Genomic DNA, 45711 nt, shown 5'->3' with positions numbered 1-45711 from the left:
CTGCAACCCGACCCCATGAAGCCGGAATCGCTAGTAATCGCGGATCAGCCATGCCGCGGTGAATACGTTCCCGGGCCTTGTACACACCGCCCGTCACGCCATGGGAGCGGGTTCTACCCGAAGTCGCCGGGAGCCTTTGGGCAGGCGCCGAGGGTAGGGCTCGTGACTGGGGCGAAGTCGTAACAAGGTAGCTGTACCGGAAGGTGCGGCTGGATCACCTCCTTTCTAAGGAGCTAAAAGCCCGTTCCCGCGCTTTCAAGGTGCCCCGCTTAAGCCGGCGACCACCCCCCCATCAGGGGGGGGTTGGCTTTTTGGCCCCGCCGAGGCCTCGGCGGGGCCTTATGCCCTTTTCCCCTAGTTTTTGGCTCCGGAAAACCCCCGGGGGCCCCCATGCCGGCCTAGGCCGGCATGGGGTGGTGTCAGAACCCGCGCACGTTCAGGAAGGGCTCGGGGTGGGGGTGGCCCGAGGTGTTGGTCCAGCCCGCCGTGCTCTCGGCGTTTTGCAGGAGGGCCTGCTTGACCTGGGCCGGGGTGTAGGTGGGGTAGCGGGAGAGCACCAAGGCCGCGGCCCCGGCCACGTGGGGCGTGGCCATGGAGGTGCCGCTGATGGTGTTGTAGCTGGAAGTGGACGCGTTCCAGGTGGAGAGGATGGAGACCCCGGGGGCGGCGAGGTCCACGTCGGGCCCGTAGTTGGACCAGGAGGGCCAGTCGTCCTGCGCATTGGTGGCGCTCACGGTGATGACCTCATCGTAGGCAGCGGGGGTATGGTTGGCGGCGTCGTCCCCTTCGTTCCCCGCCGCCACCACCACGGTGATCCGGTAGTCGCAGACCGCCTTTTGGATGACGTTGTGGAAGGCGTTGGTGGAGCGGGTGCTGGGGCAGTAAAGGCCGTCCTGGTCGTCGGCGCCGCTTCCGCCCAAGCTCATGTTCACCACCTTGGGCTTGCCCCCGTTGTCGTGGGCGATGACCCAGTTGAGGCCCTGGACGATGCCGCTGATGGAGCCGGAACCCGAGCCAGAGAGCACCTTCACCGCCCAAAGCTCGGCGGCAGGGGCCACGCCCAAGACGCCCACCGCGTTGTTCACCGCGGCCACGGTGCCGGCCACGTGGGTGCCGTGGCCGTTGTCGTCGTCATAGGCCGCCTTGCACCTTCCCCGGCACTTGACCACGGCATAGCCCCCCTTGAGGTTGGTGAGGTCCTCGTGCCCCACCTTGATGCCCGTGTCCACCACGTACACGGACACCCCCGCCCCCTTGGCCGTGGTGGTGGGGGCGCCGATGCGCTCCACTCCCCAGGGGATGGTCTGCCCGTAGGCCCGGACTTCCTGGTCGGGGGTGAGGGCGTAGACCCGGGGGTCCTGGGCCAGGCGCTCCGCCTTGGCGGGGGAGAGGCCCCGCAGGATAACCGCCCCCAGGGCCTCGAGGCGGTCCTCCGCTCCGATGCTAAGCCCGTGCGCCCGCTCCAAGGCCGCGATTTTCTCGGCAACCCGGGCCCGGTCGGGAAGGCCGGGCTCGAGGACCGCAATGTACGTCCCCCCTCCGGGGAGGCCCTGCGGGGTGAGGCTTGCTTGCTGTTGGCAGGCGGCCAGGACCAGAAGGCCTAAAGCGAGAGCCAGTTTTTTCATCGCTCCTCCTTGCGGTACGCCAGGGACTTTACCCCTTGGGGACCCGGGGCGTCAAGGCCTATAGTGAACCCCATGGACTTCCTGGAGGCCCTTTCCCGCCCCCCCTTGGTCCTCGGGGTGGACCCCAGGCCCGAGCTCCACGGTCCCGAACCCTTGGCCCACCTCCGCCGCTACACCCTGGACCTCCTCGAGGCCCTAGCCCCCCGCCTGGCGGCGGCGAAGTTCCAGCTGGCTTTCTTTGAGGCCCTCGGGCCCAGGGGAATGGAGCTCCTGCTGGAGCTGGCGAGCGCGGCCCGGGTCATGGGCCTGCCCGTGATCTTTGACGGGAAGCGGGGGGACATCGGCTCCACCGCCGAGGCCTATGCCCGGGCCTACCTGGAGGCCTTCCCGGGGAGCGCCCTCACCGTCAACCCCTACCTGGGCCTGGACGCCTTGCAACCCTTTTTCCGGGCGGCCTCGCGCACCGGTGGGGCCCTCTTCGTCCTGGTGCGGACCAGCAACCCTGGGGCGGGGTTTTTGCAGGAACTCGGCGTGGAGGGGAAGCCCCTTTACCTCCGTCTGGCCGAGGCCCTGGCCCGGGAGGGGGAGGAGTACCGGGAGGGCTCCTGGAGCCGGGTGGGGATGGTGGTGGGGGCCACGGTGCCGAAGGCGGTTTGGGCCGTGCGGGCGTGCGCACCCCATGCCCCCCTCCTCCTCCCCGGGGTGGGGGCACAAGGCGGGGAGCCCCTGAAGGGGCCGGGGTTCTTGAACGCCGCAAGCCGCACCCTCTTCTACCCCGGGGGGAGGCCCCACCTGGAAGAGGCCTTGAAGGCGGCGGCCTTCCTTGCCGCTTTGGTAGAGTAGGAGGGATGGAGGTCCTGGAGCTTTACCGGAGGACGGGGGCTCTCCTCGAGGGGCACTTCCGCCTCAGGTCGGGCCTGCACTCCCCCCTTTTCCTCCAGTCGGCGGCCCTCCTCCAGCACCCCCTCTACGCGGAGGCGGTGGGGGAGGCCCTGGGCAAGCTCTTTGAGGAAGAGAAGGTGGACTTCGTCATCGGCCCGGCCATGGGGGGCGTGGTCCTTTCCTTCGTGGTGGCGCGGGCCCTCGGGGCCCGGGCCCTCTTCGCGGAGAAGGACGGAGAGGGAGGGATGGTCATCCGGAAAGGGCTCACGGTGAACCCGGGGGACCGCTTCCTGGCAGTGGAGGACGTGCTGACCACCGGGGAAAGCGTCCGCAAGGCCATCCGGGCGGCGGAGGCGCGGGGCGGGGTGTTGGTGGGGGTGGGGGCCATCGTGGATCGGAGCGGGGGGAAGGCGGCCTTCGGCGTGCCCTTCCGGGCCCTCCTTCGGCTGGAGGTGCCCCAGTACCCCCCTGAGGCCTGCCCCCTATGCCGGAAGGACCTGCCCTTGGAGGAGGTCTAGGGGTGGTGAAGGCGCTTTGGGGGTTCGTCCTGGTCCTCCTCGCCTGGGCCCAGGCCGCCCCGGAGGCCGTGGCCCGGGAGGCCGTGGCCCGTTGGCTCAAGGGGGAGCTTTCCCCAAAGCTGGAAGAGGTCCTCCGGGCTTCCCCGGAGGAGGCCCCCAGGCTCCTTGAGCGCTACGCCCTCTTCCCTCCCCCGCCCCGGGGGCTTTCGGTGAACCTGGAAAGCCCAAAGCGGGAGGGAAACCGGGTCTTCTTCCCCGCGGCGGCGGGGGAGACGGTGGGGGAGGTGGTGGTGCTCCTGGAGGGAGAGGAGGCCAGGCGGGTCTACTTCCGCCCCGAGGGGCTTAGCCTTCCCGCTTACCTCTTAAGCCCCACGGCCGGATGGGGTTTTTTCCTCCTCACCGTGTTTTGGCTCTTCCTCCTCCTCCAACCCTCCCCCTTCCGGGCCTGGCTTTCGCAGGCCTTGGCCCTGCTGCGGGACTATAGGGGCCTTTACCTTTTCACCAACCTCCTCCTGTACGGCCTCTTCGCCCTGGGGGCCCTCCTCGCCTACGCCATGCCTGGGCTCGCCCGGGCCCTCCAGGTCCTCTTCGGGGGGGCCTTGGAGGCCATGGGCCTCGAGGGGGCGGTGGAAAAGGGGGTCCTGGTCCTCGCCGGGGTTATCTTCCACTGGAACTTCAGCCAAGGGCTCCTCCTCACGGGGCTCGTCCCTGCCCTCCTCTTCGGCGTGCCCGCCCTCCTCTTGAACGCCCTCCGCTACTTGGTCTTCGGCTTCGCCCTCTCCCCGGCCCTCTTGGGAAGCGCCTTCCTCGCCCACCTGCCCACCCTCCTCCTGGAGCTCCAGGCCTACATCCTCGTCACCTTCGGGGGGCTCGTGCTCCTCGCCCGTGTGGCCGGGGGTAAGGGGTACCGGGAGGGGCTCCGCGGCCTCCTCCTCGCCTTCTACCTGGGGGCCCTCTTCCTCCTTCTCGCCGCCTGGTACGAGGCCTGGGAGGTGCGCTTCTTGCTATGAAGGTGGCGGTTCTGGGCGCGGGGGCTTGGGGCACGGCCCTGGCCGTGCTCCTCGCCAGCAAGGGGATTCCCACGGCCCTCTGGGCCCGGCGCAAGGAGCAGGCGGAGGCCCTGCGGGCCCACCGGGAGAACAAGGACTACCTGCCCGGGGTTGCCCTCCCCGCCTACCTCTTCCCCACCGCCGATGCGGAGGAGGCCCTCTCTGGGGTGGAGTTCGCGGTGGTGGCCCTGCCCTCCAAGGCCCTGGAGGAAACCCTGGCCGCCCTCCCCCTGGCCCCCTGGTACCTCTCGGCCACCAAGGGCCTTTTCTTCCGGGAAGGGTCGCTTTGGACCCCCAGCCAGGTGATCGCCCGCCTCACGGGACGCCCGGTGGCCGCCCTTTCCGGACCCAACCACGCGGAGGAGGTGGCCCGCTTCCTGCCCACGGCCAGCGTGGCCGCGGGGCCCTCCGCCCTTGCCCGGCGGGCCCAGGAACTCTTTTCTGGCCCCACCTTTCGGGTCTACACCAGCCGTGACCTGCGGGGCGTGGAGCTCGGGGGGGCAATGAAGAACGTCCTGGCCCTGGCGGCGGGGATGGTGGACGGCCTCCGCCTGGGGGATAACGCCAAAGCCGCCCTCCTCACCCGGGGCCTCAGGGAGATGGTGCGCTTCGGCACCGCCTTGGGGGGAGAGGAGGCCACCTTTTACGGGCTATCCGGCCTGGGGGACCTCCTGGCCACCGCCTACAGCCTTCACTCCCGCAACCGGGGGGCGGGGGAGAGGCTGGTGCGGGGAGAGCCCCGGGAGCGGTTGGAGGACCGGGGGGTGGTGGAGGGGCTTTACGCGGTGCAGGCCCTCATGGCCTGGAAGGGGCAAAGCGGGGAGGAGCTTCCCATCGCCGAGGCGGTCTACCAGGTGGCCTACGGGGGCCTGGACCCCTTGAGGGCCCTGCAGGGCCTCATGGCCCGGGAGCCCAAGGCGGAGTGAAGTGCGGGTCAGAAGAACTCCGCGAGGAAGCCTAAAAGCGCCGTGCGGAAGGCCTTGGGGTTTTCCAGGTTAGCCAGGTGGCCCGCCTCCGGGAGGATGAGCATGCGGGCATCGGGAAGGGCCTTCCACATGCCCTTGGCCTCCTCGGGCGGGGTGAGGGTGTCTTCCTCGCCCACCAGGACCAGGGTGGGCACCCCCATCCGGGAAAGGAGGGGGGTGGAGTCGGGGCGTTCCGCCAAGGCCAAAAGGCTTTCCGCCACGGCTTCGGGGGAGGCCTCCAGGATGAGCTCCCGGGCCTGGGCCACCACCTCGGGCCGGGTGGCCTGGGTGGTCCTCCCCAGGTGGCTTGGCAGGAGGGCCTGGGGCAGGAAGCCCACCCCCTCCCTCAGGACCCTTTCCCTTAGGGCGTAGCGGTTTTTCTTGGCCTCTTCGCTGTCGGGCCCCGCGCGGGTGCTGGAGAGGACGGCGCCCAGGAAGCGCTCGGGGGCCTTCCGGAAGAGCTCAAAGGCGAGGTAGCCCCCCATGGAAAGCCCCACGAAGACGGCTTGCTCCAGGCCCGCTTCCTCCATCTCCTGGAGCACCTTCTCCGCGGCCTTTCCCAGGGAAAGGCCCAGGTAGTGGGGGGCGAGGACGGGAAGGCGGCTTTTCAGGAGCTGGGCCTCCTTGGCCCACATCCTGGGGTTGTAGGGGAAGGCGTGCAGGAAGACCACGCCCCTCATGCTTCCTCCCCTACGGGCTCGCCCTTGAGGCCCAAGGCCTCGAGGCGGGCGATGAGGGCGGCGTCCGCCACGAGGACCACATTCTCCCGCCCCAGGGTCTTGGCCTGGATCCGCCCCTCCCGGGCCGCCTCCTTCCAGGCCTCCATAAGGTCCGGGTATTGCACCAGGAGGGGCGTCACCTTGTGGGCCGGGTAGCGCTTCACCTTAGGGCCTCCTCCAGGGCGTGCCAGGCCAGGGTGGCGCACTTCACCCGGGCGGGAAGCCTGGCCACCCCCTGGAGGGCGAGGAGGTCCCCCAGGGAGGGATCGGGGGGGGCGCCTTCCACCACCATGGCCTGGAACCTGCGGGATAGCTCCAGGGCCTCCTCTACCCTTTTGCCCTTCACCGCCTCGGTCATGAGGGAGGCGCTCGCCGTGCTGATGGCGCACCCCTGGCCCTGGAAGCGGATGTCGGCGATGGTGTCCCCCTCCAGGAGCACCATCACCTCCACCTGGTCCCCGCAAGAGGGGTTCATCCCCCCGGCCTGCCTTGTGGCCTGGGGCAGGACGCCGAAGTTCCTCGGGCTTTGGTAGTGCCGGAGGATGATCTCCCGGTAAACCTCGTCAAGGACGCCCATGGATTCTCCCATTATAGCCAGTCCCGGTACTTGGCGCGGATCCGGAGGAGGGCTTCCGCGAGGCGGTCCACCTCCTCCTTCGTGTTGTAGAGGTAAAAGCTCGCCCGGGCCGTGGCCGCGAGGCCGAGCTTCCGGTGCAGGGGCTGGGCGCAGTGGTGGCCCGCCCTCACGGCGATCCCCTCCTGGTCTAGGAAGGTGGCCAGGTCGTGGGGGTGGAGGCGGCCTAAGGTGAAGGGGATGACCCCACCCCGGTCCTCGCCTCGAGGCCCGTAGACCTTGAGGCCGGGGACCTCCTCGAGGCGCTCTAGGGCGTAGTCCAGGAGGGCCCGGTCGTGGGCGAAGACCCTTTCCATCCCCACCTCCATGAGGTAGCAGGCGGCCTCTCCCAGGGCGATGGCCTCGGCGATGGGGGGAGTGCCCGCCTCAAAGCGCTGGGGCGGGGGGGCGTAGGTGGAGCGGTCCACGTGGACCTCCCGGATCATCTCCCCGCCCCCCAAAAAGGGCATCATCCCTTCCAGAACCTCGTACCTTCCCCAAAGCACCCCGGCCCCCGTGGGGCCCAGCATCTTGTGCCCGGAGAGGGCGAAGAAGTCCGCCCCCAGGGCCTTCACGTCCACGGGGAGGTGGGGGGCGGACTGGGCCCCGTCCACCACCACCAAGGCCCCCGCCTCCTTGGCTTTTCGGGCGATCTCCGCCACCGGGTTGATGGTCCCGAGGACGTTGGACATGTGCACCAGGGAGACCACCTTGGTCCTCTCGGTGAGGAGGCGGTCCAGGGCGGAGAGGTCCAGCCTTCCCTCCTCCGTGAGGGGGATGGCCTTCACCTTCGCCCCCTTGAGGCCCGCCACCAGGTGCCAGGGGACGAGGCCCGCATGGTGCTCCATCTCGGTGACCAGGACCTCGTCCCCTTCCTTAAGGTTTCTCAAGCCCCAGGCGTAGGCCACCAGGTTCATGGCCTCGGTGGTGTTGCGCACGAAGACGATCTCCCTTTCCTCGGCGCCAAGGAAGCGGGCCATGCGGCGCCTGGCCTCCTCGTAGGCCTCGGTGGCCGCCACGGAAAGCCGGTAGGCTCCCCGGTGCACGTTGGCATTAAGCTCCTTGTAGTAGCGGTCCAGGGCCTCCAGGACCCGCTTGGGCTTCTGGCTGGTGGCGGCGGAGTCCAGGTAGACCAGATCCGGCCGCCCCGCAATCAAGGGGAAGGCTTCCCTTAGGCTGGTGAAGTCCATGCCTCCAGTTTAGCCCTAGGTACCCAGGCGCGCCCGCCTTAAGAGGAGGGCGTTGAGGGCTACCACCACCGTGGAAAGGCTCATGAAGAGGGCCCCGAGGGCCGGGGGAAGCAGGAGGCCAAAGAAGGGGTAGGCCGCGCCCGCGGCCAGGGGCAGGGCCACGATGTTGTACCCCGTGGCCCAAAAGAGGTTTTGGAGCATCTTCCTCCGGGTGGCCCGGGCCAGGTGGAGGAGGCGGACCACGTCCAGGGGATCGCTCTTGACCAGCACCACATCGGCGGATTCAATGGCCACATTGGTCCCCGCTCCGATGGCCACCCCAAGATCCGCCTCCAAGAGGGCAGGGGCGTCGTTGATCCCGTCCCCTACAAAGGCGGTGGGGCCTTGGGATTTTAGTTCCCGCACGATACGGGCCTTGTCCTGGGGTAGCACCCGGGCGCGGTAGCGCTCTATCCCCAGCTCCCGGGCCACGGTTCGGGCCACGGCCTCCGCGTCCCCGGTGAGCATCACCGGGGTGATCCCCATGCGCTTCAGGGCGTCTATCGCCTGCTTGGCCGTGGGGCGGAGGCGGTCGCGGAGGGCCAGGTAGGCGAGGACCCGACTTTCGTCCATCAGGGCCACCACGCTCTCCCCCCGGGCCTCGGCCTCCTCCAGGCCCTGCCGCAGGGAAGGGGGCACTTCCAGGCCCAGCTCCCCCGCCCACTCTGGGCGGCCCACCCGGTAGAGGCGGCGTTCCACCCGGCCCTCCACCCCTTTCCCGGGGATGGCCCGGAAGTCCTGGACCGAGGGGAGGGGAAGCCCCCGCTCCTTGGCGGCCTCCAGGATGGCCTGGGCCAGGGGGTGCTCGGAGAGGGCCTCGAGGGCCGCGGCCAAGGTTAGGGCCTCCTGCTCCCCAAGGCCATCCGCATACACCGCCCGCACCTCAAACTGCCCCTCGGTGAGGGTGCCGGTCTTGTCCAGGGCCACGTACCGGAGGCCCGTGGCCCGCTCAAAGGCCTCCCGGTTTCGGATGAGGATTCCCCTTTGGGCGGCCATGGCTGTGGCGTTGACCACCACCAAGGGTATGGCCAGGCCCAGAGCGTGGGGACAGGCGATAATCACCACGGTCACCGCCCGCTCCAGGGCGAAGGACAAGGATTCACCGCTGGCAATCCAAAAAATAAAGGTTAAGCTTCCACCCAGCACCGCCACGTAGAAGAGCCACCCCGCGACTCGTTCACCAAGGTCCTGAAACCGGCTCCGGGAAACCTGGGCTTCCTCCACCAGGCGCATGATCTGCCCCAGGGTGGTGGAGGTTCCGGTGCGGGTCACCCGGACCTGGATGGCCCCCTCCCCGTTTAACGCCCCGGCCAGGACCTCGTCCCCCACCCCTTTGGCCACGGGCCGGGACTCCCCGGTGAGGAAGGCCTCGTTCATGCTGGTGGCTCCTTCCACCACCACGCCGTCCGCGGGCACCTGCTCCCCCGGGCGGATGAGGATGAGGTCGCCTTCCTTTAGGGCCTCGGTGGGCACGTCCTCAATCCGGCCATCCCGGAGCCGGTGGGCCGTCTGGGGCATCAGCTTGGCCAAGGCCCTTAGGGCCTCCCCTGCCCCCAGGATGGCCTTCATTTCCAGAAAGTGGCCCAGGAGCATCACGTCCACCAAGGTGGCCAGTTCCCACCAGAAGGGTTTCCCCTTTAGGCCCAGCTCCACGGCCAGGCTGTAGATATAGGCCACGGTGATCCCCAAGGCCACCAGGGTCATCATCCCCGGCCGCCTTCCCCTTAGCTCCCGGAGGGCCCCCTGGAGGAAGACACCGCCGCCGTAGAGGTAGATCAGAGTTCCCAGGAGGAGGGGGATCCAGGAGGCTCCCTCCAAGGGGGGAAGGCCGAGGAGGCCCCGCACCTCCTTGGAGACGTAAAGGATCGGCAGGGTGAGGAGAAGCGAGACCAGGAAGCGATTCCGGAACATCTCCGGGGTATGGCCGGCATGCCGGTCCAAAGCCTTAGTAGAGGCAGTGTGGGAAGGGTGGTGATGGTGGTGGTGATGGTGGTGGGGAGGCATTAGCTCACCTCCAGAATCCCCATCATGCCCCGGTCCTCGTGCTCCACGATGTGGCAGTGGAAGACGGTCTTCCCGGGAAGGTTCCTAAGGGGAACCAGAAGGCGCACCACCTCCTTGGCCTTCAGGTTGACCACGTCCTTGAGGGCGCGGTAAGGAAGGGGCTTGCCGTTCACCGAGAGAACCTGGAAGGGGTGGGTGTGGAGGTGGAAGGGATGGTCCATGTCCCCTTGGTTGTCCACCTCCCAGACCTCGAGGTCCCCCGCCCGTCCCTGGAAGTCCACCCTGAGGTGATCAAAGGTTCGGCCGTTGATGAAGAACTTCCCGGCCATCATGTCCTCCGTGAAGGTGATGCGCCGGGTCACCCTGGCCTGGTTGGGGCTGAGGGCGGGCAGTTTGGCCAGGGCCTTGGGCAGGGGGAGGGGTTTGGGGCGGGGCGGGGCCACCAGGGTGAGGAGGGTTTGGGGCCTTTGGCTTGTTCCCATGGCCATTCCTCCGTGGCCCATGTCCTCCATCCCGCCCATCATGTGGACCCCTCGGTCGTAGGGAAGGGCGAGGAGGCGGAAAGCCCCTTCCTTCTGGAAGCGCACCAGGACCTCTGCCCGTTCCCCGGGGGCCAGGAGGAGTTCGGGGACCTCATAGGGTTCCTCCAGGAAGCCCCCGTCGCTGGCGATGAGGTAAAGGGGATGCCCTTCCAACTGGAGCCGGTAGTAGCGGGCGTTGCTGGCGTTCAGGAGGCGGAGGCGTAAAGTGGCCTTGCCGGCCCGCAAGGTGGGGCGGGAGGCCCCGTTCACCAGGACCAGGCTGCCCTCTTTGCCGTTGATCCAGTCCATGGGGGAATGGGCGGCGGGACGGCCCGATGCGAGCTCCAGGTCCTTGAGGACCAAAAGGTGCTCCTCGGCTTCCCGGAGTTCGGGAATCCCGTCCACGGGGCTTTCCACCACAATGGCCCCCGCTAGTCCGGCGAAGAGCTGGGGGGCCACCCGCCCGTGCAGGTGGGGGTGGTACCAGAAGGTGCCCGCCAGGTCCTGGGGCACGGTGAACTCGTAGCGCCAGGTTTCCTTGGAGGGTATCTCCAGGAGGGCATCGTCCACCTTAGGAGGGATGGGAAGCCCGTGCCAGTGCAGGTTCGTGGACTCGGGGAGGAGGTTTTCCAGCTCGAGGCGCACGGTATCCCCAGGGCGTACCCTAAGGGTGGGCCCCGGAAAGCTACCTCCATAGGTCCAAAGCCGCGCCTCCCGCCCGGCTACGGTAACGGGGGTGGGGGCGGCCTTCAGCCGCACCTCCAGGAGCCCTTCCCGGCTTTTGAGAACCGGGGGCTCGGGAAAGGAGGCCTGCCCCCTGGCCAGGGGGGAGAGGAGGAGGCCTGCCGTGAGCTTAATAAGGGTTCGGCGGTCGGTATTCATACCCTTAGAGGATAGGGGAGGTTTGTAAAGGAAGTATAAAGGTCCCTCCAGAACCCCCTAGAGTTTGGCCAAAGCTTTCTCCAGCCGGTTTCTCGCCTCCTCGGCTACGGGTTTGAGCGCCTCCTGGGTTTCTGTAGGAAGGACCCGGAACATCTCCCTGGGATCCTGCAAGAGGACCTCCACGCCCTCTGGCCCCTCCTTGAGCACCGCATTGCAGGGGAGGAGGAGGCCGATATCGGGCTCGGCCTCGAGGGCCTTGGCCGCCAGGCTGGGGTTGCAGGCTCCCAGGATCAGGTAGGGGGGCCTTTCCAGGCCCAGGCGGGCCTTGAGGGTGGCGGCCACGTCGATCTCCGTGAGGATGCCGAAACCTTCTTCCCTTAGCGCGGTTTCCAACCGGGCCCGGGCCTCGGCCAGGCTGGTCTTCAGGGTTTTCCTTAAGTCCGTCATGGTACCCTCCCTACCTAAAGGGTAGCGGAACCTGAGAGAAAAGGCCTTTCGTGAAAGTTGTATTGAGAAGTTTTGGGGGGTATAGGAAAGGCCCTGGGCCCCGCCCGGGGCAGCTGCCCCGGGCAAGGGCCCTACCGGGGTCACTCTCCCAGGAAGAAGCCATGCCAGGTGTGGACCCAGACCTCCCCCGTGTAGGCATTCACGGAAAGCATGCCCTCCACCTCCTTGCGCCCGAAGTCAAAGGTGTAGTAGCCGGGGAAGGCCCCAGCCTCCAGGACCCGGGCCCCCGGGAGGTAGCCTTTTAGGAAGGTCTCGGCCAGCTTTTTGGCCTCCTCCAAGGGGAAGCGGACGGGAGCCTGTACCGGGCCTCCCATCATGCTGTAACGGGTGTTCCACATCATGTTGGGGCCGGGCTCCGGGGAGACCACCCCGGTGTAGCGGTCGGCGATAAGCTCAAAAAGCCCCTGCCCTTTCTCGTCCACCACCTGGGCGTAGTAGTTTTGGCTGAAGGCCATGAAGTCCTTAAGGCGTGCCCCCGGGTAGATGCGCTTGGCGTAAGCCTCCATTCGCGCTTTGGCTTCTGCCTGGGGAATGGGGCGGGCTTCCGGGGGGTAAACCGCCATCATGCCCATCATCCCGTGACCCCCCATCATGCCGTAGCCCATCATCCCCGGGCCGTACTGGGGGCCATAGCCCATCATCCCCGGCCCAAAGCCCCCCATCATGCCCTGGGTGAGGGCGAGCCCCAAGAGCAGAAGGGCCGCGAGGCCTAAAAAACCGATCCGTTTCATGCTTCCCCTCCTTCCAGTTCCTTCTTGAGCTTTCTAAAGGTTGCCTCGTCTAACTCTCCCTTGGCGTAGCGGAGCCTTAAGGCCTCCAGGGCGTCGTCCCTGCCCTTTCGGCCTTCCCGCCCTTCCAGGGCCTTAAAGCCCAGGTAGGCCAGGAGGACGAGAAGGCCCAGGAAAAGGAGCATGTTGAAAAGCCCAAAGAAGCCTCCGAATCCGCCCATTCCGCCCCAACCCATCATGCCCATCGTGCACCTCCACCTATACCCTAGGCCTGTATTGTTAAGCTCCTATAAAGCGGGGCGGGTAGACTGGTAGGGTGGTCCGCAAGCGCCTCTTCGCCCGCATCTATCCGTGGCTTTCCGCCCAGCACGAGGCCCTGGTGGCGGAGAGGAAGCGGGTCCTCTTTCAGGGGGCCCTTGGGCGGGTGAGGCCGGGGGAGGTTCTGGAGATCGGCCCTGGGCCTGGGACCAACCTGGCCTACCTGCCCCCCGGGGTCCGGTACCTGGCCCTCGAGCCCAACCCCTTCTTCCACCCCCGGCTCAGGGCCCGGGCGGGGGCCTTGGGGATAGACCTCACCCTCCTTTCCGGGCGGGCGGAGGCCATCCCCCTCCCCGGGGGAAGCGTGGACCTGGTGGTGGGGACTTTGCTCCTTTGCTCCGTGGCGGACCCCGAAAAGGCCCTGGAGGAGGTCCACCGGGTCTTGCGGCCGGGCGGGGCCTACCTCTTTCTGGAGCACGTGGCCGCTTCCCAAGGGACCCCTTTGCGCTTCCTCCAGGGGGTGGCCACGCCTTTGTTCGCCTTTTTCGGGGATGGGTGCCACCCCAACCGGGAGACCCTCTCCCTGGTCCAGGCCCGCTTTCCCCGGGTAGAGGCGGAGGCCTTTTCCCTGCCCCTCCCCGTGGTGGCCCCCCACGTGGCGGGACTTGCCTTCAAGGAAGGAGGGCCCGGAGGTAGCCTTCGAGATCCTTTGGCTTAAGCTCCCCCACGTGCCGGGCGAGGACACGGCCCTCAGCGTCTATAAAGAAAGTCTCGGGAAGACCGTAGACCCCGTAGTCAATCCCTACCCGGCCCCTGGGATCGGCCACGCTGGGAAAACTCAAGCCGAACTCCTGGATAAAGGCCAGAGCCGCTTCCTCGGTGTCCTGGAAGTTCACGCCCAAGAAGAGCACCTGGTCCTGGTACCGTTGCCAGTAGGCTTCCAGCATGGGGGCCTCCCGGCGGCAGGGCGGGCACCAGCTGGCCCAGAAGTTAAGGACGATGGGCCGGCCGAAGTGCTGGGAAAGCCGAAGCTCCTCTCCCCAAGCCGCCCGGTAGGGGAGGAGGACCGGTAAGGTAAATTCAGGGGCGGGCTTCTGCTTCTCCGCCAGCACCGAGGGGAGGAGGGAGGGATCCCGGCGTAGCCCGAAAAGAAAGAGCCCAGCCATCAGGGCCAGGAGGGCAAAGACGATCCCGAAACGCATGGAACCTCCTAAAGGAACCAATAGACCACCGTGTCGTAAAGCCCGGCCAGGAGAAAGACCAAGCCCGCTAGCCTTCCGCTTGAGCTCCCTAGCCTTTTTAGCCCCCTCAGGGTTGGTCCGCGGTCGTGCCCCCGCCGGAAAAGGGCGAGGAGAAGAAGGACCGGGACCCCCGTGCCCAGGGCGAAGAGGGTGGGGAAGAGGAGGCCTAGAGCGCTGGTGGCGGCGGTGGGGAGCAAGAGCCCGAAGAAAAGCCAAAAGAGCGTGGGGCAAAAGGCCAGGCCGAAGGCCACGCCCAAAGCGAAGGCTCCCAGGTGGCCACCTCGGTCCTCCGCCCACCTCCCAAGCCTTGCCAAGCCCCAGCCGGGGGCGGGAAGGTGGAGGAGGCCCAGGAGGTGGAGGCCCAAAAGGAGCATGAGGGGCCCCAAGGCTTTCCGCACCCAGGCTAAAAACCCCCCGGAGGCGGCGAGGCCCAAAAGGGCCAGGGCCCCAAGAAGGGAGTAAACCAGGGCTTTCCCCAGGAGAAAGGCCCCAAAGCGGCTCCAAAAGCCTCCTGGGGTGGGCCGGGCAAGCCAGGCCAAGGCTGCGGCGTTGGTGGAAAGCTGGCAGGGAGCCAGGGCCCCCAGAAGCCCCAGGAAGAGCGCCCCCACCTCGGGTAGCCCCAGGTTCCGCCTCAGCCCGTCTAAGGGCCCGGCCAAAAGGGCAAAGGGCTTGGAGGCAAGGCCGTAGAGGACCCCCACCACCTGGGTGAGCCACGGGCCTAGCGCCAAGAGAAGGGCCCAAAGCCCGGCCAGGGCCAGCCAGGGAAGAAGGGACCGCGCCCTCATGGGCTTTTCCAGACCCGTCCCTGGCCGTCTATGAAGACGAGTCTTCCCGCCTCCTGGGGGTGGGCGGCGAGGGCCAGGACCGTGCCCTGCCAGAGCCTTTTCCAGCCCACCGGGGTCCTCTGCCAGAGGCCCGTCTTCCCTCCGAGGTAGAGGGTTCCCGCCCCTGCCGCGAGGGCGTAGATCTCCCGCTCCGGGGTCGGCACCTGGGTGAAGGTCTGGCCGCCGTCTGGGCTTTGGTAGAGGCCCTGGCCCATGGGGGCCACGTAAAGGGTCTTCCCCTGGAAGACCATGGCCGCCATGTCCGCTCGGGGAAGCCCTTTAGGGGCGATGGGCCTAAAGCTTTTTCCCCCGTCTTGGCTGAGGAAGTAGCCGGAGGTGGCCTCGAGGGCGAAGTGGAAGCCCCCTGAGGCCGCGTAGCCGTGGAGGTCCATGGCGGGAAGCCCCTTGGGGCGGAGGTTTCGCCAGGTCTTGCCCCCGTTTTGGCTTTCGGCCAGGACCCAGTGCCCGGCGGCCAGGACCCGCGTGCCTTCCAGGGTTAAGGCCATGGCGTCAAACCCCATTTTTCGCACCAGGTCCTGCCAAGTCCTGCCCCCGTCCTTAGAGACCTGGATGCCGTCGTGGTGGCCGAAGAGGAGCGAGCCGTCGGGAAGCCAGAGGAGGGCGTGGACGTCCCGGGTGGCCACCTGGCCCACCGGGGTTTGGGCCAAGGCCCCAAGGCTTAGGAGGAAAAGGCCTACAAGGCGCCGCATCCCCCACCTCCTATCGGGAAAGCCTGAGCCCCGTGAGGCAGGTGGGGCTATCCCGGAAGGTGGCCATGGGGGCTTGGGCCACCCAGTCCCCCTGGCGGACCTCGAGGGTGTAGCGGCGGTTTCGCGGGAGCCAAAGCTCAAAGAAGCCGTCCCTGCCCGTCTGCACCTGGGCCTTGAGGACCTCTTTCTCCCCTTCCAGCACCCGCACCGCAAACACCTCCCCTTGGAGTTCCCCCGTGCAGCTGGAGAAGTAGTGGACCTGGCAGGGGTGGGTGCGGTGGCGGTAGGGGGCCACCGCCAGGAGGAAGCGGTCCTTCAGGGCCACCTGGGCCTTGCGGCCATCGGGAAACTCAAAGAAGAGGGCCTCGGAGGTCACGTAGCTCACGACCCTTTGCCCTTCCTCCCTCCACCGCTTAGCGAGGGCCAGGGCTTCCTCCGGGCTAGCACCCTTGAGCGCCTCGGGCGTGGGGGCCTGGGCCAGGCCTAGGGCCGCACCCACCAGGAAAAGGGCGAGGAGCTTCCTCATGGCCCCCACGCTATTCCCCCTTCGTTAAGCCCGTGTAAAGGGGAAGGGTGAAGCGGAAAGCGCTGCCTTGGCCTGGCTCGCTTTCCGCCCAGATTCTCCCCCCCATGGCCTCCACCAGGCCCTTGGCGATGGTGAGGCCCACGCCCGTGCCCCCATCCTTGCGGCTGCGGGAGGGGTCGATGCGGTAAAAGCGCTCAAAGATGCGGGGGAGGTGCGCTTCCGGGATGCCGGGCCCGGTATCCTCCACGCTGAAGAGGACCTCCTTGCCCCGATCCTCCGCCTTCAGGCGGACCTCCCCTCCTTCCGGGGTGTGGCGCAGGGCGTTGGAAAGCAGGTTGGCGAAAACCTGCAAAGCCCGCTCCTCGTCCGCCAGGACCAGGGGCAAGGTGGGGGTGGAAAACACCCGGAGGGCGACCCCCTTGGCCTGGAAGGCGGGGAGGAAGCGCTCCACCGCCCCTTCCAAGAGGGCCTTGGGGTCCAGGGGCTTGGGGTGGAGGACCACCGCCTTGGCCTCCACCTGGGAGACGAGGGCCAGGTCCTGGACCAGGCGGGCCATGGCCCGAACCTCCCGCTCTATGCTCCGGGCCACCTGCTCTGGGGCCATGACGCCGTCGGCCAAGGCCTCCGCGTAAGCCTGGAGGGCGGAGAGGGGGGTCCTGAGCTCGTGGGCCACGGTGCCGATGAGCTCCACCCGGGTCTTTTCCACCTGCTCCAGGGCCTCGGCCAGGCGGTTGAAGTGAAGGGCAAGCTCCCCGAGTTCGTCCCGCTCCAAGACGGGCAGGCGCACCCGGTACTCTCCTTGGGCCATGCGGCGGCTTCCTTCCATGAGGAGCCGGGCGGTGCGGGCAACCCGGAGGCTGGCGAAGGAGGCGGTGACGGCGGCTCCCAGGGCGGCGAGGGGCAGGGCCGCAAGGAGGGCGGCGGTGAGGGTGGAGCGAAGCCCCTCCTCCAGGTCCCGCCGCAGGGCTTCCCCCATCATCAGGCCCCCCATCATGGAGAGGGCATGGTACATGCGCTCCACGTGCCCCCGGTAGAAGGAGGGAGCGAGCGCCTCGGCCAGGAGAAAGAGGAGGACAAGCGCTAAGAAGGCCACCAGCAGGTGGCTCAAGAAGAGCTTGAGGAAAAGGCGCATGCTCAGGGGCCTTCCCGGAAGCGGTAGCCTACCCCCCGCACCGTCTCTATGAAGCGGGGATGGTCCGGGTCGTCTCCGAGCTTTTTTCTAAGCCCGGCAATGTGGACGTCCACCACCCGGTCCACCCCGGGAAAGTCGGGGCCCCAGACCTTTTCCAAAAGCCTTTCCCGGCTGAAGACCATGCCCGGGTGCTGGGCCAGGGTGAGGAGCAGGTCAAACTCCAGCGGGGAGAGGGAGAGGGGCTGGCCCTCCAGGAAGGCCTGGCGCTCCCGGGGGAGGAGGCGGAGGGGGCCGTAACAGAGCTCTTCCCTAAGCCCCACCCGCCTGAGGAGGGCCTTGACCCGGGCCACCACCTCCTTGGGACTGAAGGGTTTCACCACGTAGTCGTCGGCCCCTAGCTCCAAGCCCTGGACCCGCTCCTCCTCCTCTCCTCTTGCGGTCAGCATGAGCACGGGAAGCTCCGGCCGTTCCCGGCGGATTTCCGCCAAAACGTGGAATCCGTCCAGTCTCGGTAGCATGAGGTCCAGGATGACCAGGTCGGCCCGGGGGAAGAGCTCCAGGGCCTTTTCGCCGTTTTCCGCCTCCAGGACTTCAAACCCGGCCCCCCGGAGGTAAGCCCCCAGGACTTCCAGGAGGGCCGGGTCGTCGTCCACCAGAAGGACCTTCATGCGAGGTCGCGCTTCAGGCGCTCAAAGGTGTCCCGGTCTATCTCCCCCCGGGCGTACCGCTCCCTTAGGACCTCCAGGGCCCGGTCCCGCCTCTCCGGGGCGAGGGCACGGACCAGCCAGTAGACGAAAAGGCCCAGAAGCACGAACCAGAGGAGGCCAAGGATTGGCCCCCACCAACCCAGGTACCAGCCGCTTCCGCACCACCACATATCCTTCACCTCCCGGTTTCAGCCTAGCCCCGTCCGGTTAAGCCACGGTAAAGCCCCGCGGTTGGAAGCCCCTCAGCCTGAGGGAGTTGGTGAGGACAAAGAGGCTACTAAGGCTCATGGCCCCTGCCGCCAGGATGGGGTTTAGGAGGAGGCCGGTGAAGGGATAGAGGGCCCCGGCGGCCACGGGGATGAGGAGAACGTTGTAGGCATAGGCCCAGAAGAAGTTGAGGTAGATGGTGCGCAAGGCCCGCCGCGAGAGGAGGACGGCATTGGCCAAACCCCAGAGGCTCGGGGAGAGGAGGATCACGTCCCCGGCCTCGAGGGCGATGTCCGTGCCCGTGGCCAGGGCGATGCCCGCGTCCGCCTGGGCCAGGGCGGCGGCGTCGTTAATGCCGTCCCCCACGAAGATGACCCGGCGCCCCTCCGCCTGTAGGCGCCGGATGGCCTCCACCTTGCCCTCAGGGGGCACCCCGGCCAGGACTTCGCCCATCCCCAGGGCTTCCGCCACCCGCCGGGCGGGAACGGGGTGGTCCCCGGTGAGGAGGACGGGCCTGAGCCCCATGCCCCTCAGGGCTCCCACCACCGCCTGGGCCTCGGGCTTGGGGGGGTCAAAGACGCCGAAGGCGGCGAGGAACCGTCCCTCCTCCGCCAGGTAGAGGGGGGTGTGCCCCTTTTCGGGGAGGGCCAGGGCCTCCTGGGGTAGCGTTAGGCCCAGCCTCGCCATGAGGGCCTGGCTCCCCAGGAAAAGCCTCCTTCCTCCCACCACCCCTTCCACCCCCTCTCCGGGGAGGGCCCGCACCGCCTCGGCCTCGGGGAGGGAAAGCCCCTTCGCCGCCTCCAGGATGGCCTTGGCGATGGGATGCTCGCTTCCCCTTTCCAGGGCGGCGGCAAGCCGCAGGGCCTCCTCTTCCTCCAGGCCGAAGGCCAGGACCTCGGTGAGGGAGGGCCTGCCCAGGGTGAGGGTTCCCGTCTTGTCCAAGACGATAGTGTCCGCGCGGGCCAGGGCCTCGAGGGCCGTCCCCTTGCGGAAGAGGAGGCCCATCTGCGCGGCCCGTCCCGTGGCCACGGCGATGGCCGCCGGGGTGGCGAGGCCCATGGCGCAAGGGCAGGCGATGAGGAGCACGGAGAGGGTGGCCACGAAGGCGTGGGAAAGGCCGGGGCCTAAGAGGAGCCAGAGGAGGAAGGTGAGGAGGGCGATTCCCAGGACCACCGGCACGAAGACGCTTGCGATGCGGTCGGCGAGCTCCTGCACCTTGGGTTTGTGGCCTTGGGCCTCCTCCACCAGCCGGGCCATCTGGGCCAGCACCGTGGCCTCACCCACCCGGCTGACCCGGACCAACAAGGCCCCTTCCCCGTTCACCGTGCCCCCCACCACTTCCTCCCCCGGCCCCTTGGCCTTGGGGATGGGCTCCCCGGTGAGCATGGACTCGTCCACGTGGCTTCGGCCCTCCACCACCACCCCGTCCGCGGGGATGCGTTCCCCCGGGAGGACCCTTACCAGGTCCCCAGAGATGAGGGCCAGGGCAGGGATTTCCTTTTCCTCCCCCCCCGCCACCACCCGCGCGGTCTTGGGCCTTAGCGCCAGCAGCTTCCTTATAGCCTCCGAGGCCTTGCCCTTGGCCCCTTCCTCCAGGTGCTTGCCGAGGAGGATGAGGGCCAGGATCACCGCCCCCGCTTCCAGGTAGAGGTGGCGGGCCTCCTCGGGGAAGAGCCCGGGAAAGAGGAGGACCAGAAAGGAGTAGAGGTAGGCGCTGCCCGCCCCCAGGGCCACCAGGGTGCTCATGCCGAAGGCGAGGTGCCTGGCCTCGGCGAGGGCTTGCCGGAAGAAGCGCCTTCCCGCATAGAGCACGGGCAAGGCGGCGGCGGCCTCCAGCCAGCCGGGGAAGTGGGGGAGGGGGAGGAGCATGGGCCCCATGGCGAGGAGAAAGGTAAGGAAGGCGAAGGGCAGGGCGAGGAGGAGGTCTTTCCGGTAGGTGGGCACGGGCTGGGCCCTTTCCTCCTCCACCGTCAAGGGCTCGTACCCCGCCTCCCGGATGGCCTGGTGCAGGCGGGGCAGGCTCACCGTGTCCGGCAGGTACTCCACGAAGGCCTTCTCCGTGGCCAGGTTCACGCGCACCGCAAGTACCCCGGGAAGCTTGGCCAGGGCCTTTTCCACCCGCGCCACGCAGGCGGCGCAGGTCATGCCCTTCACGGGGATCTCGGCCCGGGCCACCACGGGCTCGTACCCGGCCTCCTCCACCCGCTTTAGGATTTCCCGCAGGTCCACGCCCTCCTGCAGGCGCAAGAAGGCCTCCTCGGTGGTGAGGTTGACCCGGGCCTCCTCCACCCCGCTGGCGCGCTTGAGGGCCCTTTCCACCCGCGCCACGCAGGCGGCGCAGGTCATCCCGCGGACCCCCACCTTCACTTCAAGAGCCATAGCCTGAAGGCGTGCATCTCCCGGGCCTGGGCCAGGACGATGTCCCGGGCCAGGTCCAAGACGCGGCGGTCCTTGGCGGTGGAGAGGGCTTCCAGGGCCATCTCCACCGCCCCCTTGTGGTGCAGGAGCATGAGGGCCACGAAGGCCCGGTCAGGCTCCTGGGCGGCCTTGAGCTCCTGGAGCATGGCCGCCATCTCCTTCTCCATGGCGGCGTAGGCGGCTTGGTCCAGCCCGCCCAAGCCCACCAACCAGCTCCGCATGAGGGCGATCTCCCGTTCTTGGTCCTTGAGGATGGCCTCGGCCCAGGCCCGGACCTCCCGGTCCTTGCCCTTCTCCAGAACGAGGCGGGCCATGGCCAAAGCCCCTTCGTGGTGGGCGATCATGGCGGAGAGAAAGGCCCTCTCCCCGGAACCCGTAGGGGCGTGGTGGGCGTGTTGGGCGAAAACGGGTACGAGCCAAAGGAGAACCAGGGTCAGGTAGCGCACGCTTGACCTCCTAGCGGTACTTGAGGGCTTCCATGAGCTCCTCCACGATCTCCTCCACGTCCCCCCGCTCGTGGGCGGTGGCCACGTGGTCCTTGAGGTGGGCCCTCAGGACCATCTCCCCCACCCGGTCCAGGGCCCCCTCCACCGCCTTGAGCTGCTTGAGGACGTCCACGCAGTAGGCGTGGGGATCTTCCAGCATGCGGAGGATGCCCTCCAGGTGGCCCTTGGCGGAGAGAAGGCGCTTTCTCGCCTCTTCCCTCACCTTGGGGTCCAGGTGCAAGTGGGCGCGGGGCATGGGGTTTTAGCCAGCCAGGGCCGCCCGGTAACCCTCCTCCTCCACCGCGTGGATGAGGGCCTTTGGGTCCGCCTTCCCCTCCACCCAGGCCTCGCCCCGCTCCAGGCTCACCTCCGCCTTCTCCACCCCGGGCACCCGCAAGAGGGCTTTCTTCACGGCCATCACGCAGTGGTTGCAGGTCATCCCTTCCACCTTTAGCTTCAGCATCCCTAACCTCCCCCCACCCCAGGTGGGGTGGGTATCTTCACCCTATCCCTTCCCCCTCCTTCCGTCAAGGACAAAAACCTCAAAGCGGAAGTGGGCCCGCCCCCCAAAAGGCGGGCCCACCGGCCACAGAGTGGGGGCCCTAGAGATCCAGGAGAACCGTATCCCCCTCCAGCCGGGCGGGGAAGACCTTGACCGGCTTGGGGGCGGGCAGGGTCTGCCTTCCCGTCCTCAGGTCAAAGCGGGCCCCGTGCCGGGGGCAGACGATCTTCCCGTCCTCCACCTCCCCCTCGTGCAGGGGCCCGTCGTCGTGGGTGCACACGTCCTCCAGGGCGAAGACCTCCTCCCCCGTGTAGAGGAGGAGGATGGGCTTCCTGTGCTCGGGCCGCCGCACCACCAGGCGGCCTCCTTGGAACTCACCAAGCTTAGCCACGGGGGTCCACATGCTAGATGCGCACCTTCTCCTCGATGACCGCCTCGATGTGGGCCCTTAGGGCCTTCAAGGGGATGCGGGTGAGGACGTCGGCCAGATGGGCCTTGACCAGGAGTTCCTGGGCCAGGGTGCGGGGAAGGCCCCGGGACTGGAGGTAGAAGAGCTGCATCTCGTCCACGGGGGCGGTGGTGGAACCGTGGGTGCAGCGCACGTCGTTGGCCCCGATCTCCAGCTGGGGGATGGAGTCCACCCGGGCGGTGGGGGAGAGGATGAGGTTGCGGTTGGCCTGGTAGGCGTCGGTCTTCTGCGCCCCCCGTTCCAGCTTGATGAGGCCGGAGAAGACCGCCCGGGCCTCGTCCTTCACCGCGCCCTTATAGAGGAGGTCGCTTCGGGTGTGGTGCTCCACGTGGTGCTGCAGGGTGTAGTGGTCGAAGTGCTGCCTCCCGTGGCCGAAGTATAGGCCCAGCATCTCGCTTTCCGCCCCCGGGCCCAGAAGTTCCGAGGCCACCTCGCTCCGGGCGTAGGTGCCCCCCAGGTTCACCACCAGGTCGTTGAGGGTGGCGTCCCGCTCCAGGAGGGCCCGCTGGCGGTGGAAATGCCACACCCCCTCCCCGAAGGTCTGGACGTGGGCGTGGCGGAGCCTGGCCCCAGGCCTCAGGACCATCTCCGTGGCGGAGAGGTGGAGGGTGGGGGGGAGGTCCAAGGAGAGGTACTCCTCGATGTAGGCGGCCTTGGCGTTGTCCTCCAGGAAGAGGAGGCTCCGCCCCGCCGAGGCCCTGCCCCCCTCCACGAGCACCTTGAAGACCCCGAGGGGCTTCTCCACCTCTAGCCCTGCGGGCACGTAGAGGAAGGCCCCGTGGGTGAAGAGGGCGCTGTTCTTTGCGGCGAACTTGTCCTCGGTGTGGACCGCTTGGAAGAGGGCGGCCTCCGCCTTCTCGGGGTGGGTCCTCAGGGCCTCGGCCAGGGAGGTGAAGACCAACCCCTTTTGCGCCAGCTCCTCCGGCACCTCCCTGTAGACCAGGTCCGGCCCCACGAAGACCAGGAAGCCGGAGACGTCGGTCCTCTCCAGGCGGCGCCGCACGGGTTCGGGGAGCTCGTCCCGGGAGAGCCTGAGCCCCTTGGGGGCTTCCACCTCCGCTTCCAGGGGAGCCTCGGAAAGGTCGGTGTAGCGCCAGTTCTCGTCCTTCTTGCTGGGGTAGGGAAGGCGGGCGAAGGCCTCCAGGGCCTTGAGCCTTTGCGCCCGCACCCAGGCGGGCTCGCCCAGGGCCTGGGAGATGGCCTCCACCTGCGTCTTGTCCAGTACCGGCATCGCGTCTCCTTGCATGGGAAGATGGGGATTCCCTTAGCCCACGGAGCCTTCCATCTCCAGCTCAATGAGCCGGTTCAGCTCCACCGCGTACTCCAGGGGCAGCTCCTTGGCGATGGGCTCGATGAAGCCCCGCACGATGAGGGCCGCGGCCTCGTCCTCCTTCAGGCCCCGGGTCTGAAGGTAGAAGATCTGCTCGTCGTTGATCTTGGAGACGGTGGCCTCGTGGCCCACGTGGGCGGTGTCCTCTTCAATCTCGATGTAGGGGTAGGTGTCCGTGCGGCTTTCCGGGTCGATGAGGAGGGCATCGCACTCCACGTTGGCCCTGGCGTGCCGGGCCCCGTCCAAGACCTTCACCAGGCCCCGGTAGCTGGCCCGCCCTTCCCCCTTGGATATGCTCTTGGAGACGATGGTCCCGGAGGTGTGGGGGGCCCCCAGGACGATCTTGGCCCCGGTGTCCTGGTGCTGCCCGGTCTTGGCGAAGGCGATGGAGAGGATCTCCGTGCGGGCCCCGGGCTCCAGGAGGTAGCTGGAGGGGTACTTCATGGTGACCTTGGAGCCCAGGTTGCCGTCCAGCCACTCGTGGAAGGCATCCCCGTAGACCAGGGCCCTCTGGGTCACCAGGTTGTACATGTTGGTGGACCAGTTCTGGATGGTGGTGTAGCGGCTCCTTGCTCCCCGCTTCACCACGATCTCAATCACGCCCGTGTGGAGGCTTTCCGTGGAGTACATGGGGGCGGTGCACCCCTCGATGTAGTGGACCTCGGCCCCCTCGTCCACGATGATGAGGGTGCGCTCAAACTGGCCGAACTCGGGGGTGTTCACCCGGAAGTAGGCCTGCAGGGGAAGCTCCACCTTCACCCCCGGGGGGATGTAGACGAAAGATCCCCCGGACCAGGCGGCGGAGTTCAAGGCGGCGAACTTGTTGTCCTCGGGGGGCACCACCTTGGCGAAGTACTCCCGGAAGAGATCCTCGTACTTCTTCATCCCCTCCTCGATGGCCACGAAGATGACCCCCTGCCGCTCCAGCTCCTCCCGGACCCGGTGGTAGACCATCTCCGAGTCGTACTGGGCCCCCACCCCCGCGAGCACCTTGCGCTCCGCCTCGGGGATGCCCAGGCGCTCGTAGGTCCGGCGGATTTCCTCCGGGATCTCCTCCCAGCTCTTGGCGTCCCGGGTTTCTGCGGGCTTAACGTAGTAGACCAGGTTTTCCAGGTCCAGGCCCGAGAGGTCGGGGCCCCAGGTGGGCATGGGCTTCTTCTGGAAAATCTCTAGGGCCCGCAGGCGGAACTTCAGCATCCACTCGGGCTCGCCCTTGTGGTAGCTGATGGCCTCAATTACCCTCCGGGTGAGGCCCCGCTCGGCCACGTAGACCGGCTTGACCTCGTCCACGAAGTGGTACTTGTACTCCTCGCCCAGGGTCTTCAGGTCCGCCTCGCTCATGCCCCCTCCTTCACCTGTTCCCGGAGCCACTCGTAGCCCCGGGCCTCCAGCTCCAAGGCCAGCTCGGGACCGCCCTCGGCCACCACCCTCCCGTCCATCATCACGTGCACCCGGTCGGGAACGATGTGGTTGAGGAGGCGCTGGTAGTGGGTGATGACCAGGGCGCCAAAGCTTGGGCCACGCATGGCGTTCACCCCCCGGGCCACCACCTTGAGGGCGTCGATGTCCAGGCCGGAGTCGGTCTCGTCCAGGACCGCGTAGGTGGGTTCTAAGACCAAAAGCTGGAGGATCTCGTTCCGCTTCTTCTCCCCGCCGGAAAAGCCCTCGTTGAGGTAGCGGGAGAGGTAGCCCTCGTCCCAGTCCAAAAGCTCCAGGGCCCGCTTCACCTTGGCCCAGAACTCCGCCACCCCCACCTCCCGGCCCAGCCTGGCCTGCAGGGCCAGGCGCAGGAAGTTGGCGATGGTGACCCCGGGCACCTCCACGGGGTACTGGAAGGCCAGGAAGAGGCCCTTCCTCGCCCGCTCGTCCGGGGAAAGCTCCAGGATGCTTTCCCCGTCCAGGAGGATGTCCCCTTTCTCCACGGTGTACTCGGGGTCCCCGGCCAGGATCTTGCCCAGGGTGCTCTTGCCGGCCCCGTTGGGGCCCATGAGGGCGTGGACCTGGCCCTTGGGGACCACCAGGTTGACGCCCTTGAGGATGGTCTCTCCGTCGATGGAAGCCCAGAGGTCGCGGATTTCAAGCTGGTTCATGCACGTGCCTCCTGATGCCGGGTCGGGGCCTTACTGCGACCCGTTCGCAGTAAGAGTATAGCCCCTTCCCCTCCTAAAGTATAGTGATTTAGTCGGGATTTGCCAGGTGGAAACCCAGGGCCTCGGGCAGGGCCAGGGGGGAGGGGGGAAGGCGGCGCTCAAGCTCCGGGCAGAAGCGGCCCAAGGCCCGGCCCAGCTGGAAGCGGAAGGGCGGGGGCAAGGGCCCCTGGCGGGCCTCCTGCAGCTTGGCCCAGGCGGCCTCTTTCTCCCCGAGGCCCAGGAGGGCCAGGACCTCCACAGCCCGGGCTTGGGCCAGGAGGCCGGGGTCCTCCAAGGGGGGGAGGGCCACGATCTGGGCCAGGGCCTCCCCCAGGCTCCCCTCCCGGGCCAGGACCTCCGCGTAGCCCAGGCGGGCCTGGGCCCGGAGGTAGGGGTTTTCCAGGTCCAGCAGGGGCTTCAGGAGGGCCTTCCCCTCGGCGGGGGGGAGGAGGAGGGCCAGGAGGCTTGCGGTGTCCAGCCTGAGGGCGGTGTAGCGGTCGGTGGCCTCCTTGGGGATCTCCTCCAGGAGGCTTTGGAGGAGGTTTTGGGCCGTGGGGGCGTTTAACCTGCCCAGGAAGGGGGCCCGGTAAGGCTGGCCCGCCTCCAAGAGGAGGTAGGCGGCTCCCAGGCGGAAGAGGGTGCGGAGGTGCCGGTAGCGGGCCTCCTTGGGCCTTTCCCCCGTGGCGCGGAAGTAGGCCTCGGCCCGCCCTAAGAGCTCCAGGGCCGAGAAGGGACGGCCCCGGGCCACCTCCAGGATGCCCGCCTCGCTCTCCACCCGGGCCCGGGTGAAGGGGTCTTCCGCCTCGGCGAGGGCCTTGCCTATGGCCCTCTCCGCCTCCGGGTAGAGGCCTAACCGCCGCAGGAGGGTGGCGTAGCGGGCCCGCACCCGGGCCACCTCGTCCTTGGGGGCCCCGGCCTCTTCCAGGGCCTTTAGGCCTTCCTCCATGCGCGCCTTGGCCTCGAGGCTCCCCAGGCGCATGAGGAGGTCCCCCATCTGGTAGCGGGCCCGGCCCAGGAGAAGGGGGTCGTGGCCCACCTGGGCCAGGGCGGAAAGGGCCTCCGCGTAGCGGCCCAGGTCCTTGGCCACCAACCCCCGCCAGAGGTGGACCCTGTCCCGCAGGAAAGGGGCCACGGGCAGCCTTTCCGCCTCGGCCACGAAACGGGCGGCCCGCTCGTAGTCCCCCTTCCAGCGCTCCACCGCCGCCATCACCAAAAGCCCCTCCGCCTGGGCGGTCTCGTCCAGGAGGGCCAGGTCCTCCTTAGGGGGGAGGAGTTCTTCCGCCGCCTTGTAGAGGGCGGCGTCGGCCTTGGCCTCCGCCATCTTGATGCGGGCCCAGGTGCGCAAGGCGGGGTCCTGGGCCTCGGAGAGCACCCCTAGGGCCTCCTCCGCCTCGGGATGGGCGTACTGGCCTAAGACGGCGCGGTAGCGCACCACCACCGCCGCCAAGGCCTCCAGGTCCTTCCGGGGCCAGGCCCTGGCCTCCTCCCAGAGGCCGGGGAGGAGGGCCAGCCGGGCGGGGTCCTCCTGGAGGAGGGCCAGAAGCACCCCGGTCTCCCCGGCCTTCCGGGCGTGGTAGAGCTTGCGGAAGAGGTTCTCCTTGGGGAAGAATTCCAGGGCGAGGCGGTGGAGCTCCTTGGGGGCCTCCTCGGGGAGGAGGCCCCGCAGGGAGGGGCGCACCAGCCCCTCCCCCACCCAGTCCAGCAGGGCCCGCTCCGCCTGCGAGAGCCTTTCCAGGGGCTTGCCCAGGGCCTTTTCCAGAAGCTCCAGGGGAAAGGCGGGGTCGGCCTCGGGGCTGAAGGCGGCCAGGGCCAGGACCAGGGGCCTGAGGGCGGGGTCGTCCTGAAGGGGCGTCTTGGGGTCGTGCTTGGCGGCCTCCAGGAGGACCAGGCGGGAAAGCTCGCCAAAGTTGCGCCCCGCCTGGTTCACCAGGGCTTCCAGCCGCTCCGGAGGGAGGTGGGGAAGGCGTTCCCGCACGAAGCGCCGGGCCTCCTCCCGGCTCGGGGGGGAGAGGGGCTGGTAGGGGAGGGTGGGGGGCGGTTCGGAGAGGGCGGCCAGGTAGGGGGTGGACAAGGCCTTCAGGAAGGGCTCCAGCCAGGCGGCCAGGCCCCTTTGCGTGCCGTCCGGCCCCCTTAGGGGAAGGCCCTCCAGGGTTCCCTCGGCCTCGGCCCGGAGGAGGAGGGGCCGGCCCTCCCGGTTCAGGGCCTTGGCCAAAAGGCCCATCACCTCCTGCTCCAGGGCGCCTTGCAGGATGAAGGGCTGGGTGGGGGAGAGCTGGGCCAGGAGGGCGCGCACCTCCTCCGCCACCCCCAGGGCCTCGGCCAGGGGCACCAGGGCCTGGGCCAGCTCCCCGCCCAGGTTGAGGAGGAAGGGCTCCTTCCCGGGCAAGGCGGAGAGGGCGCGGGCCAGGGCGGAGAGGAGCACCCCCTTGCCCGTGGCCGGACCCCCCACCACCACCATCTGGGGGCGCCCGCCCCCCTCCAGCTCCTTGAGGAAGCGGCGGAAGATGCGGCGCTTGTCCCGGCCCAAGGCCTTGCGGGCGCTTTCCAGGAAGAGCTCCGCCGGGGGGGGTGGGGGTTCCAGCCCCGCCTCCCGGTAGAGGTCGGCGATGACCCCGTAGAGCCGCTCCTTCTCCTCGGGGCTTCCCAGGTCCTTGTAGAGGATGTTGCGCACGGTGCCGGAGCGGCCACCCCGCTCGGCCATGAGGGCCTCGAGCCAGCGCAAGGAGCCCCGTTTCCCCCGGTGGTCCCGGCCCCGCAGGTAGGGGCGGAGGCCCTCCAGGTAGCGCAGCCAGGGTGTAGCGGTGTCTGGCATATACCTTACACTATATCTCTTCGGTGTGGCGGAAAGCTACATGGATTGTACGGGAAAAGATAAGCCGCCCCCGGAAGCCGGGGGCGGGGGAAACCCGCGCCTCAGTGCACGGGCTCGTTGAACTGGGCTTCCTCCGTGGACCCCTTGAGGGCCAGGGTGGAGGCCTCCCCTTGGGTCAGGGCCAGGACCACCTCGTCGAAGTAGCCCGCCCCCACTTCCCGCTGGTGCTTCACCGCGGTAAAGCCCTGGGCCTGGGCCAAGAACTCCTTCTCCTGCAGCTCCACAAAGGCGGGCATGCCCCGGGCCTTGTAGCCCTTGGCCAGCTCCCAGATGTGGTAGTTCAGGGCGTGCCAACCCGCCAGGGTGATGAACTGGAACTTGTAGCCCATCGCCCCCAGCTCCCGGTTGAACTTGGCGATGGTCTCGTCGTCCAGGAACTTCTTCCAGTTGAAGGAGGGGGAGAGGTTGTAGGCGAGGAGCTTGTCGGGGAACTCCCGCTTCACCGCCTCGGCGAACCTCTTGGCCTCCTCCAGGTCGGGCTTGGAGGTTTCCATCCAGATCACGTCCGCATAGGGGGCGTAAGCCAAGGCCCGGGCGATACCCGCCTCAATCCCGTTCTTAACGCGGTAGAAGCCCTCGGGGGTGCGCTCGCCCGGGAGGATGAAGGGCCGGTCGCGCTCGTCGATGTCGCTGGTGATGAGGGTGGCGGCCTCGGCGTCGGTGCGGGCGATGATCACCGTGGGCACGCCCATCACGTCCGCGGCCAGCCTGGCCGCCTGCAGGGTGCGGATGTGCTGCGCCGTGGGCACCAGGACCTTGCCCCCCAGGTGGCCGCACTTCTTCTCGCTGGAAAGCTGGTCCTCGTAGTGGATGCCGGCGGCCCCCGCCTCGATCATGGCCTTGGTGAGCTCAAAGACGTTCAGGGCCCCGCCGAAGCCCGCCTCCGCGTCGGCCACGATGGGCACGTACCAGTCCCGGGTCACCTTGCCCTCGGAGCGCTCAATCATGTCGGCCCGCATGAGGGCGTTGTTGATGCGCTTAACGATTTGCGGCACGGAGTTTGCGGGGTAGAGGGACTGGTCGGGGTAGGTCTGCCAGGCCAGGTTGGCGTCCGCCGCCACCTGCCAGCCGGAGAGGTAGATGGCCTCCAGCCCGGCCCGCACCATCTCCACCGCCATAGCCCCGGTGTAGGCCCCGAAGGTGTGCACGTAGGGGCGCTCGTGGAGGAGTCGCCAGAGCTTCTCGGCTCCTCGCTTGGCCAGGGTGTGCTCCACCATCACGCTTGGGCGGAGCCGCACCACGTCCTCGGGGCGGTAGTCCCGCTTGACCCCCTTCCAGCGGGGGTTGGTCTCCCACTCCCGCCTCAGGGCCTCCGCTTCCTGCCGCATCTCCGGGGTGAGCACGCTCAAGGGGTCCATCTTTCACCTCCAAGGGCCAGTCTGGAGGTGGGAAGTCTTCCAGTGTAGTGTGTAAGGAAAAGAGGTTCACACCTGAAGGTGGTGTGCCCGCCCTTTAGATACACTAAATCCGCTGCCAGGACCCCCATGCTGGCTCCGCCAGCATGGGGTGGCGTTAGCGGGCCTGCTGGGCGGCGATGAGGAGAGGGTCCCAGACGGGGCTAAAGGGGGGGGCGTAGGCCAGGTCCAGGGCGAGGAGGTCCTCCACCGTACCCCCCTGGTGGAGAAGGGCGGCCAGGGCATCGATGCGCAAGACCCCATGGCCGTGGGCCACCACCGCCCCGCCCAAGAGCTTCCCCGTCCCCTCCTCGTAGACCAGCTCCACCCAAAGCGGGGCGCTTCCCGGGTAGTAGTGGGCCCCGTCCCGGCTTTGGATGAAGACCTTCTTGGCCCGGAAGCCCTCCTTCAGGGCCGCCTCCAGGGAGAGCCCCGCGGTGGCCACCGCCAGGCCGAAGGCCTTGAAGATGGCCGTGCCCACCACGCCCCCAAAGCGGGCCTCCTTCCCGGCGATGACGCTTCCCGCGGTGCGCCCCTGCTTGTTGGCCACGTCCCCCAGGGGAAGCCAGTAGGGCCGCTTTAGGACCTGGTGGAAGCTTTCCGCCACGTCCCCGGCGGCGTAAACCCCTTCCAGGTTGGTCCGCATCCTTTCGTCGGTGGCGATGGCCCCCGTGGGGCCCAGGGCCACCCCCAGGGCCTGGGCGAGGTCGGTGTTGGGCCGGATGCCCGTGGCCACCAGGACCAGGTCCGCGGGCACCACGCCCTCCGAGGTCTCCACCGCCTCCACCCGGCCTTGGCCCCGGAGGGCCTCTATCCGCACCCCCGTCCAGACCTCCACCCCGTGGCGGGAAAGCTCCTCCGTAAGGAGCCTTCCCACCTCCTCGTCCCAGTGGGGCAAGGGGCGCTCCTTGGCCTCCAGGAGGGTCACCTCTAGGCCCCGCTTGCGGAAGGCTTCGGCCACCTCGAGGCCGATGTACCCCGCCCCCAGGATGGCCGCCCGCCGGGCCCCCTCCAGGGCCTGGAGGAGCCTTTCCCCGTCCTCCATGGTCCTCAGGGTGTAGACCCCCTGTTGCTCCGTACCGGGGATGGGGGGAATCTGCGGCCTCGCCCCCGTGGCCAGGACCAGGTAGTCGTAATGGTCCTGGAAGGTTCGCCCCTCCGCGTGGTCATGCACCGTCAGGGTGCGGAGCTCATAGTCTATGTCCACCACCTCGTGGCGGGTGTGGACCCACACCCCCTGTTTGCGGAACTCCTCCGGGGTGCGGGCCACCAGCTTTTCCAGACGGGGGATCTCCCCGGAGAGCACGTAGGGTAGGCCACAGGCCCCGTAGGAAACCCACCCCGACTTCTCGTAGACCACCACTTCCAGCTCGGGGTTTTCCCGCTTGGCCTTGGCGGCGGCGGAGGCACCCCCCGCTACCCCGCCCACCACCACCATGCGCTTGCCCATGGGGGGTATTTTGCCACAAGGAGGTTGGGCTAAGTGTCCCAGGCTAATAGACTTAAGATGAGGTAAGGCCATGGGGAATCGCTTTCGCGATCGAGTCAAAGGGTTGGTTGAAAAAGTTATTCGTGAAATGGGGCTTAGCCAGCGGTACCGTGTGGAAATAGAGTATCCCTCGCCCCATGGGAGCGCGATTCGGGAGCAGGGTCGCAAAGTAGATGTAGCTGTGTTGGTTCTTTCAGAAGAAGGCAAGTTTCAACCTTATCTTTTCCTGGAGTGTAAGTGGCAAGCGAGTCGGGGCACAGCCGAGGACAAAATCTTTCGCGCCGCAGAAGAGGCAAGGCGGGATCGTCTGTTGGGGGTTCACTCAGTCGTGGTGTTAGGAGGCAAGGGGTTTGGCTCAAAGATGCGCCGATGGGCTTTGACAGAAGGTTTTGTCCACGAGGCTTTTCTTGAGGTCTGGTTAAGGGAGTTTTTCGGCCAATGATCCAACCTTTGCTTGATCTTCCAGAGGCTTCTTCAGACCAAAGGTCCTTGTCCCCACCCCTCAAGTGGGCCGGGGGTAAGCGCTGGCTTGTTCCCTACCTTTCGTCCCTTTATGAGCCGCATCGTCGCCGCCGTTGGGTAGATCTTTTTGCTGGGGGGTTAGCTCTTCCTTTAGGACTGAAACCGGATAAGGCTCTGCTTAACGACATCAATCCTCATTTGATTAACTTCTACAAGTGGATTCAGAAGGGGTTGGAAATAACCATCCCGCTCGTCTACGACAGGGAGGTATATTACGCCTATCGTAGGCGATTTAATGACTTGATCCAACAAGGTTTGTGGCAAACCAAAGAAGCAGCTGAACTCTTCTACTACTTGAATCGCACCGGGTACAATGGCCTTTGTCGCTTCAACCAAAAGGGAGAGTTTAATGTCCCCTTTGGTAAGTATAAAAAGGTTAACTATCAGAGAAGATTTGCTGATTACCAAGAAATCTTCCAAAAATGGGAGTTTTCTTCACTAGATTTCCGCCATGTACCGCTCCAACCAGACGACTTTGTCTATGCCGATCCACCCTACGACGTTGAGTTTACAAAATATAGTCCCGAAGGATTTGGTTGGCGGGATCAGGTAGACCTCGCAAAGCTTCTCGCTCAACATCCAGGTCCGGTTGTGATCTCTAACCAAGCGACGGAACGGATACTGAGGCTTTACAGAGAGCTGGGTTATGAGTTGCACCTTCTTCCAGCACCTAGGCGCATCAGTTGCAATGGCGACAGGCAAAAAGCCTTGGAGGTCTTAGCTGTGCGTAACCTTTAGAACCTCTTCCCTTACCAAGCTTCCTCCTTTGAGGTATAGGGCGCGTTCCGCCCGGGCGGCCAGCTCCAGATCGTGGGTCACCAGGATGAGGGTGCGCTCCTTTCCCGCCTGGAAGAGGAGGCCCGCCACCTGCTCCCGAGAGGCCAGGTCCAGGTTGCCCGTGGGCTCGTCGGCGAAGAGGATGGGGGGGTCCAGGGCCAAAGCCCGGGCCAAGGCCACCCGCTGCTGCTCCCCGCCGGAAAGGCGGCTCGGCAGGTGGGAGGCCCGCTCCTCCAGCCCCACCTGCGCCAAAAGGGCCAGGGCCCGCGCCCGCCTGGCCTTGGGGGCCACCCCGGCGAGGAGGAGGGGGAAGGCCACGTTCTCCCAGGCGGTCAGGGTGGGGATCAGGTTCCACTGCTGGAAGACGAAGCCCATGTGCCGGAGGCGCACCCCGGCCCTTTCGTCCTCGGGGAGGCGGTGGAGGGGGGTGTCCCCCAGGTAGACCGCGCCCGCCGTGGGCAGGTCAAAGCCCGCGAGGAGGTTGAGGAGGGTGGTCTTCCCGCTTCCCGAGGGCCCCACCACCGCGGTGGCCCCCCGGGGGAAGGCGTAGGTGAAGTCCAAGAGGGCCACCACCTCCTTCTCCCCTTGCCGGTAGCGCTTGGTGAGGTTTTCCGCCCTGAGCGTCATCGTTACCCTCGCTTCCGGGTCTACACCCTCCCCAGGGCCTCCACCACCGGGATGCGGCTGGCGTGGTGGGCGGGGAGGAGGCCGGCGGCCAGGCCCAGGGCCAGGGCCACCCCGAGGGCGAAGAGGGCCAGGCGGGGGGTGATGGCCGAGAGGGCCAGGCCCACCTGGTCCATGGTGTAGAGGTTGATGGCGTAGGACACCGCCCCCCCCAGGCCCAGGCCCAAGGCCCCGCCCAGGAGGGCCAGGAAGAGGGCCTCGAGGACCACCAACCGGAAGATGAAGCCCCGCCTGGCCCCCAGGGCCCGCATGACCCCGAACTCCCGGGTGCGCTCGTACACGGACATCATCACCGTGTTGGCCACCAGAAGCCCCCCCACCACCAGGGCCACCAGGCTGATGCCGAAGCGCACCAGGTCGCCGATCCTTAAGGCCCGCTCCGCAAAACGCATCACGTCCCCCGTGGTCTGGGCCTTGAGGCCGGGGACGGCGGCCTCGAGGGCCCGGGCCACCTCCTCCGCCCTCTGCCCGGGGTTCAGGGCCACCAGAACCGCGCTGTAGTTTTGGGTGCCCAGCACCTCCTGGAGGGCCTTTAGGGGCACGAAGATGAGGTTGTCCGCAAGCCCCCCGCTCTCCTCCAGGACGCCCTCCACCCTAAGCGCCACCCGGGGGGAGAGGCGGAGGGGGCTTCCCAGGGAGAGCTCGCTCCGCCTCGCCACCTTCCCCCCCACCACCGCGCCCCCCTCTGTGGGTACAAGCCGCCCCTCCTTCACCTTGAGCCCGGGGTAGAGGAGGTCGGGGGCCACGCCCCGGGGCAGGCCCTGGAAGAAGAAGCTGCTCTGGGGGTCAAACCCGCCCCGGGCCAGGAAGAGGGTGGGCACCAGGGCCCTGACCCCTAAGGCGCGGCCCGCCTCCTCCAGGCGCGCGAGCTGCCCGGGGGTGATCTCCGGGTAGGCCCCGAACCCCAGGCCCTCCGCGCCCTCGGGCACCACCTGGATGGCGGGCCCCACCCGGGAGAGCTCCTGGAAGAGGGAGCGCCTCAGGCCTTCCCCGAAGGAGAGGAAGAGGACCATGCTGCTGGTGGCGATGAGGACGCCCAGGAGGGTGAGGAGGCTCCGCACGGGGCGGGCCAAGAGGTTGCGCAGCACCAGGTGAAAGACCTCCACGGGCCCAAGCTTACCCCGGGGAGGGGGAAGGGGGGTGTGGGGCAGCCCACAGGGCCCTTGCTTTAGAGGAGCCTTTCCACAAAGCGGGTGTCCACCTCCTCCAGGAAGGCCCGGGGATCCACCTTCTTCCTCTCGGGGTGCTCGTAGTAGGCCTTCTCGGCCTCGGCGAAGTTCTCGTGGGCCACGAACCAGAGGAATTCCCGGTCCGAGAGCCAGTAGGCCCCGAGCACCTGGAAGCCCAGGGCCTGGCGCAGGGGAACGATGACCCGCAAAAAGACCTCCTGGAAGGCCTCCCTGGCCCCCTCCTTCAGCCGGTAGCGGCGCATCTCTACGGTCATAAGAACAGCCTATAATCAAAGGCATGCGCACGGCGGAGATCCGGGAGAAGTACCTTTCCTTCTTTGAGAGCAAGGGGCATCTGCGCCTGCCCTCCTTCAGCCTCATCCCCGAGAACGACCCCTCCCTTCTCTTCACCTCCGCGGGCATGGCCCCCTTAAAGCCCTACTTCCTCGGGGCCAAGCCCATCTTCTTCGGCAAGGAGTGGCGCAGGATCACCACCTGCCAGAAGTGCCTCCGGGTGGGGGACATAGAGAACGTGGGCCGGACGGGGCGGCACAACACCTTCTTTGAGATGCTGGGCAACTTCTCCTTCGGGGACTACTTCAAGAAGGAGGCCATCCTCTGGGCCTGGGAGTTCCTCACCGAGCCCCAGTGGCTGGGCCTGGACCCCGACCGGCTCTGGGTCACGGTCTACGAGGACGACGACGAGGCCTACCAGATCTGGCGCGACCTGGTGGGGGTTCCCGAGGAAAGGATCGGCCGCTTCGGCGAGGACGAGAACTACTGGCCGGGCGGGGCCATCACCCACGGGCCGAACGGGCCTTCTGGCCCCTGCTCGGAGATCTTCTACGACCGGGGGCCGGCCTTCGGCACCCCCGACGAGACGGGCCCCAACACGGGGAGCGGGGACCGGTTCGTGGAGATCTGGAACCTGGTCTTCACCCAGTACGACCGCCAAGGGCCCATCCCGGGCCCCGGCATCCTCAAGCCCCTGCCCCAGAAGAACATAGATACCGGCATGGGCCTTTACCGGGTGGCGGCCATCCTGCAGGACGTGGAGGACTTTTACCGCACGGACACCTTTTACCCCCTCATTGAGCGGGTGGCCCTCCTGAGCGGGAAGCCCTACGAGGGGAAGGCTTCCGTGAGCCACCGGGTGATCGCCGACCACGTGAGGGCGGTGGTGGCCGCCCTTTCCGATGGGGTGACCTTCTCCAACACCGGAAGGGGGTACGTGATCCGCCGCCTCCTCCGGCGGGCCCTCAGGCACGGCTACCTCCTGGGGCTTTCCCAACCCTTCCTGCACAGGCTCGTCCCGGTGGTGGCGGAGCTCCTCGGGGATTTCTACCCGGAGATGCGGGAGAACCAGCCCGCGGTGGAGCGGCAGGTGAGGCTGGAGGAGGAGCGCTTCCTGGAGACCCTGGAAGGGGGCCTCAAGCGCCTGGACGCCCTCCTCTCCGGCCTCAAGCCCGGGGAGGTCCTGTCCGGGCAGGAGGCCTTTAGGCTCTACGACACCTACGGCTTCCCCTTGGACCTCACCGTGGAGATCGCCGCCGAGCGGGGGTATGGGGTGGACACCGAGGGGTTTGAGCGGGCCATGGAGGCGCAGCAGGAGCGTTCCCGGGCGGCTATGGCCTTTGAGCGGGAGATCTTCAAGAAGAGCGCCCAGGTCCTGGAGGAGCTTTACGCGGAGCGGGGGGCCACGGAGTTCTTGGGCTACCAGGCCCTCGAGGCCGAGGCCGAGGTCTTGGCCCTCTTGGCCGGGGACCAAAGCCTGGAGGAGGCCGGCCCCGGCACCGAGGTCCAGGTGGTGCTGGACCGGACCCCCTTCTACGCGGAAGGCGGCGGGCAGATCGGGGACTTCGGCCTCCTGGAGTGGCCTGGGGGGCAGGCGAGGGTGGAGACCACAAAGAAGACCGAGCAGGGCCTTTTCCTGCACAAGGCCCGGGTGGAGGAGGGGGTCCTCCGGGTGGGGGGGAAGGTGCGGGCGGTGGTGGACCCCGCCAGGAGGCACACGGAGCGCCACCACACCGCCACCCACCTGCTCCACGCCGCCCTGAGGGCCGTTTTGGGCCCCCACGTGCGCCAGGCGGGGAGCCTGGTGGCCCCCGACCGCCTGCGCTTTGACTTCACCCACCCCGAACCCCTAACCCCCGCGGAGGTGGAGCGCATAGAGCTATTGGTGAACCGCTGGATCATGGCGGACTTCCCCGTGAACTGGCGCTACATGCCCCTGGAGGAGGCCAAGAAGGAGGGGGCCATGGCCCTCTTCGGGGAGAAGTACGGGGAGGTGGTCCGGGTGGTGCGGGTGGAGGGGAGCCCCCTGCCCGGGGTGGAGTCCAAGGAGCTCTGCGGGGGCACCCACGTGCGGCGCACGGGGGAGATCGGGGCCTTCCTCATCCAGAGGGAGGAGGCGGTTTCCGCCGGGGTGCGGCGGGTGGAGGCGGTGGCCGGGGAGCCCGCGGTGCGCCTGGCCCGGGGTAGCCTGAACCGCCTGAAGGCCCTGGCGGAGAGGCTCTCCGTGGGGGAGCCGGCCCTGGAGGAAAGGCTGGAGCGGCTCCTAGAGGAGCTTCGGGCCAGGGAGAAGGAGGTGGAAAGCCTGAAGGCCCGCCTGGTCCAGGCGGAGCTCAGGCGGGAGGTGGCCCTTTCCGAAAAGGGAGGCCTCCGCTACGGGGTGGTGGAGCTTTCCGGGGTGGACGCCGCCGCCCTCCGCCAGGCGGCGGACGACCTGGTGGAGCGGGGGGCGGACGTGGCCTTGGTCCTGAGCGGGGGGCAGGCGGTGCTGAAGCTCTCCCGGAGGGCGCAGGAGGGGGGCCTCGAGGCCGGGACCCTCTTCCGCGCCCTCACCGCAAGGGCTGGGGGCCGGGGCGGGGGCCGGGGGGCCTTGGCCCAGGGGGCGGGCCTGGACCCGGAGAAGGCCCGCCAGGCCCTGCCGGACCTCCTCTAATACCACCCCATGCTGGCTTGCGCCAGCATGGGGCCCCGGGGATGCTACCCCGGGCGAGGGCCCGGTGGGGATTCCCGGAGCCCGTGGGGCGGATGCAAGGGGGTTCGGGTACAATGGGGCCATGGCCCTGTTCCTTGGTCTGGTGGCGGTGGCCCTCTCCTGGGCCCTCTTCGGCCTCACCTTCGCCCGGTACCGCAGGCGCCCTAGCCTGCACAACGCCTTTTACTCCCTGGGCCTCCTTTTCTTCGCCTTGGCGGTTTCCGCCGAGCTCATGGCCCGCCTAGGTGGGGCCTGGAGCCCCTTCCTCTACCGCCTTTGGTACCTTACGGGGGCCATGCACGGGGTGACCTTCCTGGGCTTAGGAAGCCTCGCCCTCCTCAACCCCAAGGCGGCCCGCGCCCTTCTCCTTTGGCTTTCCCCCTTCATCCTCTGGGGGTTTTTCCTGGTGGCCTCGGCCCCCTTGGACTTCTCCCGCCTCCCCGAGGCCTATGCCCCCCTGGGCACCGCCTTCCCCCCGCCAAGCCCCACCTCCCCCAGGCTCTGGACCATCCCCTTCAACCTCCTGGGCACGGTCCTCATGGCGGGGGTGGCCCTCTACACCACCCTCCTCTTCTGGCGGAGGAACCCCTTGCGGGCCCAGGGCACGGCCCTCATCTTCCTGGCCGCCCTCGTCCTCGCCTCCACCAGCACCTTAAACCGCTTCGGGGTGGTGGGCCTCGAGGAGGCCGGGCGGGCCTTCGGGGTCTTCCTCCTCTACCTGGGGGTGGCCCTGGCGGACCGCAGCGCGCAGTATGCGGGTGGGCGCGCTTGACGTGGGGGAGGCCAGGATCGGCCTGGCGGTGGGGGAGGAGGGGAGCCCCTTCGCCTTCGGCCGGGGCTACCTGGTGCGCAAGACCCTGGAGGAGGACGTGGAGGCCCTCCTGAACTTCGTGCGCCGGGAGGGCCTGGGAAAGCTGGTGGTGGGCCTGCCCCTCCGCACCGACCTGAAGGCGAGCGCCCAGGCGGGGAAGGTGCTCCCCCTGGTGACGGCCCTGAGGGCCAGGGGGGTGGAGGTGGAGCTTTTGGACGAGCGCTTCACCACCAAGGCCGCCCAGGAGCGTCTCCGCCACGCCCCCAGGCGGGTGCGGCGGGAAAAGGGCAAGCTGGACGAGATGAGCGCCGTGGTCTTGCTGGAGGATTACCTTGCCGGAAGGCTCTAGGAAGTGGCTCTGGCGGGGGGTGGTGGCCTTTTTCCTCACCTTCGCCCTCCTCCTCCTCTACGCCCTCTGGCTTTTGGGCCCCACGGGGAAGGAAACCACCGTGCGCATCCCCCGGGGGGCCACGGGCGCCGAGGCCGCGCGGATCCTGGAGGAGGCGGGCCTCTTGCGCTCCGGCTACCTCTTCTCCGCCTACCTCCGCTTTTCCGGGCGGGCCAAAAAGCTCGTGCCCGGGGTCTACCGCCTCAAGGGGGAGGGGGCCTTCCGCCTGGCCCGGGCCCTCACCGGGGGGGAGAGGCCCCTCACCGTGAGCCTCGCCTTTCCCGAGGGGGAAAGGGCGGTGGACTACGCCCGGCGGCTCTCCCAGGCGGGCCTGGACGGGGAGGGGTTTTTGCGCCTGGTCCGGGAGCCGGGGGCGCTGAAGCCCCCTTATGTGGCCGCCGAGACCCTGGAGGGCTACCTCTTTCCCGCCACCTACACCTTTGACCTCCTGGCGGGGCCGGAGGAGGTGGTGCGGGCCATGCTCCGCCGCTTTGAGGCCGAGCTCACCCCCCCGGTGCGGAGGCTTCTAGAGGAGCGGGGGCTTTCCGTGCATGCCTGGGTGACCCTGGCCTCCATCGTGGAGCAGGAGGCGGGGAGCCTCGAGGAGATGCCCTACATCGCCGGGGTCTTCCTGAACCGCCTGGAGAGGGGCATGCCCCTTCAGGCCGACCCCACCGTGGCCTACGCCCTGGGGAAGAGGCTCCCCGAGCTTTCCCGCCCTGCGGGGGACTTCGCCGTGGACTCCCCCTACAACACCTACCGGTATGGGGGGCTTCCCCCGGGGCCCATCGGGAACCCAGGGCGGCAGGCCCTGCTCGCCGTCTTAAACCCGGTGCGCCGGGATGAGCGGGGCCGCCCTTACCTCTACTTTTTCCACGCCCGGGGGAGGCTTTACCTGAACGCAGACTTTGAGGGCCACCTCCAGGACCTCTCCCGCCACCGCTACTCCTCCCCCTGACGCAGAAGCCTGAGCTGGGCGTAGGCGAAGAGGAGGGTGAGGACCAGGATGAACACGGTGACCGCCGCGGCGTACCCCAGGCGGAAGTTCTCAAACCCCGACTCGTAGAGGTAGTAGCCCAAAACCCGCGTGGCCCCGTAGGGCCCGCCCCGGGTGAGGAGGAAGACGGCGGAGTAGGACTGCAGGGAGAGGATGGTGCCCACCACCAGCAGGAAGACCACCGCCGGGCGCATGAGGGGGAGGACCACGTGGCGGAAGGCTTCCAGGGGCCCCGCCCCGTCCACGTAGGCGGCCTCGAGGAGGGCCTTGGGGATGGCCTTGAGCCGGGCCGAGGCCACCAGCACCCCGTAGCCCAGGTGCCGCCAAAGGGTGAAGACCACCACCATGAGAAGCGCCCAAAACCCCTCCCGGTCCCAGGGGGGGATGGGGAGGAACTGGGCCAGGGCCCCGTACTCGGGGGTGAAGAGGGTGTACCAGGAGAGGGTGGCCCCCCCCAGGGTGACGAGGCCCGGCAGAAAGAGGAGGCTTTTGGCAACGCGCTCGTAGGGCATGCCCTCCAGGGCCACCGCCAGCCCGATGGAGAGGCCCACGAAGAGGGGAAGGGCCAGGAGCATGAACTTGAGGGTGACCCAGAGGCTCCCCCAGAAGGCGGGGTCTCGGAGGAGGTCCTGGTAGTTCTTGAGCCCCACGGGCTTGGGCTCGGAGAGCCCCGACCAGTCCCAGGTGGAGAAGCGGATAACGTCCAAAAAGGGGTAGAGGACGAAGACCCCCAGGGTGAGGAGGGCGGGAAGGGAGAAGAGGAGGAGGGGGAGGCGGCGCACGGGCTACCAGAGGTAGAGGAGGCTAAGGAGGAAGGGGTAGCGGTCCGAGGCGGAGACCTCCAGGGCCAGGGGCTCCAGGTAGAGCCTAAACCCCACGCCCCAGGCCAGGTGGAACCCCCCCTGGTACCCGACTCCCAAGGTGCCGGAAAGGGCTCCTCCGGGAAGCTCCAGGCTCACCACCGGCCCCAGGTGGACCCCCAGGGGATAGCGCAGGTCCAGCCCGAGGCCCAGGGAGGTGTACAGGTCGGCCAGGACCAGCCCGGGGAAGAGGTTGGCCTTGAGGAGGGCTTGGACCTCGGGGTTTTGCGCCACGAGGGCCTGCACGTCCAGCCCGGTGTCAATGCCCAAGGGGGCGAAGGGGAGGAGGGCGCTCCCCTGGAGGTAGAGGCCCTTGCCGGGGGCGTAGCCGAGGCCCAGGGTGTTCTCCGGGTAGGCGGGGGCCTGGGCCAGGGCCAGTCCCCAGGCGAGGCCGATAAGGGCGAAAAAGCGCCTCATAGCCTCTCCATCCTACCAGGTAGTATGGGGCGCATGGAGGTGGCCTTTTCCTTGGAGCCCGCGTCCTCCCTCGTCCCCGCCCGGGAGGCGCCCCTTTTGGTCCTCGTGGGCCTCACCGGGGTGGGCAAGAGCACTCTGGTGGAGGCCCTGGGCCTGCCCCGGCTTCCCGACCGCCGGGAGCTTGTGGACCTCTTCGTCCTCCCCCGCTACGGGGCCAAGCCCCCCATCCCCCGGGAGGAGCGCTTCCGCCTCACCCGGCGCTTCCGGGAGGAGTTCCCCGGCGGGGTGGCGGAGGTCCTGGCCAGGGGGTACGTCCCCCCTCACCCCCTCCTCCTCTTTGACGGCCTAAGGGGGGAGGCGGAGGTGGCCTATGCCCTGGATAACCTCCCCAAGGCGCTTTTCGTGGTCCTCCACGCCCGGGAGGCCACCCGCCTCAAGCGGCTCCTTTCCCGGAAGGATGCCTTTGACCGGGCCGTGGTCCGCCCGGAGGAAGCGGCGGAGCTTAGGGCCCTGGCCGAAGGGGTGCTCTCCCCGGCGGAGCTGGAGGAGGCCTTGGCCCTGGCCCCCTTGGCGGAGGTCCTCGCCAAGCTCAAGATCGTGGCCGAGGAGAAGCGAAACTATGACCCCCAAGGCCTCTTGCGCCTCCTTAAGGGCCACCCCCGGGCCCTGGTGCTGGACACGGAGCGCCTTTCCCCGGAGGAGGAGGTCCTGGCGGTGCGGGCCTTCCTGCGGGGGCAAGGCCTCTAAAATGGCCTCATGGCGACCCTGCGCCACCTACGGCTCATCCCTTTCCGCATCCCCTTGAAGGCCCCCCTACGCTGGGGGAAGGCCTCGGAGATGGCCGCCTTGGAGCACGCCCTTTTGGAGGTGGAGCTCTCCGATGGCTCCCTGGGCCGGGCGGAGGTGGCCATAAGGCCCACCATCTACGGGGAGACCCTGGGCGGCGTGCGGGCGGGGCTGGACTACCTGAGGCCCAAGCTTTTGGGCCTCGAGGCCGACGACCAAGAGGCCATCCGCGCCGTCTTGGAAAGCTTCCCTTGCAACCATGCCCTCAAGGGGGCCCTGGACACCGCCATCTGGGAGGCCTGGGCGAGGAGCGAGGGGGAGGAGCTCTTCCAGGTCCTGAAGCCTGCAAAGCACCGGGTCCGGGTGGCCTACATCCTGGGCCTCGGGGAGGAAGAGGAGGTCCTAGAGGACGCTCGCATGGCCTATGGCGCGGGGGTCCGGGTCTTCAAGGTGAAGGTGGGGCGGGACCTGGAGGCGGATACCCGCCGCATCCTCCGCCTGAAGGAGGCCTTCCCCGAAACCGAGCTCTATGCGGACGCCAACGAGACCCTCTCCCCCAAGGAGGCCGAGCGCTACCTCCAGGCCTGGAGGGAGCTTGGCCTCCGCTACGTGGAGGAGCCCTTGCCCATAGAGGAGGTGGAGGCGAGGCGGGCCTTGAGGGAAAAGGGGATCCTCCCCCTCATCGCCGACGACTCCGCCATGACCCCTAAGGACCTTCGCCGGGAGCTCCATTTGGACACCTTTGACGTCCTGAACCTGAAGCCCGCCCGCACCGGGATCACCTGGACCTTGGAGATGCTGGCCCTAGCCCGGGAAAAGGGGAAGCGGGCCATGGTGGGAAGCCAGGCCCAAAGCGCTTTCGGGGCTTACCAGTCGGCCCTTTTGGCCTTCCAGCAGGGGGTGACCGAGCCCAACGAGCTCGCCTTCCACCTCAAGGCGGAAGGGGGTTTCCTCCCCTTCCCCGCCTTCCGGGAGGGGTGGCTCTACTGGGACGACCTGGTGGAGGCCCGCTTTGACGAGGAGGCCTTTGCCCGCTACGCCCTAGAGTAGGGCCAAGGCGGGCCGAAAGTCCGCCATAACCCCAAGGGCCCCCGCCTCTAGGAGCTTTTCCCGGGGATGCCCCGTGAGGAGGGCGTAGGTGGGGATCCCCGCCCCCACGGCGCTCCGCACCCCAGAGGGCGAGTCCTCAAAGGCCAGGGCCTCCCCCGGGGCTACCCCCAGGCGGCTCAGGGCCACCCGGTAGGGCAGGGGGTCGGGTTTGCCCCGGCCCACTTCCTCCGCCAGGACCAAGAGGGGAGGCCTTAGGCCCAGGGCCTTCAGGACGTGGTGGGCGTTCTCCTTGGGGGCGTTCGTCACCACGCCCCAAAGGAGGCCCCGTTCCTCCACCCTTTGCAAAAGCTCCGGGAGGCCCGGGGTGGGCCTGAGCCCCTGGGCCAGCCCCCGGAAGCGGGCCTCCTTGGCCTCTATGAGCCTTGCCGCCTCCGCCCCTTCTAGGCCCAGGAGGTCCCGCACGATCTCGGGATTCAGCCGGCCGGAGATCCTCGCCCGGTAAAAGTCCGGGTCCACCTCGAGGCCATAGGGCCTGAGGACCTCCCGCCAGGCCAGGAGGTGCAGGGGGTCCGTGTCCGCCAGGGTGCCGTCCAGGTCAAAGAGGAGCGCCCTAAGCATAGGCCTTGCCTCGCTCTAACCCAGAGATGAGCGCGAAAAGCCCCAGGGCCAGGAAGAGGAAGCCCAGGGGAATGCTCTCCCCAGGCAAGAGGGCGAAAAGGGCGGGGATGAGGGTGCTTCCCGTGGCCCCCGCGTAGAGGAGGCCGCCCAGGGCCTTGTGGCCGAAGCGGGCCTGGACCAGGGCGAAGAGGGTGGAGAAGAGGGGGCCCAGCAGGAACCCCACCAGGGGAAAGAGGAGGGCGGTGGGGGGGAGGAGGTTTAAGAGGAGGAGGCCCAGCACTCCCAGGAGGAGGCCTCTGAGGGCGGCCATGGGCCTTCGCGCCACCCGACCCGCCAAGAGGAGCCTTCCCAGGGCCAGGAAGAGCCAGTAGAGGGAGAGGAGAAGGCCCCCTATGGTGCTGGCGTGGCCCAAGGCCTCCAGCCAGACCCGGTTCCAGGTGGCCAAGGCGCCCTCCAGGCCGGTATACAGGGCCGCGGCCAGGAGGAAGGGCCAAAGGCCCCGCCCACGCTCCCGGGGGGCGTGGGCCACCGCCGGGGCCTTTCGCACCAAAAGGGCGCCTAACCAGGCCAAAAGGGCCACCAGGAGGAGGACGGAAGGGTAGGGCAGGAGGGTGAGGGCGAAGGGGGTGAAGACCGCCCCCAGGCCGAAGGCCACGTTCACCCGGTTGAGGAGTTCCACCCGCTTGGCAGGGTAGAGTTCCCCCACCAGGCTATTGCCGTGGACGTTGGCCACCCCCTCCCCGAGCCCCAGGAGGAAGGCCAGGGCCACCACCAGGGGAAAACTCGGGGCCAGGGCCAGGCCCAGGAAGGCCAGGCCCAGGAGGAGGAGCGCGGTGGGGAAGAGGGGGTGGCGCCTTTCCCCCTGGGCCAGGCGCACGCCCAGGAGGAGGCCCAGGAGGAGGGCGGTGAAGAACCAGGAGACCTCCCCTTCCACCCCGTAGCGCGCCCGCCAGTGGGGCAGGGCCGCCCCCGGCAGGGCCACGATCACCCCCACCAGAAAGAGCGCCAGGAAGGAGCCCCAGAAAAAGCGCACGTCCGCCATTCTCCCCCTTCCTGACCCTTTGGTCAATAATGGGGAGCATGGAGGCGGCCTTGGAAAAAGCCCTGGCCGGCGAGGGGTACTTCGCCTTTCCCGGCCTCCTCTTGGTGCGGGGCCCCGATGCTCACACCTTCCTCCAGGGCCAGTGCACCCGCGACCTCAGGCGCCTGGCGGGTCCGGGCGGGGCCCTCTTCCTGAACCACCGGGGCCAGATAGAGGAGGCGGCCACCCTCTTTCCCCACCCGGAGGGATTTCTCCTCGCTCCCTGGGGCACCCTGGAGGGGCTAAAGGCCCGCCTTAAGCGCTACATCGTCTTTGACCAGGTGGAGCTTGTGGAGCTTCCCCTGTACCGCCTCGTGCGTGCGGACGGGCGGGAGGAGGTGGCGTCAAGCGGGGAAGGGGCCTACCCGGAGGCGCTTTACCCCCTCTACACCCTCTTGAAGGGCCTCCCCCTTCTCCCCGACATCCGGGGGGAGCTCCCCCAGAGCGTGGGCCTTCTCCACCTGGTGGATCACGGCAAGGGGTGCTACGTGGGCCAGGAGATCATGGCCCGCACGGAGGGCAAGGAGGTCCCCTACCGCCTGGTGGGGCTTAGGGCCCAGGAGGCTGGCCTGGTTCCCGCAGAACTCCTCCACGGGGGCCGGAGGGTGGGGGAGGCCAAACGCCTGGAGGAAACCCCCTTTGGCCCTTTGGGCCTAGGGGTGGTGCGCCGGGAAGTGCCCCTGGGGGCCTTGGTGGAAGGGGGTGGGGGGCGGTACCTCGTGGAGGCCCTCCCCTTCAAGGAGGCGGCATGGAGCGGGCAGAGATCATCGGGGTAGGCACCGAGCTCATCCACGGGGAAACCCTGGACACCAACACCGCGGAGATCGCCAGAAGCCTAAAGCCCTACGCCCTTAAGGTGGAGAGGACCCTGAGGGTGGTGGACGAGGTGGGACCCCTGGCCCGGGAGGTGCGGGAGGCCTGGGAAAGGGCCAGGCTCGTGGTCCTCTCCGGGGGGCTTGGCCCCACCCCCGACGACGTCACCCGGGAGGCGGTGGCCCTGGCCCTGGGGGAGCCCTTGGAGCTGGACGAGGCCGTGCTCCTGGAGATCGAAGCCCTCTTCCGCGCCCGGGGCCGGGCCATGCCCGAGGCCAACCGCAAGCAGGCCCTGAAGGTGCCTTCCGCCACCTGGCTCCAAAACCCCCGGGGCACGGCCCCGGGCTGGTGGGTGCGCAAGGAGGGCAAGGACCTCGTCCTGCTTCCCGGGCCCCCCGTGGAGTGGCGGCCCATGTGGCAGGAGGTTTTGCCCAGGCTCGGGCTTCCCTCGAGGCCCTACGCGGAAAGGGTGCTGAAGACCTGGGGCATCGGGGAGTCGGACATCGTGGAGCGCCTGGGGGAACTCTTTCAGCGGGGTGAGGAGGTGGAGGTGGGCACCTACCCCAAGCTTCAGGGGGTGGAGGTGGTGGTAAGGGGCCGGGCGGACCTGGTGGCGGACCTTTCGGAGCGGATCAAGAAGCGGCTTCTGCGGGAGGTCTGGGGCGAGGGCGAGCTCACCCTGGCGGAGGCGGTGAAGCGCCGCCTGGAGCTGGAGGGGGCTACCCTTTCCACCATGGAGAGCCTCACCGGGGGGCTTTTGGGGGCGGAGATCACCCGAGTGCCGGGGGCGAGCCGGGTATACCTGGGCGGCGTGGTATCC

General features: G+C 68.1%; 50 protein-coding genes and 1 rRNA gene (1 of these 51 only partly in view). 16 read left to right on the top strand and 35 right to left on the bottom strand.

Features of this window, described 5'->3' with window-relative positions:
* Positions 1 to 225 (top strand): 16S ribosomal RNA (locus ACYQ0J_RS09890); the annotation flags it as partial.
* A gap of 194 nt (positions 226 to 419) precedes the next feature.
* Here ACYQ0J_RS09890 and ACYQ0J_RS09885 read toward each other — a convergent pair.
* On the bottom strand, positions 420 to 1625 hold the full coding sequence (locus ACYQ0J_RS09885; RefSeq protein ID WP_460171982.1) for a S8 family peptidase: 1206 nt from the start codon (positions 1623 to 1625) through the stop codon (positions 420 to 422).
* Positions 1626 to 1697: 72 nt separating this feature from the next.
* On the opposite strand from ACYQ0J_RS09885, the gene pyrF reads away from it, so the two are divergent.
* The 4 genes from pyrF to ACYQ0J_RS09865 are packed head-to-tail and all read left to right on the top strand — an operon-like array spanning position 1698 to position 5000.
* Positions 1698 to 2468, top strand: coding sequence for an orotidine-5'-phosphate decarboxylase (gene pyrF, locus ACYQ0J_RS09880; protein WP_460171981.1), 771 nt, complete (start codon positions 1698 to 1700; stop codon positions 2466 to 2468).
* Between the two features lie 5 nt (positions 2469 to 2473).
* Positions 2474 to 3025: an orotate phosphoribosyltransferase gene (gene pyrE / locus ACYQ0J_RS09875; RefSeq protein WP_460171980.1), complete on the top strand. Its 552-nt coding sequence runs from the start codon at positions 2474 to 2476 to the stop codon at positions 3023 to 3025.
* 5 nt (positions 3026 to 3030) lie between these two features.
* On the top strand, positions 3031 to 4035 hold the full coding sequence (locus tag ACYQ0J_RS09870; protein WP_460171979.1) for a hypothetical protein: 1005 nt from the start codon (positions 3031 to 3033) through the stop codon (positions 4033 to 4035).
* Positions 4032 to 5000: an NAD(P)H-dependent glycerol-3-phosphate dehydrogenase gene (locus ACYQ0J_RS09865; RefSeq protein WP_460171978.1), complete on the top strand. Its 969-nt coding sequence runs from the start codon at positions 4032 to 4034 to the stop codon at positions 4998 to 5000. Before ACYQ0J_RS09870 ends, ACYQ0J_RS09865 begins: the two co-directional genes overlap by 4 nt.
* An 8-nt stretch (positions 5001 to 5008) precedes the next feature.
* Here the strand turns inward: ACYQ0J_RS09865 and ACYQ0J_RS09860 are convergent, their stop codons facing one another.
* The 9 genes from ACYQ0J_RS09860 to ACYQ0J_RS09820 all read right to left on the bottom strand — a co-directional run bounded on the left by ACYQ0J_RS09860 (position 5009) and on the right by ACYQ0J_RS09820 (position 12481).
* On the bottom strand, positions 5009 to 5719 hold the full coding sequence (locus tag ACYQ0J_RS09860) for an alpha/beta fold hydrolase (protein WP_460171977.1): 711 nt from the start codon (positions 5717 to 5719) through the stop codon (positions 5009 to 5011).
* Positions 5716 to 5922, bottom strand: a complete 207-nt coding sequence (locus tag ACYQ0J_RS09855; RefSeq protein WP_460171976.1) for a hypothetical protein — start codon at positions 5920 to 5922, stop codon at positions 5716 to 5718. Before ACYQ0J_RS09855 ends, ACYQ0J_RS09860 begins: the two co-directional genes overlap by 4 nt.
* The gene (sufU, locus tag ACYQ0J_RS09850; RefSeq protein WP_460171975.1) at positions 5919 to 6335 is read right to left on the bottom strand and encodes a Fe-S cluster assembly sulfur transfer protein SufU; all 417 of its coding nucleotides are present in this window, start codon (positions 6333 to 6335) and stop codon (positions 5919 to 5921) included. Before sufU ends, ACYQ0J_RS09855 begins: the two co-directional genes overlap by 4 nt.
* Before the next feature lie 11 nt (positions 6336 to 6346).
* Positions 6347 to 7561, bottom strand: coding sequence for an aminotransferase class V-fold PLP-dependent enzyme (locus ACYQ0J_RS09845; protein ID WP_460171974.1), 1215 nt, complete (start codon positions 7559 to 7561; stop codon positions 6347 to 6349).
* Between the two features lie 15 nt (positions 7562 to 7576).
* Positions 7577 to 9604 carry a heavy metal translocating P-type ATPase gene (locus ACYQ0J_RS09840; protein ID WP_460171973.1) on the bottom strand — a complete coding sequence of 676 codons (2028 nt, stop codon included), beginning with the start codon at positions 9602 to 9604 and terminating at the stop codon, positions 7577 to 7579.
* Entirely contained in the window at positions 9604 to 11007 is a 1404-nt protein-coding gene (locus ACYQ0J_RS09835) for a multicopper oxidase family protein (RefSeq protein ID WP_460171972.1), read from the bottom strand. The genes ACYQ0J_RS09840 and ACYQ0J_RS09835 overlap by 1 nt, the downstream gene beginning before the upstream one ends.
* A gap of 57 nt (positions 11008 to 11064) precedes the next feature.
* Complete coding sequence (locus ACYQ0J_RS09830; protein ID WP_054392110.1) at positions 11065 to 11454, bottom strand: DUF302 domain-containing protein; 390 nt, start codon at positions 11452 to 11454, stop codon at positions 11065 to 11067.
* Positions 11455 to 11594: 140 nt separating this feature from the next.
* The gene (locus tag ACYQ0J_RS09825) at positions 11595 to 12245 is read right to left on the bottom strand and encodes a peptidase M4 (protein ID WP_460171971.1); all 651 of its coding nucleotides are present in this window, start codon (positions 12243 to 12245) and stop codon (positions 11595 to 11597) included.
* The gene (locus tag ACYQ0J_RS09820; protein WP_460171970.1) at positions 12242 to 12481 is read right to left on the bottom strand and encodes an SHOCT domain-containing protein; all 240 of its coding nucleotides are present in this window, start codon (positions 12479 to 12481) and stop codon (positions 12242 to 12244) included. The genes ACYQ0J_RS09825 and ACYQ0J_RS09820 overlap by 4 nt, the downstream gene beginning before the upstream one ends.
* A gap of 77 nt (positions 12482 to 12558) precedes the next feature.
* Between ACYQ0J_RS09820 and ACYQ0J_RS09815 the strand changes: the two genes are divergently transcribed.
* Positions 12559 to 13218, top strand: a complete 660-nt coding sequence (locus tag ACYQ0J_RS09815) for a class I SAM-dependent methyltransferase (RefSeq protein ID WP_460171969.1) — start codon at positions 12559 to 12561, stop codon at positions 13216 to 13218.
* On the opposite strand, the gene ACYQ0J_RS09810 is transcribed toward ACYQ0J_RS09815, so the two are convergent.
* From ACYQ0J_RS09810 to ACYQ0J_RS09725, 18 genes are all read right to left on the bottom strand, one after another.
* Complete coding sequence (locus ACYQ0J_RS09810; RefSeq protein ID WP_460171968.1) at positions 13172 to 13702, bottom strand: TlpA family protein disulfide reductase; 531 nt, start codon at positions 13700 to 13702, stop codon at positions 13172 to 13174. The genes ACYQ0J_RS09815 and ACYQ0J_RS09810 overlap by 47 nt on opposite strands.
* Positions 13703 to 13710: 8 nt before the next feature.
* Complete coding sequence (locus ACYQ0J_RS09805; protein WP_460171967.1) at positions 13711 to 14526, bottom strand: urease accessory protein UreH domain-containing protein; 816 nt, start codon at positions 14524 to 14526, stop codon at positions 13711 to 13713.
* Positions 14523 to 15275, bottom strand: coding sequence for a WD40/YVTN/BNR-like repeat-containing protein (locus ACYQ0J_RS09800; RefSeq protein ID WP_460171966.1), 753 nt, complete (start codon positions 15273 to 15275; stop codon positions 14523 to 14525). The genes ACYQ0J_RS09805 and ACYQ0J_RS09800 overlap by 4 nt, the downstream gene beginning before the upstream one ends.
* Before the next feature lie 10 nt (positions 15276 to 15285).
* Positions 15286 to 15801 carry a CueP family metal-binding protein gene (locus ACYQ0J_RS09795; RefSeq protein WP_460171965.1) on the bottom strand — a complete coding sequence of 172 codons (516 nt, stop codon included), beginning with the start codon at positions 15799 to 15801 and terminating at the stop codon, positions 15286 to 15288.
* Positions 15802 to 15811: 10 nt separating this feature from the next.
* On the bottom strand, positions 15812 to 16933 hold the full coding sequence (locus ACYQ0J_RS09790; RefSeq protein ID WP_460171964.1) for a sensor histidine kinase: 1122 nt from the start codon (positions 16931 to 16933) through the stop codon (positions 15812 to 15814).
* Positions 16934 to 16935: 2 nt separating this feature from the next.
* Positions 16936 to 17601, bottom strand: a complete 666-nt coding sequence (locus tag ACYQ0J_RS09785; RefSeq protein WP_460171963.1) for a response regulator — start codon at positions 17599 to 17601, stop codon at positions 16936 to 16938.
* Complete coding sequence (locus tag ACYQ0J_RS09780) at positions 17598 to 17810, bottom strand: SHOCT domain-containing protein (RefSeq protein WP_460171962.1); 213 nt, start codon at positions 17808 to 17810, stop codon at positions 17598 to 17600. Before ACYQ0J_RS09780 ends, ACYQ0J_RS09785 begins: the two co-directional genes overlap by 4 nt.
* Before the next feature lie 37 nt (positions 17811 to 17847).
* On the bottom strand, positions 17848 to 20226 hold the full coding sequence (locus ACYQ0J_RS09775) for a heavy metal translocating P-type ATPase (RefSeq protein ID WP_460171961.1): 2379 nt from the start codon (positions 20224 to 20226) through the stop codon (positions 17848 to 17850).
* Positions 20211 to 20711: a DUF305 domain-containing protein gene (locus ACYQ0J_RS09770; RefSeq protein ID WP_460171960.1), complete on the bottom strand. Its 501-nt coding sequence runs from the start codon at positions 20709 to 20711 to the stop codon at positions 20211 to 20213. The genes ACYQ0J_RS09775 and ACYQ0J_RS09770 overlap by 16 nt, the downstream gene beginning before the upstream one ends.
* Positions 20712 to 20721: 10 nt before the next feature.
* Entirely contained in the window at positions 20722 to 21006 is a 285-nt protein-coding gene (locus ACYQ0J_RS09765) for a metal-sensitive transcriptional regulator (protein ID WP_460171959.1), read from the bottom strand.
* A gap of 6 nt (positions 21007 to 21012) precedes the next feature.
* On the bottom strand, positions 21013 to 21213 hold the full coding sequence (locus ACYQ0J_RS09760; protein ID WP_460171958.1) for a CopZ family metallochaperone: 201 nt from the start codon (positions 21211 to 21213) through the stop codon (positions 21013 to 21015).
* A 139-nt stretch (positions 21214 to 21352) separates the two neighbouring features.
* Complete coding sequence (locus ACYQ0J_RS09755; protein ID WP_460171957.1) at positions 21353 to 21655, bottom strand: Rieske (2Fe-2S) protein; 303 nt, start codon at positions 21653 to 21655, stop codon at positions 21353 to 21355.
* 1 nt (position 21656) lies between these two features.
* The gene (gene sufD / locus ACYQ0J_RS09750) at positions 21657 to 22952 is read right to left on the bottom strand and encodes a Fe-S cluster assembly protein SufD (protein ID WP_460171956.1); all 1296 of its coding nucleotides are present in this window, start codon (positions 22950 to 22952) and stop codon (positions 21657 to 21659) included.
* Between the two features lie 33 nt (positions 22953 to 22985).
* Positions 22986 to 24392 (bottom strand): Fe-S cluster assembly protein SufB, encoded by a 1407-nt coding sequence (gene sufB, locus ACYQ0J_RS09745; RefSeq protein WP_460171955.1) that lies wholly within the window; start codon positions 24390 to 24392, stop codon positions 22986 to 22988.
* Positions 24389 to 25141, bottom strand: coding sequence for a Fe-S cluster assembly ATPase SufC (gene sufC, locus ACYQ0J_RS09740; protein ID WP_460171954.1), 753 nt, complete (start codon positions 25139 to 25141; stop codon positions 24389 to 24391). Before sufC ends, sufB begins: the two co-directional genes overlap by 4 nt.
* Positions 25142 to 25229: 88 nt before the next feature.
* Positions 25230 to 27992 carry a hypothetical protein gene (locus ACYQ0J_RS09735; protein ID WP_460171953.1) on the bottom strand — a complete coding sequence of 921 codons (2763 nt, stop codon included), beginning with the start codon at positions 27990 to 27992 and terminating at the stop codon, positions 25230 to 25232.
* A 101-nt stretch (positions 27993 to 28093) separates the two neighbouring features.
* Positions 28094 to 29410 carry an isocitrate lyase gene (aceA, locus tag ACYQ0J_RS09730; RefSeq protein ID WP_460171952.1) on the bottom strand — a complete coding sequence of 439 codons (1317 nt, stop codon included), beginning with the start codon at positions 29408 to 29410 and terminating at the stop codon, positions 28094 to 28096.
* Positions 29411 to 29564: 154 nt separating this feature from the next.
* Entirely contained in the window at positions 29565 to 30896 is a 1332-nt protein-coding gene (locus ACYQ0J_RS09725) for an FAD-dependent oxidoreductase (RefSeq protein WP_460171951.1), read from the bottom strand.
* A 70-nt stretch (positions 30897 to 30966) separates the two neighbouring features.
* Here ACYQ0J_RS09725 and ACYQ0J_RS09720 point away from each other — a divergent pair, with 70 nt between their 5' ends.
* Both ACYQ0J_RS09720 and ACYQ0J_RS09715 read left to right on the top strand, forming a co-directional pair.
* Entirely contained in the window at positions 30967 to 31377 is a 411-nt protein-coding gene (locus ACYQ0J_RS09720) for a PD-(D/E)XK nuclease superfamily protein (RefSeq protein WP_243093606.1), read from the top strand.
* A gap of 8 nt (positions 31378 to 31385) precedes the next feature.
* Positions 31386 to 32195, top strand: coding sequence for a DNA adenine methylase (locus ACYQ0J_RS09715; RefSeq protein WP_460171950.1), 810 nt, complete (start codon positions 31386 to 31388; stop codon positions 32193 to 32195).
* Here the strand turns inward: ACYQ0J_RS09715 and ACYQ0J_RS09710 are convergent.
* From ACYQ0J_RS09710 to ACYQ0J_RS09700, 3 genes are all read right to left on the bottom strand, one after another.
* Positions 32175 to 32861, bottom strand: a complete 687-nt coding sequence (locus ACYQ0J_RS09710) for an ABC transporter ATP-binding protein (RefSeq protein ID WP_460171949.1) — start codon at positions 32859 to 32861, stop codon at positions 32175 to 32177. The two genes, ACYQ0J_RS09715 and ACYQ0J_RS09710, sit on opposite strands and share 21 nt — an antisense overlap.
* A 20-nt stretch (positions 32862 to 32881) precedes the next feature.
* On the bottom strand, positions 32882 to 34024 hold the full coding sequence (locus tag ACYQ0J_RS09705; protein ID WP_460171948.1) for an ABC transporter permease: 1143 nt from the start codon (positions 34022 to 34024) through the stop codon (positions 32882 to 32884).
* A 62-nt stretch (positions 34025 to 34086) separates the two neighbouring features.
* Entirely contained in the window at positions 34087 to 34362 is a 276-nt protein-coding gene (locus tag ACYQ0J_RS09700; RefSeq protein ID WP_460171947.1) for an NIPSNAP family containing protein, read from the bottom strand.
* Between the two features lie 23 nt (positions 34363 to 34385).
* Between ACYQ0J_RS09700 and alaS the strand changes: the two genes are divergently transcribed.
* From alaS to mltG, 4 genes are all read left to right on the top strand, one after another.
* A complete protein-coding gene (gene alaS, locus ACYQ0J_RS09695) occupies positions 34386 to 37031 on the top strand; it encodes an alanine--tRNA ligase (RefSeq protein WP_460171946.1) in 2646 nt (881 codons plus the stop codon).
* Between the two features lie 127 nt (positions 37032 to 37158).
* Positions 37159 to 37842 (top strand): hypothetical protein, encoded by a 684-nt coding sequence (locus ACYQ0J_RS09690; protein ID WP_460171983.1) that lies wholly within the window; start codon positions 37159 to 37161, stop codon positions 37840 to 37842.
* On the top strand, positions 37823 to 38230 hold the full coding sequence (ruvX, locus tag ACYQ0J_RS09685) for a Holliday junction resolvase RuvX (protein WP_460171945.1): 408 nt from the start codon (positions 37823 to 37825) through the stop codon (positions 38228 to 38230). The genes ACYQ0J_RS09690 and ruvX overlap by 20 nt, the downstream gene beginning before the upstream one ends.
* Positions 38214 to 39227, top strand: a complete 1014-nt coding sequence (gene mltG / locus ACYQ0J_RS09680; protein ID WP_460171944.1) for an endolytic transglycosylase MltG — start codon at positions 38214 to 38216, stop codon at positions 39225 to 39227. The genes ruvX and mltG overlap by 17 nt, the downstream gene beginning before the upstream one ends.
* Here mltG and ACYQ0J_RS09675 read toward each other — a convergent pair.
* Together ACYQ0J_RS09675 and ACYQ0J_RS09670 are read right to left on the bottom strand one after the other, a co-directional pair.
* A complete protein-coding gene (locus ACYQ0J_RS09675; protein ID WP_460171943.1) occupies positions 39212 to 40048 on the bottom strand; it encodes a carbohydrate ABC transporter permease in 837 nt (278 codons plus the stop codon). The two genes, mltG and ACYQ0J_RS09675, sit on opposite strands and share 16 nt — an antisense overlap.
* Positions 40049 to 40051: 3 nt before the next feature.
* Entirely contained in the window at positions 40052 to 40543 is a 492-nt protein-coding gene (locus ACYQ0J_RS09670; protein WP_460171942.1) for a bioflim formation protein, read from the bottom strand.
* 33 nt (positions 40544 to 40576) lie between these two features.
* Here ACYQ0J_RS09670 and ACYQ0J_RS09665 point away from each other — a divergent pair, with 33 nt between their 5' ends.
* Together ACYQ0J_RS09665 and ACYQ0J_RS09660 are read left to right on the top strand one after the other, a co-directional pair.
* Entirely contained in the window at positions 40577 to 41290 is a 714-nt protein-coding gene (locus tag ACYQ0J_RS09665; RefSeq protein ID WP_460171941.1) for a DEAD/DEAH box helicase family protein, read from the top strand.
* A 9-nt stretch (positions 41291 to 41299) separates the two neighbouring features.
* A complete protein-coding gene (locus ACYQ0J_RS09660; RefSeq protein WP_460171940.1) occupies positions 41300 to 42379 on the top strand; it encodes an enolase C-terminal domain-like protein in 1080 nt (359 codons plus the stop codon).
* On the opposite strand, the gene ACYQ0J_RS09655 is transcribed toward ACYQ0J_RS09660, so the two are convergent.
* Positions 42371 to 42997 carry an HAD family hydrolase gene (locus ACYQ0J_RS09655; protein WP_460171939.1) on the bottom strand — a complete coding sequence of 209 codons (627 nt, stop codon included), beginning with the start codon at positions 42995 to 42997 and terminating at the stop codon, positions 42371 to 42373. The two genes, ACYQ0J_RS09660 and ACYQ0J_RS09655, sit on opposite strands and share 9 nt — an antisense overlap.
* A complete protein-coding gene (locus ACYQ0J_RS09650; protein WP_460171938.1) occupies positions 42990 to 44039 on the bottom strand; it encodes an MFS transporter in 1050 nt (349 codons plus the stop codon). Before ACYQ0J_RS09650 ends, ACYQ0J_RS09655 begins: the two co-directional genes overlap by 8 nt.
* Before the next feature lie 38 nt (positions 44040 to 44077).
* On the opposite strand from ACYQ0J_RS09650, the gene ACYQ0J_RS09645 reads away from it, so the two are divergent.
* Together ACYQ0J_RS09645 and ACYQ0J_RS09640 are read left to right on the top strand one after the other, a co-directional pair.
* Positions 44078 to 44854, top strand: a complete 777-nt coding sequence (locus tag ACYQ0J_RS09645; RefSeq protein ID WP_460171937.1) for a YgfZ/GcvT domain-containing protein — start codon at positions 44078 to 44080, stop codon at positions 44852 to 44854.
* A protein-coding gene (locus tag ACYQ0J_RS09640; protein ID WP_460171936.1) for a CinA family nicotinamide mononucleotide deamidase-related protein crosses the window boundary here: on the top strand, positions 44827 to 45711 show its 5' portion. The gene runs 300 nt beyond the window's last position; the window shows 885 of its 1185 coding nt (coding positions 1-885); its start codon is at positions 44827 to 44829; the stop codon falls past the right edge of the window. Before ACYQ0J_RS09645 ends, ACYQ0J_RS09640 begins: the two co-directional genes overlap by 28 nt.

The organism is Thermus sp. FJN-A (genome assembly GCF_054655095.1).
This window is presented reverse-complemented; position numbering and strand designations above follow the sequence as displayed.

Bases quoted from the DNA above. Each gene is read 5' to 3' on its own strand.
- aceA (WP_460171952.1), bottom strand. From the start codon at position 29,410: ATGGACCCCTTGAGCGTGCTCACCCCGGAGATGCGGCAGGAAGCGGAG.
- ACYQ0J_RS09645 (WP_460171937.1), top strand. From the start codon at position 44,078: ATGGAGGCGGCCTTGGAAAAAGCCCTGGCCGGCGAGGGGTACTTCGCC.
- ACYQ0J_RS09650 (WP_460171938.1), bottom strand. From the start codon at position 44,039: ATGGCGGACGTGCGCTTTTTCTGGGGCTCCTTCCTGGCGCTCTTTCTG.
- alaS (WP_460171946.1), top strand. From the start codon at position 34,386: ATGCGCACGGCGGAGATCCGGGAGAAGTACCTTTCCTTCTTTGAGAGC.
- ACYQ0J_RS09835 (WP_460171972.1), bottom strand. From the start codon at position 11,007: ATGAATACCGACCGCCGAACCCTTATTAAGCTCACGGCAGGCCTCCTC.
- ACYQ0J_RS09760 (WP_460171958.1), bottom strand. From the start codon at position 21,213: ATGCTGAAGCTAAAGGTGGAAGGGATGACCTGCAACCACTGCGTGATG.
- ACYQ0J_RS09810 (WP_460171968.1), bottom strand. From the start codon at position 13,702: ATGCGTTTCGGGATCGTCTTTGCCCTCCTGGCCCTGATGGCTGGGCTC.
- ACYQ0J_RS09790 (WP_460171964.1), bottom strand. From the start codon at position 16,933: ATGCGCCTTTTCCTCAAGCTCTTCTTGAGCCACCTGCTGGTGGCCTTC.
- pyrE (WP_460171980.1), top strand. From the start codon at position 2,474: ATGGAGGTCCTGGAGCTTTACCGGAGGACGGGGGCTCTCCTCGAGGGG.
- ACYQ0J_RS09820 (WP_460171970.1), bottom strand. From the start codon at position 12,481: ATGATGGGTTGGGGCGGAATGGGCGGATTCGGAGGCTTCTTTGGGCTT.
- ACYQ0J_RS09865 (WP_460171978.1), top strand. From the start codon at position 4,032: ATGAAGGTGGCGGTTCTGGGCGCGGGGGCTTGGGGCACGGCCCTGGCC.
- ACYQ0J_RS09830 (WP_054392110.1), bottom strand. From the start codon at position 11,454: ATGACGGACTTAAGGAAAACCCTGAAGACCAGCCTGGCCGAGGCCCGG.
- ACYQ0J_RS09860 (WP_460171977.1), bottom strand. From the start codon at position 5,719: ATGAGGGGCGTGGTCTTCCTGCACGCCTTCCCCTACAACCCCAGGATG.
- ACYQ0J_RS09775 (WP_460171961.1), bottom strand. From the start codon at position 20,226: ATGGCTCTTGAAGTGAAGGTGGGGGTCCGCGGGATGACCTGCGCCGCC.
- ACYQ0J_RS09825 (WP_460171971.1), bottom strand. From the start codon at position 12,245: ATGAAACGGATCGGTTTTTTAGGCCTCGCGGCCCTTCTGCTCTTGGGG.
- ACYQ0J_RS09765 (WP_460171959.1), bottom strand. From the start codon at position 21,006: ATGCCCCGCGCCCACTTGCACCTGGACCCCAAGGTGAGGGAAGAGGCG.
- sufB (WP_460171955.1), bottom strand. From the start codon at position 24,392: ATGAGCGAGGCGGACCTGAAGACCCTGGGCGAGGAGTACAAGTACCAC.
- ACYQ0J_RS09735 (WP_460171953.1), bottom strand. From the start codon at position 27,992: ATGCCAGACACCGCTACACCCTGGCTGCGCTACCTGGAGGGCCTCCGC.
- ACYQ0J_RS09660 (WP_460171940.1), top strand. From the start codon at position 41,300: ATGGCGACCCTGCGCCACCTACGGCTCATCCCTTTCCGCATCCCCTTG.
- ACYQ0J_RS09755 (WP_460171957.1), bottom strand. From the start codon at position 21,655: ATGTGGACCCCCGTGGCTAAGCTTGGTGAGTTCCAAGGAGGCCGCCTG.
- ACYQ0J_RS09655 (WP_460171939.1), bottom strand. From the start codon at position 42,997: ATGCTTAGGGCGCTCCTCTTTGACCTGGACGGCACCCTGGCGGACACG.
- ACYQ0J_RS09665 (WP_460171941.1), top strand. From the start codon at position 40,577: ATGGAGGTGGCCTTTTCCTTGGAGCCCGCGTCCTCCCTCGTCCCCGCC.
- ACYQ0J_RS09785 (WP_460171963.1), bottom strand. From the start codon at position 17,601: ATGAAGGTCCTTCTGGTGGACGACGACCCGGCCCTCCTGGAAGTCCTG.
- ACYQ0J_RS09710 (WP_460171949.1), bottom strand. From the start codon at position 32,861: ATGACGCTCAGGGCGGAAAACCTCACCAAGCGCTACCGGCAAGGGGAG.
- pyrF (WP_460171981.1), top strand. From the start codon at position 1,698: ATGGACTTCCTGGAGGCCCTTTCCCGCCCCCCCTTGGTCCTCGGGGTG.
- ACYQ0J_RS09840 (WP_460171973.1), bottom strand. From the start codon at position 9,604: ATGCCTCCCCACCACCATCACCACCACCATCACCACCCTTCCCACACT.
- ACYQ0J_RS09725 (WP_460171951.1), bottom strand. From the start codon at position 30,896: ATGGGCAAGCGCATGGTGGTGGTGGGCGGGGTAGCGGGGGGTGCCTCC.
- ACYQ0J_RS09700 (WP_460171947.1), bottom strand. From the start codon at position 34,362: ATGACCGTAGAGATGCGCCGCTACCGGCTGAAGGAGGGGGCCAGGGAG.
- ACYQ0J_RS09800 (WP_460171966.1), bottom strand. From the start codon at position 15,275: ATGCGGCGCCTTGTAGGCCTTTTCCTCCTAAGCCTTGGGGCCTTGGCC.
- ACYQ0J_RS09670 (WP_460171942.1), bottom strand. From the start codon at position 40,543: ATGAGGCGCTTTTTCGCCCTTATCGGCCTCGCCTGGGGACTGGCCCTG.
- ACYQ0J_RS09885 (WP_460171982.1), bottom strand. From the start codon at position 1,625: ATGAAAAAACTGGCTCTCGCTTTAGGCCTTCTGGTCCTGGCCGCCTGC.
- ruvX (WP_460171945.1), top strand. From the start codon at position 37,823: ATGCGGGTGGGCGCGCTTGACGTGGGGGAGGCCAGGATCGGCCTGGCG.
- sufU (WP_460171975.1), bottom strand. From the start codon at position 6,335: ATGGGCGTCCTTGACGAGGTTTACCGGGAGATCATCCTCCGGCACTAC.
- ACYQ0J_RS09845 (WP_460171974.1), bottom strand. From the start codon at position 7,561: ATGGACTTCACCAGCCTAAGGGAAGCCTTCCCCTTGATTGCGGGGCGG.
- ACYQ0J_RS09720 (WP_243093606.1), top strand. From the start codon at position 30,967: ATGGGGAATCGCTTTCGCGATCGAGTCAAAGGGTTGGTTGAAAAAGTT.
- ACYQ0J_RS09780 (WP_460171962.1), bottom strand. From the start codon at position 17,810: ATGTGGTGGTGCGGAAGCGGCTGGTACCTGGGTTGGTGGGGGCCAATC.
- sufD (WP_460171956.1), bottom strand. From the start codon at position 22,952: ATGCCGGTACTGGACAAGACGCAGGTGGAGGCCATCTCCCAGGCCCTG.
- ACYQ0J_RS09795 (WP_460171965.1), bottom strand. From the start codon at position 15,801: ATGAGGAAGCTCCTCGCCCTTTTCCTGGTGGGTGCGGCCCTAGGCCTG.
- ACYQ0J_RS09805 (WP_460171967.1), bottom strand. From the start codon at position 14,526: ATGAGGGCGCGGTCCCTTCTTCCCTGGCTGGCCCTGGCCGGGCTTTGG.
- sufC (WP_460171954.1), bottom strand. From the start codon at position 25,141: ATGAACCAGCTTGAAATCCGCGACCTCTGGGCTTCCATCGACGGAGAG.